We start from the raw sequence: 54,862 nt of genomic DNA, 5'->3' as shown, positions 1-54,862 counted from the left end.
TGCGCAGGCGCGCGGTGAGGATGTTCTTCGCCACCCCGAGGCTGCGCTGGAACTCCCCGAAGCGCCGGCTTCCGTCGAAGGCGTCCCGCACGATCAGCAGGGACCACCAGTCGCCGATCGCGTCCACCGACCGGGCGACGGGGCATTCGCTGTCGTCGAAGCGCGTCCTGGTCACCATGGCGTCCCTCACTCTCACAATGGTTGCAACATGCTACCAAAAAAGTTAGCGTCACCACTGGTAGCAAGATGAAACCAGATAGGTGGAGGAGTGCTGATGCCCAGCAACGGTGAGGCTGTGACACGACGGACCGAGGCCCGAAGCAGGGAAGGCTCCGCGTTCGTCCTGTCCCGCGGCGTCGTCATCCTGTTCGCCATCGCCTGCGGAGCCGCGGTGGCCAACGTCTACTTCTCCCAGCCACTCCTGGTGACCATGGGCCACGACCTCGCCATGAGCCCGGCCCTTGTCGGCAGCGTGGTCACCCTCACGCACGTCGGATACGGACTGGGGCTCTTCTTCCTCGTGCCGCTGGGCGACGTGGTGAACCGCCGACGGCTCATCGTGGCCCAATTACTGCTCCTGGTGGTGGCGCTGGTCGCGGTGGCCGTCGCCCACACGGCGGCGCTCCTGCTCGCGAGCATGGCCGCGACCGGACTGCTCGCGGTCGTCACACAGACGCTGGTGGCCTTCGCCGCATCACTGGCCCCGCCCGCCCGGCGCGGACGGGTCGTCGGCCTGGTCACCAGCGGCGTGGTCACCGGAATCCTGCTCGCCCGCACCGCATCCGGCCTCATGGCCGACCTCGCGGGCTGGCGCTCCGTCTACCTCGCCTCGGCGTCGCTCACCGCTCTGCTCGCCCTGGTCCTGTACCGAGTGCTGCCGCGCCACAGTGACGCCGCGCCGACAACCCTGCGCTACGGACAGCTCCTGCGCTCCACGATCACCCTGTTCGCACGGGAACGACTGCTGCGGCTCCGGGCCCTGTTCTGCCTGCTGATCTTCGCCGCCTTCAGCACCCTGTGGAGCAGCATCGCACTGCCGCTCAGCGAGGCCCCGTACTTCCTGCCCCACAGCGCGATCGGGGCGCTGGGGCTGATCGGTGTCGCTGGCGCCCTGGCCGCGACCGTGGCGGGCCGCCTGAACGACCGCGGACTCTCCCGGCGCACCACCGGCATCGCCCTGGCGCTGCTCGCCGTCTCGTGGGTGCCCTTGGCCTTCACCCGCAGCTCGCTCTGGGCCCTGGTCGTCGGGGTGATCCTCCTCGACCTCGCCGTGCAGGCGGTCCACGTCACCAACCAGACCCTGATCTACGCGTTGCACCCGGACGCGGGCAGCCGACTGATCGGCGGATACATGGTCTTCTACTCGATCGGCAGCGCCACCGGCGCCATCGCCGCGACCTCCCTCTACACGGTGGCCGGCTGGGGCGCCGTGTGCGCACTGGGCGCCACGTTCAGCTGCCTCGGGCTCGTGCTGTGGGCGTTCACTCGACACAGCACCCCGGACCCCACCACCAAGACCCCCTCGCGCAGCGAAGCCTGAACGTTCTCGCCGGCCGCCGGACCGGAGCCTCAACTCAACAGACCCTCCCGCAGATGGGATATCCACCGGTGTCGAAGGGCAGTGAGCCGCGAGCAGAGTCGATGGGGTGCGGCTGCGGCGCCGATGTGCCTGGGAAGCTGGGCGCGTCGGCTGTCAGCGGGCAGTTGGCAGATTCACGGCTCTTCTGGCCGTTCGGGTGCCGGCCGCCCAGACGAGGCAGAGCAGGAGGGCCAGGGCGGTACCCACCGTGCACACCCCGTTCCAGCCGGCGTGGGCATGGGCCGCTCCGGCCAGCGCGGAACCGACTGCGCCTCCGATGAATGACCTTGTCCTCGGCTGCATGTGAGGCGGCGGGCGCCGAACCCCTTCGCCGTGCGGGTGCGTTGCCGCGGGCACCGAACCTTGCAGGGTGCCGAGGTGCCTTGTTGCGGGAGAAGCACGACGTCCCCGTCGATGCCGGCATGGCATCGACGGGGACTCAGGGCGCGAGGCCGAGACCCGTGGGTGTGCGGTGCGGGTCGTGTGCTGCCGGCGCGGGTGCAGTGGAGACCGGTTGAGGGGCTTGTTGCTGCGGCACGGTGCCGTGGACGTGGGTGCCGATCCAGTAGCCGACCAGCAGGCCGAGGACGAGTAGGACCTTGTGCCGGTTGGCCTTCCAGCCGGTGGGTCGAGCGGGCTCGGTGAGCACGCCTAGGACGGTCGCGGTCTGTTTCGCCAAAGTCATCTCCTGTGGGTTGGCGGCGGGTTGGCGGCGGGTTGGCGGTGGGCTGACTGGGTTAGCTGGGTTGGCTGTCCGGTCCTCGGAACTGGCTGGTGCGGTCCGTCGGGGGCGAAGGGGGAGGCCAGTGCTGTGGCGGTCGGGCGTACTTCGGAGGTGTGGCGGGCCCGGGTTGGGGCGGTGGCTCACACTGCGACGGAGGCGGGGGATCCCCTGCGGTCAGGGTCGTGCGGGCGCCGGTGTTGCGGGAGCAGCTACCGAAGAGGCCGATGCGGCCGACGAGGCGGGTGATCTGTCAGAAGGAGCAGACGGTGGAGCCGCTGACGGCGCGATGTCGTGCGTGGGCAGCGAGACAGGTGCGGATCGACTGGTGGATGACGGCCCAGAGGTCGGTGGTGCGTTAGGTGCCGATGCCAATCTGCACGCGGGTGACGGTCGTGGACAACTGGTTTATGGCTGGGATGAGGTCTTCGGCGGCACTGTTCGCAGCATGTGGACGCGGCCAGTTGCTCCGGGCTGGGGGTGCGCGGCCGAGGCGGGGCCGGGTGTCCCGCTCAGGGCGATCCGCTCACGCTGCTTGCCCCTCCCTTCACGAGGCGTTCCAGCAAGGGGCCGAGCACGGTAGGCGCCAGACGTCGGGCGTGCCACAGGGCGGTGGTTCCGCGTCCATGACAGCCGCCTTGGAGGCACCGTAGGCGCCGCCGGAGGGCACGGGTACCCACCCGGCAATCGAGGCCATCACCATCAGATCCCCAGCGCCACGGTCCGTCATGGCGGTGATCGTGGCGCGGGCAACGTGCACCGTGCCGAGGTAGTTGACTCGCCAGACCCGTTCGATATCTGCGCTGGACTGTTCCCGGAGCCTGCCGAGCCGTGCCACACCAGCACAGTGGATCACCCGGTCGAAGGGGCCCACTGCGCCCTGTGCCGCCTTGACGGACGTTTGCACCTGGTGCTCGTCGCTCACGTCGCATACGAACGGGGTGATCAGCGGGGAGGTCTCCGCCACCCGGTGCAGCCGGGCCTGGTCCACGTCGACCGCCGCGACGCGGGTGCCACGTGCGGACAGTGCTTCGGCGCAGTACTGGCCGATCCCGCTGGCCGCTCCGGTCACCAATGCGGCCGCGGGCGGTGTCGTCCGTGAGTCCATGGAGTGCCCTTCTACGGACGTGCCGCCGAAGCACTTGCGGGGCGCCGGAGGCGAAGGGGAGGAAGGAGTGGCGGGGTGGTTGGGGGCTCGTGGAGGCGCTGCAAGTCTCCGTCCTGGGTTGCCCGTTCACCGAGGTCGATTCCCCGCCCCCACTCGGTCATCGGCTTCAGCCACTCGCCGTAAACATTCGTGCGGCGAAAACACGGTACGCGTCCATGCGACGCATACCGTGCCAGGTCATTTAGTGATCGTTTATTGGAGCTCGGCAGGATGTGAAGTGTCGAGAAGGATCCTTCACAGGGGACGGTATGGCCAAGCTGTATCTGGAGAAGCTCAAGTGCGTCACGACTGAGGGCTGGAGCGGCTTCGATGAGCCGAGGCTGGTCGTCCAGGATCGCGGCACCGTGTGGAACGGAACGGTGCGGGGAGACCGGATGTTCACCGTCAAGTACGACTGCGACTTCACGGGGACGATTGCCGTCTCTCTCGGGGAGTCCGGCGCCACGGGCGGGGATGGCGAGTTCGGGGAGCAGTGGATCACGGATACGCCTGGTGAGCGCAGTCTGCGCTTCAGGGCGGATGGTGCTGAGTACCGGCTGCTGTATGCGGTGGAGTAGGCAGCTCGACCGGTAGCAGGGTGAGGCCCGCCGGCCCCGGTTGGAGTCCCGGCGTGGGTGGCCATGGGCCTTTCCTGCGGCGGGTTGAACTCGCTGACGTTCATCCGTGCACCCTTCTCGATCGGCATGCACGGCCGGGTTCACGGCTTGAGCGCGACGCCGGGCGACGGTTCGGTGGTTCGCCGGACCGTCGGCGGCCACGAGGTTCAGTGGGTCGTTGGCGGGGGCTTCGCGCTGGGCTTGGGTGAGTTGGGGCTCCGGCCCGGCCCGGCCCGGCTCGCCGACGCCGAGTTCGTCCGGGCGAGTTCCTGACGTCGTTGCGGGACTGAGGCCGGCCCACCGGCACCGGTCCGCGGGGCGACCACGCGGCGCGCGATCTTTGCGGCGGGGCCCGTTTACACCGGGGGGAGGGCTGTTATGGCATAGCTGTCGGGCGACATCCGTCCGGATGCGAGCCCGATGCCCCAGCAATTGCGCCACGGGAAGGAGCGTCACCGATGCCTCGTCAGCCCAAGATCGCCTTGCTGGCAGCCTTACTCACCCTGCTCATCGGCCTGGTCTGCGCCGCACAGGACCAGGCGGGCAAACCGCAGCCGCAGCCGCAGCAGGGAGTGGCGGCGAGAGCGGGGCAGGGGCAGATACCGGCGGTCAAGGCCGCGGGGACGTTCCGGAATCCGCTGAACACGGGGCCGGACCCCTTCATCACGTATGGGAACGGGGCTTACCACCTCACCACCACCCAGGACGACAGCATCAAGATGTGGAGCTCACGCTCGCTCGGCACGCTGCTCGACGCGGACCCGGTGACCGTGTGGCGGGACACCGACCCCGCACGTAACCAGCACGTCTGGGCGGCCGAGTTCTACCGTTTCGGAGACCGCTGGTACATGTACTACACGGCCGACGACGGTGTGGACGACCATCACCGGCTGTACGTCCTGGAGTCGGACGCCGGTGACCCGGCCGGGCCGTACCACTTCAAGGCGAAGCTGACTCCGCCCAACCACGCGAACGACTTCGCCATCGACCCCAGCGTCTTCCAGCACAACGGCAAGCTCTACCTGGCGTATTCGGGGCTCAACCCCTACCAGCACAACGGTCTGAACATCGCCCCGATGTCGAACCCGTACACCGTCTCCGGAGACGCGGTGGCCCTCAAGGCCGACGGGGGCTGCCCGGAGGTCCGTGAGGGCCCCGAGTTCCTCAACCGCAACGGCCGTACCTGGCTGACGTATTCGACCTGCGACACCGGCAAGCCCGACTACCAGCTGTGGATGCTGTCCCTGCCGGACAACGTCGATCCCCTGACGCCCGGCAACTGGCAGCAGCACCCCGGCCCGGTCTTCGGCCGCGATGACGCCAAGGGGGTCTACGGCCCTGGCCACCACGCCTTCTTCCGGTCACCCGACGGCACCCAGGACTGGATCGTCTACCACGCCAAGACGACCGCGGGTTACACCTACAGCAACCGTACGACCCGGGCCCAGCCGATCGGCTGGCACGCGGACGGCAGCCCGGACCTGGGCCGGCCGTTCGCCCTGGGCGCGACGCAGGACCTGCCTGCCGGTGACCCGGGCAACGGCAATTACTGGATCAATGACAACGGCCGTTCCAGTGGAGCCGGCAAGGTCTCCTACCAGGGTGCCTGGAACTCGGGGACGGGATGCGCGACCCAGTGCTTCTGGGGCGACGACCACTGGAGCGACCGGGCGGGCAACACCGCGACCTTCGCCTTCACCGGCACCCGCATCGCGCTGCTGTCCGTACAGGACACCGGCAACGGCATCGCGGCCATCAGCGTCGACGGAGGCTCCGAACAGCGCGTCGACTTCTACGGCGCGCCCCGGACGGGCGAGACGCTCCAGTACCTCAGCCTGCGGCTGCCCTCCGGCAGGCACACCCTGCGCGTTCGGGTCACCGGGGAACACAGCCCACTGTCCACCGCGTCCTTCGTGAGCGTGGACCGGGCCGAGGTCTACACCGACTGAGACCGCGCCGACGGCCTGACTGCCGTGGCGCGTTGGGTGGTTGGGCGCCGGATGCCGCTGCGGGCCTGCGCCGCGTTCATCAGAGAGGACGCGGTGGAGCCGCGCCCAGTCCCGGTCCCGGCCCCGGCCCCAGTCACGGTCCCGGCTCCACAGTCGATCGCGCCGGTCCAGGCCACGTACGGCCACAGTCGCACTCCCTGCGGGTTTCGCACCGCGACAGGTGGCCAGGAGCGTTGGCCGAGCATGCCCCACACAGGGCAGCGCGGAGAGGCTTTGGGCTGGAACCGACACCGGGCGACGTCACTGCGATGGCCCACGCCGACCGGCGAAACCGTCCGGCCGTGGTGAGGATGGGCGGGACAAGACGGGGGGAAGCGAAAGGGTCTGAATCATGTTCCGTTCGATTGCTACGGTACTGGCCGCCACCGCCTTCACCGGTCTCTTGAGCACCGGTATAGCCAGTGCCGCGCCCGACCAGTCACCGGCCCGTGCGGCCGTCACCCAACAAGCGAAGAGTGACCACGACGGCCACGGAGGCCACGAAGGCGTCGGCGTCGGCGGTGTCGGCGACGGCGGCCGTGACGTCGGCGTCGGTGTCGGCGGCGTCGATGCCCGAGGCACCGTCGGCGTCGGCGGCATCGGCTCCAACGGAAACGAAGGCGTCGGCGTCGGCGGCCTGTGAGGTTCTCGCAAGCTATTCCTTCCCGGCACCCGTCTCGTACGGGGGCCGGGATGTTGCGGCCGACGGCCGGCACGGGCGTCAGGCGGCGGAGTCGCGTTCTCGACGACGATCGCCTGTCCCGTGGAGTCGAGGAACGAGCGAGAGAAGCGGTCGCTCACGTTAGGGGGATGCGGTCGGGGAGGCGTGCCTGGCCGGGGCCTATGGCCGAGGCGGGTCCACGCGAACAGCGAGCCCGACCCGACCCAACCGAACACCAGAGGCAGCCAGCGGGGCAACCGGGCAGGTCGCGCCCGGGCGACCACCCTGACGGCGGCGGATCCGGCGAGCGCCCAGAAACCGGAGACAGCTCCCAGCACGTACCAGTCGGTGACCCGCTCGGCCGGGTGCGCGATTCCCATCGTGCCGCCGACCGCCCAGTAGAGCCAGACCAGCCCGACCGCCGCACCGACGGCAGCCGCCCATGGCGGCGCCGTGCGCGGGCCGTCGCCGACTCGCCCAGTGAACGCTTCTGGCCAGCGGCGCCTCAGACACGCGGGGACCACGAGGGCCAGCCCCAGCCCCATCCCCAGAAAGCTGAACTGGACCAGTACGCCTTCCCAGACCGGCATGGCCGGATCCTCGCTGCCGCCCTGTGAGCCGCCGCCCCCATCCAGGAGTGCACCGAGCACGCCGAACGGCAGTATCGAGGCGAGGAGCCCCGACCCCACCCACGCGCAGAACGCGACCAGCGCCCCCGGTATCCGCATCCCCCACGGCCGCACCAGAGCAAGCGCCAACGCGATCCCGATCGCGGCCATACCGACCGTGACGGTGTTGAGTACCACCCACACGACGAGTGCAGCCCCGCCACGCCAAGGGACTCAGTGCACGACCCGCCAACTCCCGAGGCGCTCAGTCACCTCACTCATAACCATCAGTTACAGGACAACTCTTACGGGCTCTCCCGCGATTGGTCACGAGGCGTGTTGGCCTGGCTCCTGAGGCAAGGGACCGCTACTCGGAGCCGCGCTAGTAATAGCCCTTCGTGCCGTCGAGCAACTCCCGGACGATGTCCGCGTGCCCCGCGTGCCGCCCTGTCTCCTCGACGAGGTGGATCAGCATCCAGCGGAGGTTGGCACTGCCGGAGCGGAAGTCAGGGTGTCGGCCGACGTCGTCCAGGGAGGCCGCGGCGACGATCTCGTTGCTGCGGGCGCACTGGGCCTCGTACTCCGCTAGGAGCTCGGCGAGGGGGCGGCCGTCGGTGTGCCAGTCGGCATCCTCGCTCGACTCGTCGAACAACGGGTGCTGCTTCTCGTCGCCGCCGAGGAACAGCACTTCCAGCCACAGGTGCTCGGTCCAGCGCATGTGGGAGATGAGACCGGCCATCGTCATGACCGGTGAGGTCGGGATGACCGGGCGGTGCGCGTCCTCGTCGCTCAGCCCCTCGCATTTCCAGCGCAGGATCTGCCGCTGCAGGTCCAGCCAGCCGATGAGCGCGGTGCGTTCGTCCGCTTGGAGCGGGGGGCGTTCCAGTTCCGATGTCATGCCGGCGCACGCTACCGGGGCGGTCGGGAAAGGACACTTGGATTTATGGGCTCTTCCGCGATTGACCAACCGCCTTGGCAATGGCTCCGGTGTTCGGACACCGGCTCCGGGATCGTGTCCGAACACCCCTTGCTGGAGGGGGACTTCCGTCCCGCTCGGTGAAGCCCGGCTTTCGTCATTCAAGCCGCCATCGCGCGTTGCGGGTCCCCCTTCCCCTCCGGTACTCCATGCGCCAGGACCAACTTGAGCAGGAGCACGACGGGGAGCCAGTTCAGACCGTCCGGGCCGGACAGGAGCGGAGAGACCATCGCGCCGGCCACGACGATGGCCAGGGCGATCGGCCGCTGCAGCCGTTGGGGCGCGGCCTCGACGGCGACGGCTCCGGCGAGGGCCCAGCCGTACCAGAGCATTCCCCACCACCAACTGCCGCCCGGGAAGAGGAAGCCGACGAGGACCGGCTGGATGTGGAGCCCGGTGAATCCCACCGGGTGGTGGACGAAGCGGATGTGCTTCGGGGTGCCCGCGGGCAGCGGCGAGTGGTAGAAGCTCTTCGCGGTGTCGAGCCCGTTGGCCACCACTCCCCCGACCAGGTCCCACACCAGGGAAACGGCGAGCAGCCACTGCCACCAGGCCCAGCCCGCATGGCGGTTGGCCACGCCCAGGGCCAGCGTGCCGAGCGCTGCCGTCCCGTGGGCCAGGAGCTTCTCCGTAGGTGTGGCACCGGCGCCGAACAGCCAGTCACGTCGAGGGGCTTCCATCGTTCCTCCATGGTCCTGCTCTTCAGGGATCACACGCACGCGGAGTCGCCGGACGGCGCCCGCTCCCCGGCCGGGGCCTCGTCCTTGCGCGCGCCCGGGAGGACATGGCGGACGCTGAGGACGGTGGCCAGCGCGATGACACCGCCGACCACGGGCACCGTCCCCTCCCCGGCCGCCGAGAGCGCGAGGCCGCCCACCGCACCGCCGATCGCGACCCCCAGGAACTGGGCGGAGAAGTGCAGGCCCAGGGCCTGGGACCGCTGCTGCGGCGCGAGTCCCGCGAGCCGCGTCTGCTGGCTGATGCCGCCCGACCACCAGGCCGCGCCGACGGCGAAGAGCAGCGGGAAGGAGACGACCCTGGACACGGCGGGCACGTGCACATACGTCATGAGGGTCAGAACCGCGAGGAGCAGGGTGATCAGGAGCAGCGCGGCGCGCAGCACGGTCGCGATCGGATGCCGGGCGAGCACCCGGCCGATCAGCCGCCCCGCGAGGAATCCGCCCGCACCGAAGGCGATCATCAGGGCGGCCACGCCGTCACTGCCGAGGCCGGTCGCCCTGTGCACCACGGGCGAGAGGTACGTATACACGGTGTACGCGGCCAGAAAGAGCCCGAGCGTGGTCAACAGGCCCCATCTGATGGGGGTTTGGCGCAGGAGGTTGAGCCGTCCGGCGGTGGCGGCCGTGGAGGTGGGGACCTCGGGGAGCCAGGCCCACACGGCGACCGCCGTGATCAGCGCGAGAGCGGTGACGAAGCCGAACGCGGCCCGCCAGCCGAAGGCCGCGCCCACGAGGGTGCCGATCGGAGCGCCCAGGGTGAGGGCGATCGCGTTTCCGCCGGCCGTCACGGCGATCGCCCGAGGCAGCTCCTCGGGCGGGCACAGGGCGGCGGCCGCCGCGGCCGCCGGGGCGGCGAACAGCGCGGCACCCAGCGCGGCCAGGACCCGCGCTCCGGCCAGGGTCGCGACATCGGGCGAGGCCGCGGCTGCCAGATTGGCTGCGGCGAATCCCAACGCGGCCCAGATGAGCAGCCGTTTGGGCCGCACGTTCTGGAACAGCCCGATTAACGGCGGCCCGGCCAGGGCGTACACGACTGCGAAGACCGTGACCATCTGCCCGCACACGGAGACCGTCGAATGCAGGTCGTGCGCGACGTCCGGCAGCACACCGGCGATCACATACCCTTCGGTTCCTACTGTGAACGTACCGAGGGCCAAGAGGTAGATTCGTGGATTCACGAGCCAACGGTACAACAGTTCTTGAACCTTTGGATACGGCTCAGGCGATCCCAACATCGCGCACGCCAAAGGCTGTTGAGCGAGTGGGCGGAAGGGCTGAACTGCGCGTGCGGTCAAGGTCCGCGCACCGCCGTGCAGGTCGCGGGCCCATGACAGCAAAGGTGATGGACATGGTTACCTTGAAGTCCGCCCGCCCGCCGCGCACGCTCCGGCATACACCCGACAGCATCCGCGCCCGTCACCACACGACCTCGCCAGGAGGTCGAAGAAGGCCGACCACCATGCGAGACACCTTCCACGCCGAGCTGGCCAACGTCAGCCTTGCCGACGCGATGCACGGTCTGAGCGATCCGCTCAGACTCCGGATCGTCGGGCTGCTCGCCCGCCAGGGCGAGACCGAATGCTCCGACATCTACAACGCCCTGGGCATCAGCAAGTCGAACGCCTCGCACCACTTCCGCGTACTGCGCGAGTGCGGGATCCTCCTACGCACCCACCAAGGCCAGCAGCAGAGCGCCCGGTTGCGCGCCGACGAGTTCGAGGCCCGTTTCCCCGGCCTGCTACGCGCGGTCCTGGACAACGTCGACCCGACCTGACCCACCCTCGTGAGGGGGTGCAGGTGGGAGCACCCCAAGGCCGGATAGTCGACGTTCGCGCAGGTCACGCAAGGGGTGTTGACGGGTTGCCGGTGTGGAGCAACGGAGCTCGTTGGTACAGGCAGCCGTCCAAGACGGCTTGTCCCGTAAGGAGCTCCGTTGCCCGTTCACGGCGTCTGGCTATTCGACCATGCTGCTGTCCTCGCAGACCTGAGAGGACAGCAGACCTGCACCTTCTGCCCTGACAGGCATTACGGGACAGCCTTTAGCTTGATCTTTAACCTTTGCGGTGTGGTCGAGGGGTCGTTGGCTTCTTCGCCCGGGGTTTGTTTGTGCCTGTTTTGCGGACTGTGTGGACGTCGTGGCGTGGGGTGGGGCGGGTGTTCTTCCGGCCTGGTGGCCGTCCGGGGCCGGGGCTGGTGAATTTCGGTGCTCTGGCTGGGCAGGCGGCCTTGGGACGCAGGTGCCGAAAGTCGCGGCGGACGCGAGCGGGGGTCAGCCTGTGCGGCTCACTGGGCCTCTCCCAAGGCCGACGCAGATCGGCCGCCAATGGCCGAGCGAGACGGAGTTGGGCATAGACCGCGAGGATCAACCAGGTCCACCGGTCTGCGGATTCAGGAGTGCGGATCTTCGGGCAGGTCCAACCCAGGGTCTGCTTGAAAAACCGGAAGGTGTGCTCGATGTCGAAGCGCCTCAGGAATGCCTGCCAGAGCAGGTCGACCTGGGCGGTGGTGGCGTCGGTGCCTGACCACCACAGCCATACCGGTTTCGGGGTGGCGCCGCTGGGCAGGCGGTCGACCCGCAGATGGATCACGGTCCCTTCGATGACGGGGAGGGTGCCCAACTGCGCCGACCTCGAACCGTCAGTGCCGTTACGCCGCCTGGTTCTGCATCCGCCGCCGGGGCAGGCGCAGCACCGGCCATCGATCCCAGTCAGCAGCTTCAGCTCCTGCACGACATGCCGCCTCGGCCACAGCCGCTTCCTCATGCGCGTGCCGTGGGCCCCAATCGTCGTAGACGTCGACGTAGCTGTAGATGTAGGCGATCGCGTCGGGTCCTGACGGGGCGCTACCACGGTCGGTGTCCTCTCCACGCACCGGCGGCAGCATCACCTGCGGCCGGTGCGACAGCGGGACGCTGATCACGGCCTTCCGAGAATGAGCCGCGGGACGATGCCGCCGGAGCGGTTCAGTACTCCTCGGTTTCGGCGAAGCCCGTGTCGTTGCCTGCGTCGAAGGCGTCGGCGGCAGCGGTCGGGTCGAATCCGGGCGGGCTGTCCCTGAACGTAAGGCCCATGCCGGCCAGCTTCGCCTTGACCTCGTCGATCGACTTCGCACCGAAGTTGCGGATGTCGAGCAGGTCCGCCTCGCTGCGCGCCACGAGCTCACCCACGGAGTGGACGCCCTCGCGCTTGAGGCAGTTGTAGGAGCGGACCGTGAGCTCCAGCTCCTCGATCGGCAGCGCCAGGTCGGCCGCCAGCGCGGAGTCCGTCGGGGACGGGCCCATCTCGATGCCCTCGGCTTCGGCATTCAGCTCGCGGGCGAGGCCGAACAGCTCCACCAGGGTCTTACCGGCCGAGGCCATCGCGTCGCGCGGGCGCATCGCCTGCTTGGTCTCGACGTCGACGATCAGCTTGTCGAAGTCGGTGCGCTGCTCGACACGGGTCGCCTCGACCTTGTAGGTGACCTTGAGGACCGGCGAGTAGATCGAGTCGACCGGGATCCGGCCGATCTCCTGGCCGACCTGCTTGTTCTGCACGGCGGAGACGTAGCCGCGACCGCGCTCGACGGTCAGCTCCATCTCCAGCCTGCCCTTGCCGTTCACCGTGGCCAGCGCCAGGTCGGGGTTGTGCACCTCGACGCCGGCCGGCGGCGCGATGTCGGCGGCGGTGATCAGACCCGGGCCCTGCTTGCGCAGGTACATCACGACCGGCTCGTCGTGCTCCGAGGAGACGACCAGCTGCTTGATGTTGAGGATCAGGTCGGTGACGTCTTCCTTGACGCCCGGCACGGTGGTGAACTCGTGCAGCACACCGTCGATACGGATGGACGTGACCGCCGCACCCGGGATCGAGGAGAGCAGGGTCCGGCGCAGGGAGTTGCCGAGGGTGTAGCCGAAGCCCGGCTCCAACGGCTCGATCACGAACCGGGAACGGCACTCCTCCACGATCTCTTCGGTGAGAGAGGGACGCTGAGCGATCAACATCAGGTGTTGCCTCCAGTCTTCGGCACCCGCTATTTGATGCCGGCCCATCGGACGGCAGTCCGATGTCGGTAGGGCCAAGGGTAGGGGCGATGCGGGCCACCGGCGGTATGCCTCGCGCAGGGGATCAGCAGGTGATCAGCAGGTGAGGGTTGGCCGAGCTGATCAGCGCTTGACCATCCCCTTCTGGCAGCGTCTCGGCCGCCCCTGTCCAATGCGGGTCGGAGGGAGGCGGAGGCCAGAACAACGACGACCACCAAGAGCGGCTGCTTGACGTGGGGCCAGGCTCGGAGCGTGAGGGCACAGGCCGCAAGCCGGCCCGGCCACGACAACGCACGACCGGCGGGGGCGCGGCCGGGAGGGCAGACACGGCGTGCGAGGTGGACGACGAACCGCAGCAGGACCGGCCGCGGCCTACAGCACCACCCCCTTCCACCACCTGTAGGCCAGTAGGCCATCCCCACCCGACACCCACACGTCCCAGCCGCGGGCAAGGGCGCGCAGGCGGCCCACATGCCTACGCACCCGTGGGCCACCACAACGGAACAACGGACTCATCGGCTGCTGTCACCGCGGACCATCAAAGTGCTCCCGCTAGGGCGTTCTGACGGCTCTTGCTGGGGTGGTGGATCGGTGCTCCGGCTGGGCAGGTGCGTCGTTTGGTGCGGCGACATGAGCTCACGGATGCGCAGTGGCAGAAGATCGAGGCTTTACTGCCCGCCAACGGCAAGCCCGGAGGGCAGTGGGCCGATCACCGCACAGTGAACGGCACCGCCGCTGACGCCACCGCAGTGCCGTCGAGCGATGCGTCAGCAAATGGAAACAGCATCGCGCTGTCGCCAGCAGGTACGACAAACGTGACTACATCTTCAACGGCACCCTGACTGCCAAGAGCCATCAGAAACGGCCTAGTACTCCAGCAGCGGTTCGTGTCCTGGGCTGCTTCTTCTTTTGTAGTGGCAGTGTTGGGCGGTTGCCTGGCGGTGTCTGCGCCAGTGGGACCAGGTCAGTGCGTGATCTCGTGGATGGCGGTGTGGTGTTCGGTGGGGCAGGAGATGTTCCAGGAGCCGGCGGATCTCCGCCACGGTGAGTGGGATGGTTCTGCTGGTGAGGTCGTTTCTGCAGCCCCTTTTGAGGCGTCGGCGGCGAGGCCGGCGAGAAAGGCGTGGGCGAGCATGGCCAGGGTGACGTGGCGGTACCAGCCCACGTAGCGGCGGACTTCGTACTCGTCCAGGCCGCATTCGTTCTTCGCGGCCTGGAAGCACTCCTCGATCGTCCAACGCATACCGGCGACCCGGGCCAGATCAGCGACAGTGCAGACGACTGGGGCGTAGGCGAAGTAGTAGGCGATCTCGTCCGGGCGGGTCAGGCTTCGGCGGGCCAGGACCCAGCGGTGATGGGTGGGCTCATCACCGTCGAAGAAGCTGATGGCCGGAAGTCTGGCACTCGCCCAGTCGTAACGGCGCGGGCCTTTTGCACCGTTGCCGCAGGAGAGCCGCTGCCAGGCATCCTCCGGAGCCTGCCTGATGAGCTCGTCGATCCTCCAGGAGCCCGCCAGGGACTTGACCTGCTGCGACTTGGGCACCGCGACCACATAGCCGACACCGAGTTCCTCAAGTAAGCGCCGGAACTTCCACTCCTGGCCGTAGGCCTCGTCCGCCGTTACCCACTGGGCAGGCAGGCCCGCTGCCAAGGTACGGATCACGATCGACTTCGCAAGCTCGCCCTTGGTTGCGAACCCTCTCTCGTCAGGGATCTTCGCCGCCCGGCAGCGTTCCCGGTCACTCGTCCAGGCTTTGGGGAGATACAACTCCCGGTCCACCAAGGCCCGTCCATGCTCGGTGGCGTAGGCGGCGAAGACTCCGATCTGGCAGTTGTCGATCTTTCCGGATGTGCCGGTGTATTGCCGTCCCACGCCCGCGGACGTGGTGCCTTTCTTGATGAATCCGGTGTCGTCGAGGATGAGCACACCGCCGGGGCCGAGCTTCCCGGCAACGTAGTCCCGCACATCGTCACGGATCTCATCCGCGTCCCAGACGCTCGAGTTCAAAAGCCGCTGGAATCCGTCCGGGCTACGGTGACCTGCGTATTCAGCCAGCTGCCAGCCGTTCTTGCGGGCCACCGGAGCCAGCAGTCCACGCAGGTAGTCCCGCATCCGCCACCGCAGATCCGCCCGAGCGAACCGACCCGCCACCCGAGCAAACACCGACTCCAACTCAGCGGCCCAGGCCGCACCATCCGTCATCCCCACCATGCCCAGTCAACGATGAACTACAGCTCAGGACACGAACCGCTGCTGGAGTACTAGCTGCCCAAGGAGCCCGCGTGCCGACCACACTCACCCAGCTCAACGCCGGCCGGCAGCTCACCGCCCTGCGTCACCCGATCCCCTGCAAGGGCACAGCTACCGTGCTGCGGCAGGGCCCTGCCGCAGAGCCCGGCCAGGCGCCGGACTGGCTCCTGTTCCTGTGCACTGAGTAGCTGTTGTCTTTTCGATCTTGAGCAGTGCTGGTCGAACTCGGGTTCCCGGTTGGGTGATCCTGCCGTGGCGAGAGCATGAAGGTAGGGCCTCCTGAACAGCTCGTGGGTGTCGAATCCATAGAGCATCAGGAGGCCCCGGTGCCGCAGTCTTCCGTGTCGTTGGCCGGGCAGTCCAACTCGGCTGCTCTGTCGTGTGATTGCCTCGCGCACGTGTACGGCAACGCGGCTGACCGATCCGAGCGGCGGCGCCGGTATCCGACGGACATGACGGACGCGGAGTGGGCGGCCATCCGGCCACTGCTGCCGGTGCCGGGCTGGATGCGTGGCCGGGGCGGTCGGCCAGAGGCGTACTGTCATAGGACGATGCTGGACGCGGTTCGCTATCTCGTGGACAACGGCATCAAGTGGCGCGCGATGCCGGCCGACTTCCCGCCGTGGGACCGTGTGTATGCGTTCTTCCGTCGCTGGCGCGACCACGTGCTGGTCACGGAGTTCCACGACCGGCTGCGGGATCGCCTGCGCGAGACATTGGGCCGGGATGCCGAGCCGACCGCCGGGGTGATCGACTCGCAGTCGGTCAAGGCGGACGCTGTCGTCGGCTCGGACAGTCGCGGCTTTGACGGCGGGAAGCTGATCAACGGGCGCAAGCGGCACGTCGTGGTCGACACGCTCGGGCTTGTGCTCGGCGTGATGGTCACCGCCGCGGACACCGGCGACCGCGCCGCCGCCCAGGTGCTGCTTGAGCAGGTGACCGCCGCGCACCACCGGCTGGCCCTGGTCTGGGCTGACGGCGGCTACACCGGCAGCCTCGTCGAGTACTGCCTGGCCGCGCTGGCCCTGGTGCTGGCGATCGTCAAGCGCAGCGATGACATGCGTGGCTTCGTGGTGTTGCCCAAGCGGTGGATCGTCGAGCGCCTCTTCGCCCACCTGATGCGCACCCGCCGCCTGGTGCGCGACTTCGAGCGGCGCACCACCAGCGCCGAGGCGATGGTCTACTGGTCGATGATCCTGCTCATGACCCGTCGCCTGGCGAGGCCACGCCCTGCGCGAGGGTGAAGCGGCCCGGCGCCGGCTCGGCCAGCCAGCCGCGCGCGACCAGGCGTTTCGCCTTCGACCGTAGTGCCTCCACCCGCGCCGGCACCACGTCCATGCCGAACGCTTGGGTCATCTCCTGGCAGGTCAGCGGCCCTTGGCCGAGCCGGTGCCGGTCCGTGAGAGTCTGCAGGATGCGCTGGTAGTCCACGGACAGCGCCGACCAGGCCAGCCCTTGGTGCCACACCGGCACCTGCGACTTTGCCTTCGCCGCATCCCGGGGCGTCGGCGGCGCGTCCGCATTCTGTGGATCCGGGGTGACCTCCATGCCGGCGATGCTGCCGCCATCCGGAGCCAGCACCGTATCGACCCGCCTGCGGGCGATCACCCACTCCTGCCATTCCACTTCGGCCGCGGCGAGTTCGGCCTGGATGCGGTCGGCCTCCTCACGCAGCCCGTCGACTCGACGGCGAGCGGCGGCCTCTTGCTGTTCCAGCAGTCCGACGACCGACGGCATCCACAACCTCCCAAGGAGCAATGACACGACACGCCACCACTCCCACCGGACCGCCACTGCTATGCCCGACCAGCGAAAACGCCGTCCTCAAGCGCGAAAAGACAACAGCTTCTGAGCACTCCGAAACCTACCGGACTGGCCCGGGGCCGTGGCCGACACCGCGGACCCGCTGACGCTGTCGTGCGGGGGCGTACTGGACTACCGGACCACTGAGCAAGTCCTCCAGTCGCATGCTGACCTGTGGCTCACGTCGGTGACCGGGGTGGATCCGGCGACGTGCTCCGGCGGGTGGCCCGAGGTCCTGGACCAGGCGCACCGCGTCCTCTCCGAACGCCTGGCGGCAGCCGGCGGCGAGGGCGAGACGCTGAACAGCATCACGATGATGCTGCGTATGGCAGCTGAGTACGCGGCGGAAGGCGATCCGTACCAGGCGACAGTTCCCCTCGGGTACTGCGAGACGCTCTTCCGAAAGCTGTAGTCGCTGCTGCGCGCTCTTACCGGTGGCTGCACGGTGCTCTCATCCGCGCTCTCCACTAGGTGGAGGGTGCGGCCTGCCGAGACAGCGCGGCACTGCCGCTGCCCACGAAGTGGGTGCTCGACGCGTCCGGATTCGTCCACCAAGCCGACGTCGATCCGCTGCTGTACGCCAGTTCCATACGCGCCCAGCTACAGGCGGTCGGCCGGCTGGCTCTGTCCACGAGTTGCGACAGCAGATGTTCATCGCACCTAGCAGCGCGTGGACGGCGGCGTGTTCGATGTTCATGAGAAGTGACAGCGGCCGTGAGGCGGCCGGCCCAGCAGTCGCCTCCGCCGGTCGAGGACTGATCCACGATCACGGCCTGGTGGCCAGCCAGATGGTCACGGCCGCGGTAACGGTGAGCCCGGCGTTGAGTGCGATCCGGCGGTCCTCGCCAGTCAGGTGGACGGTGATCGCGCCGGTCTGCAGGAGTACGAAGCCGATGGCCGCGGCCGGCGCCAGCGAGGGAGCGATGCCGGTCAGCGGCGGGAGGATCAGGCCGGTCGCGCCGAGTATTTCGACCGTCCCCAGCGCCCTGAGGGCCGGCAAGGGTATGCGGTCGACCCAGGCCATCATCGGTCGGAGTTGATCGCGGCTGCGGATCACCTTCAGCGTGCCTGCGTAGAAGTAGAGGAGCGCGAGTAGTCCCGCGACGATCCAATAGGCGATGTTCATGGTTCCCGTTCATGGGCCACCGGTTCACGGGGACCCGTCGATTGCGTCGCTTGCCAGAAGAGCGCTGGTGAAGGCCCGGCCCGTCGTCCGAGGGACCCGGACGGGCGCCGAAAGGCGGCAGCGCTACCGCCTGCCGGTCGAAAAGAGGGTGGCCGGGCGGGCTGTGCCGTCGGCTTCAGACGAGGTCGGTGGCAGGCTCGGTCGCGTAGCGGCTCATCGCGTCGATGTTGGCCTGTGGCGTCAGCGACTGGCCGGACGCGAGCACCTCCTGAAGGTCTCGGAAGTACTGCACGTACAGGTCGGGGGTGAATGTGCTGAGCATGACGGCGGGTTGGTCGGTCAGGTTGGCGAAGGTGTGCGGGGTGCCGGGCGGAACGATGACGAGCGTCCCCGCGGTGGCGTCGTAGTCCTCGTCCCCGACGGTGAACCGCACGGTGCCGGAGAGGACGTAGAAGCCCTCGTCGTGTTGGCCATGGCGGTGCTGCGGCGGACCCTGCGTGTGCGGGGCGAGGACGGACTCGGCGATCGCGAGGCGGTGCCCGGTGTGGCTGCCGTCCTCCAGAATGCGCATGCGCGTGGTGCCCAGAACGATCGTCTCGCCGTCGCGGGGACCCACCACTGATACGGCGGGGTCGGCCTGCGGCTCGCTGGTCTTCGCTTTTTCGGTCATGTTCACGAGTGCACCGCCGGGACCTCGCCGGTGTCCAAGACCCATTCAGCAGAGCCGATACCTCATGGGTATCGGTGCAGCGTGGAGCTACAAACCTTGCGCTACTTCGTGGCGGTCGCCGAGGAACTCCACTTCGGCCGGGCCGCCACCCGACTGCATATGAGCCAGCCGCCGCTGAGCCGGGCGATCAAGCAGTTGGAAGCCGAGGTCGGGGCTCTGCTCTTCGCCCGCTCGACCACCGGCGTCACGCTCACTCCGGTGGGCGCGGTGCTGCTCGACGAGGCGCGAGCCCTACTCGACCACGCCGACCGCGTCCGGGTACGCGTGAGCGCAGCAGCCGGCGTCGCGACTATCACCGTCGGCATCTTGGGCGACGGCACCGAACCGGGAGTGGCCAGGCTGGCCGCGGCCTACCGCCGAAATCACCCCGGAGTCCACCACGATTCGCTAGATATGACCCTTTTATGCCGTTCCGTTTCAGGGGTACGAGCCGTATCCGCCAACCCCGGCCCGACACCGCCCCACCCCGAACCGCCACCCTCCTCAATCAGCCCACAGGCCCGGATCCTCATCCCCATCGAGCCCTGCGAACGCATCGAAATCCCCCTCGGCCACGAAGTCGCCGGCAGCATTCACGTACCCGCCGTGTCCCGGCTCAAGATCGCGTGCGGACCGCCCCCTCGTCCTGTGGGGCAGCGTCCCGAGGGGTTCGCGCCTGCGCTCCGATAATGGCTCCTGTCTGACCAGCTGCATGATGCGCCGGCGCATCGCAACCTTCAGCCGTAGCTCCAGAACACACCGCGAGGGATGGACGCGGAAGTAGGCGATGTCGTCATCGGTGATCCCGGCGTCGTCGAAGATCCGCTGGAAGACGACCGCGCGACCGGCGCGGCCGAGCGCGTGGTTGAGGAGGTCGGCTCCTGCGCGCAGTTGGAATTCGGGACGTTCGGGGAGTTCGGGTTCGGTCACCGCTGCGGTCCGGCCTGGTGTGTGCCGCCTTCGGCCTGTACCGGCCGCCAGGCGGGGTCACTCTGGTGCTGGGCGTCGGCGGCGATCTGCATCCAGCCGTGCTCTTCGGCGAACACGCCGCCGGTGGCTTCGGTGAGGGCCCTCTCGACGATGTCGCGCAGCCGTACGGGTCCGGCTTTCAGGACCGGGTCGACCAGGACGAGGGGAGTGCCGTCTTCTTCGCTGCCCTCCCAGTCCCAGTGGCCTCCGGCCGTGTGCAGGATCGTCTCGCCCAGGTAGGCGGCCAGAGCCAGGGTGTAGAAGGCGATCCTGGATCCGTGGCCTTCGGCCGCCGTCTGCGCCTGGTAGGCCAGGGCGGCGTCTTCCAGAACGGGAAGACTCGCGGGGCTGTAGTCGAAGAGGAAACCGTCGGGCAGCGCGGGACCGTCGGCGGCCTGGAGCTTGCCGACTTCGACGTCCCGGCGCATCAGCCAGAGGGCCAGGAGATCGCTGTCGCCGCCGTCGCGGCCATGGTCCGTTGTCATGGTCCCTAACCCTACGGGCCGGGCCCTGGACCCCAAGTGGGTTGTGTAGGTGCGGTGTTGGGCGCGCGGCGGGGCGTGGATCTGGTGTTGTTCGCGGGGTGTTGGTGGTCAGGGGGCTGGGGCGTGAGTGCAGCAACGGGGGCCGTGCACCACGCCCGCCCGGTGAGGCCACGTACCGCCCTGGCGCTCTACTTTCTGCCCCCATGAGGGACCGATCAATGCACTTTGCGATACGCGCACGCAGCCGGTTCTGGCTGCGTGCGGCGGCCGTCGTGCTCGGCGTGACCGTGCTGACCGCAGGCCCGCTTCCCGTTCCGGATGGGACCGGCGTGGCCGTTGCGGCGGCCCCGGACCGCTGCATGGACCGCTACGGCACGAGCGCGACCCCACCGGCCCGGTACACGCTGCCCGGCTACAAGCCGGCGGGACCGGGCCAGTGGAACACCCCGGGTGCCCCGGACACGTTCTACCCCTATGACAACTTGGCGCTCGGGTACGGGGACCTGCAAGACCCGGGCGAGATCCACATTCCCGAGGGGAAGACGAAGAAGGACTACGACTGGGGCACTCCAGAGCACTCCAAGCTCTCCTGGGAGGAGAACCAGGCCAACCCCAAGGCCGACAAGCGGTACGCGGGCACCTACAACGAACCAGGAGCGGAGGGCTCGACTTCACATCATTCCGCATCTGGGTCAGGTCCCGCTAAGGAACATCACGGCAGCGGACCTCCGTGCGTACACGGCAAAGTTGGAGGCCACGATGGCCTCGGTCGGTTCCCAGCGAGGCATTCTGTCGGAGCTGTCCAGCATCCTGGAGGCCGCCGTTGACGACAGGCGGTTTGCCAGGAACCCCGATGCATTCGAAGTCCGTGAAGTGGCCCAAGGCATCTCAGGAACGCCGCGAGGCTTGGTTGTTGGAGGCCGCGCTGCGAGTTCGTGACGTGATCAGCCCGCGGAACAGGATCGCCGTCATGCTTGGTCTTGGGTGCGGCCTGCGTCAGGGCGAGGTGTTTGGGCTGAGCCCGGAGGACATCGACCATGGCAGGGGCGTGCTTCATGTGCGTCGCCAAGTGCAATCCATCGGCGGCAAGTTGTACTTTGCGCTCCCCAAGGGCGGGAAGACTCGTACCGCAGACATGACCTCCTCTGTCGCATAGGAGCTGATGGAGCATGCAGATAGGTTATGGAGCATGCAGATAGGTTTTCGTCGGCGGAGGTGGAGCTCCCGTAGGGAAGGCCGGAGGGGGGCTGGAAAGCGGGCATCATCACGCTGCGCCCCAAGGGGGTGAAGCCGTGGCAGTGGCAGGCGGCGCCGAAGGATGGGTTTCACGTGCTGCGGCACACCTACGCCTCCCTCTTGTTGGAGGCAGGGGAGTCCGTGGTGACGGTCGTGCGGTGGCGCGGGCACTCATCCCCGTCCATCACGCTCGGTTACTATGCCCACTTCATGCCGGAGGCTGGAAGCAAAGGTCGAACCGCCATCGACGGGCTGCTCGGGCGAGACGGGTGAATCGGAGCGCGAGCTGATTCTCCCCAGGGCCAATCGGGGGTGATTGCCGGGCGTGAACCCCTTTGACGCCAGCCATTGAATCTAAGGAAAATTGCCAGTGGGTCCTGAGAAAGCTTTGAGGGAGGTGGTTGCGACTCGCTATGTCACGCCCTTGCGTGAGGGTGGGTCGCTCCCGGGGCTCGTCGAGGGGGACGACCTCGGTACCTACATCATGAAGTTCACCGGCGCCGGGCAGGGGCGTAAGACGCTGGTCGCGGAGGTCATCTGCGGGGAACTGGCGCGACGGCTCGGGCTGCGGGTGCCGGAGCTGGTGCAGATGCAGCTCGATCCGGTCATCGGGCTGAGCGAGCCGGACCAGGAGGTCCAGGCGCTGCTGAAGGGCAGCGGGGGGCTGAACCTAGGCATGGACTACCTCCCGGGGTCGCTGGGGTTCGATCCGCTCGCCTTCGAGGTGGGTGCGCGCGAGGCGGGCCGGGTGGTGTGGTTCGACGCGTTGATCAATAACGTGGACCGGTCCTGGCGTAATCCCAATCTGCTGGTGTGGCACGGTGAGTTGTGGCTGATCGACCACGGTGCGGCGATGATCTGGCACCACAACTGGCCGACCGCGGAAAGGTCTTCGGCCCGGCCGTACGACGCTTCCGATCACGCGTTGGCGACGTTCGGTCCGGATGTCGCGGCGGCGGCCGACGAGTTCGCCCCGCGGATCACCGAGGAGCTGCTGACCGAGATCGCCGCGGCCGTTCCCGACGAGTGGCTGGACGGTGAGCCCGGTTTCGACTCGCCGGACGAACTGCGCGGGGCGTACGTGCGCACGCTGCTGGCCCGGGCGCGGACCATCAGCGACCACATCACCGTCGGGGAGCCGACAAAGGACAAGCCGTCGCAGGCGCCGCAGTGGCTGACGGGGAAGTTGCCGCGGAGGGCTGTGAAGTGAGCGGACTGCACAACGGGCGCGACGTCTTCGAGTACGCGCTGCTGAAGGTCGTCCCGCGCGTCGAGCGCGGGGAGATGATCAACGCGGGGGTGGTGGTGTACTGCCGTGCGCGGCGGTTCGTCGAGGCCCGTACGCATCTGGACGAGGCCCGGCTGCTGGCGCTGGACCCCACGGTGGACGTGGCCGGTGTACGGGCCGCGCTGTGCGCCGTGGAGGGCATCTGCGAGGGCGGCGCGCGGGCCGGGCAGGCGGCGGGGGAGGACCCGGGGCAGCGCTTCCGGTGGCTGATCGCGCCGCGCAGCACCATCGTGCAACCGGGCCCGGTGCACACCGGGCTGACCGCCGATCCCACGGTGGAGGCGGAGCGGCTGCTGGAGTTGCTGGTGCGGTGAGCGCGGGATGAGCGCGCGGTTTGCGGCCGGTGTGCGGTGGTGGGGCGTTGACAGGGGGTGGCCGGGCTTCTAGCGTCAGCTCTGCTGAGGCTACTAAGCGGTTGCTCACCCGGATCGGGGGCGGACCGCCGGTCCAGGTGTTCGAGGTTTCGATGATCGAGGGTGAGGAGAACCCGCATGTCCACCACCGAGCAGCGTGTTGCCATCGTGACGGGCGCGGCCCGCGGCATCGGCGCGGCCACCGCCGTCCGCCTGGCCACCGAGGGCCGTGCCGTTGCCGTACTCGACCTCGACGAGGCAGCCTGCAAGGACACCGTCGGGAAGATCACCGCGGCCGGTGGCAAGGCCCTCGCGGTCGGCTGTGACGTCTCGGACAGCGACCAGGTGGCGGCCGCGGTCGAGCGGGTCGCGGCGGAGCTCGGCGCACCCACCGTCCTCGTCAACAACGCGGGCGTGCTCCGCGACAACCTGCTGTTCAAGATGAGCGACAGCGACTGGGACACCGTCATGAACGTGCACCTGCGCGGCGCGTTCCTGATGTCGCGGGCCTGTCAGAAGCACATGGTGGACGCCACGTTCGGGCGGATCGTCAACCTCTCCTCCAGCTCGGCGCTCGGCAACCGCGGCCAGGTCAACTACTCGGCGGCCAAGGCCGGTCTCCAGGGCTTCACCAAGACCCTCGCCATCGAGCTCGGCAAGTTCGGCGTCACCGCGAACGCCGTCGCCCCCGGCTTCATCGCCACCGACATGACCGCCGCCACCGCCGAGCGGGTCGGGATGGAGTTCGAGGACTTCAAGGCCGCGGCCGCCTCCCAGATCCCGGTGCAGCGCGTCGGCAACCCCGACGACATCGCCAACGCCGTCGCCTTCTTCACCGGAGAGGCGGCCGGGTTCGTCTCCGGCCAGGTCCTGTACGTCGCCGGCGGCCCGCTCTGCTGACCGCCGTACCGACCGCAGGAGCACAGGAGCAGGAGAACTGGACATGACAGAGCAGGACAGCGGGCTCCCCGCACTCTCCGGCCAGGTGGCCTTGATCACCGGAGCTAGCCGCGGTATCGGCTACGGCATCGCCGAGGCCCTAATCGCCCGCGGCGACCGGGTCGTGATCACCGGACGCAACGAGGACGCCCTCAAGGAGGCCGCCGGGAAGCTGGGCGCCGACCGGGTGCTCACCGTCGCCGGCAAGGCACACGACGAGGCGCACCAGGCCGCCGCCGTCGAGCAGGCCATGGAGACCTTCGGCCGGATCGACTACCTGGTCAACAACGCCGGGACGAACCCGGTGTTCGGCCCGATCGCCGACCTCGACCTCAACGTGGCGCGCAAGGTCTTCGAGACCAACGTCGTCTCGGCGCTGGGCTTCGCGCAGCGCACCTGGCACGCCTGGCAGAAGGACCACGGCGGCGCGATCGTCAACATCGCGTCGATCGCCGGCGTCAGCCCCTCGCCGTTCATCGGCGCCTACGGGATGAGCAAGGCGGCGATGGTGAACCTTTCGCTCCAACTGGCCCACGAATTCGCCCCGGTGGTACGGGTCAACTCCATCGCCCCCGCGGTGATCAAGACCAAGTTCGCCGCGGCCCTCTACGAGAACCGTGAGGAGGAGGCGGCGGCCGGCTACCCGATGGGGCGGCTGGGCGTCCCGGAGGACATCGGCGGGGCCGCGGCCTTCCTGCTATCCGACGCGGCCGGCTGGGTCACCGGGCAGACGCTCGTCGTGGACGGTGGGCTGTTCCTGAACGCCGGGGTGTGACCGCCCGCGGGCCCGCCGGGTCGGGCGGCCCCTGAGCGGGCTTGCCTTCGTGTGCGCTCCAAGAGGCAGAGTCCGTGGTGCCGGTCCCTTCGGGGGCCGGCATCACTCGTACCGGCGGACCTGCCAGGGAGACATGCCATGCACTACCGCACGCTCGGCGGCGGCGACGGGCCGCGGATCAGCGCCGTCTGCCTGGGCGCGATGCCGTTCGGCACCACCGTGGACGAGCGCACCTCGTTCACCATCCTGGACCGCTTCGCCGAGGCCGGCGGGACGTTCGTCGACACCGCGAACAACTACGCCTGCTGGGTGCCCGGCGCGACCGGCGACGAGAGCGAGACGGTGCTCGGACGCTGGCTGCGCAGCCGCCGCGCGGGCGACCGCACGGTGCTCGCCACCAAGGCCGGCGCCCGGCCCGACCCGGCCCGCGGCCCCCGGTGGCCCGCCAACGCCGAGGGCCTGGGCGCCGGTGCGCTCCGCACCGCCCTCGACGGCAGCCTGCGCCGCCTGGGCACCGACCGGGTGGACCTCTACTACGCACATGTCGAGGACCGCACCGTCCCGCTCGCCGAGACCGTCGAGGCGCTGGCCGGGCTCGTCCGGGACGGCCGGGTCGGCGTCCTGGGGGCCAGCAACCACGCGACCTGGCGGCTCGCCGAGGCCCGGCAGCACGCCGCCGCCCACGGGCTGTCCGGCTTCCGCGCCGTACAGCAGCGGCACACCTACCTGCGGCCGCGCCCCGAGCCGCCGGCCGGCCTCCAGCGGGAGACCGACGAGGAACTCCTCGACTACGCGGCCGCGTACCCCGATCTGACCCTGCTCGGCTACTCGCCCCTGATGGAGGGCGCCTACACCCGCGCCGACAAGCCCCTCCCGGAGCGCTACGACCACCACGGGACGGTGGTCCGGATGCGGGTGCTGGCGGAGGTGGCGGCGGAGTGCGGGGCCACCGCGAACCAGGTGGTGCTGGCGTGGCTGATGGGCGGCCCGGTGCCGGTGGTGCCGGTCCTCGGCGTCAGCTCGGTGGCACAGCTGGACGAGTGTCTGGCCGCGCTGGACCTCGCCCTGGACCCGTACCAGCGGGCCCGGCTGGACACCGCCTGAGGCGCCGGGGGATCCTGCCGTGCGCCCCGGCGGGCGGCCCGTGGCGGGGACTGTCAGTGGTCGCCGGTAGGTTCTTGAGATGAGAACGGAACGCACACCGGAGGTTGTTGACGTGGTCACCGACATGCTGCCCGAGTCCTGGCGCGGAGTCCTGGGCGAGGAGTTGGAGAAGCCCTACTTCAAGGAGCTGATCGACTTCGTCGAGCAGGAGCGGGCCGCCGGCCCCGTCTACCCGCCCCGCGAGCAGGTCTTCGCGGCGCTGGAGGCCACGCCCTACGACCAGGTCAAGGTGCTCATCCTCGGCCAGGACCCGTACCACGGCGCCGGCCAGGGCCACGGACTGTGCTTCTCGGTGCAGCCCGGCGTCAAGACCCCGCCGTCGCTGCGGAACATCTACAAGGAGATGAAGGAGGAGCTCGGCCACCCGATTCCGGACAACGGCTATCTGATGCCCTGGGCCCAGCAGGGCGTCCTCCTGTTGAACGCCGTGCTCACGGTCCGCGAGGGCGAGGCCAACTCCCACAAGGGCAAGGGCTGGGAGAAGGTCACCGACGCGGTGATCCGCGCGGTCGCCTCCCGCCCGGACCCGGCCGTCTTCGTCCTCTGGGGCAACTACGCCAAGAAGAAGCTCCCGCTGATCGACGAGGAGCGGCACGCGGTGGTCCAGGGCGCGCATCCCTCCCCGCTCTCCGCGAAGAAGTTCTTCGGCTCCCACCCCTTCACCCAGATCAACGAAGCGATCGCCGCCCAGGGCCACGCCGCGATCGACTGGCGCGTACCCGACCTGGGCTGACCGGCCGCCCGGCGGGTCGCGCACACCGCGCGGAGCGTCCCCGCGGCGGTTAGCGTCGGGGGAGCCGGTGATGGCGAGCGAGGACGGGGAGTGCGCGGTGGCGGAGCAGCGGCGGGCGGCGGAGCCCGAGGAAGGCGTGCCGACCCGACTCGGCCAGGCGATCATGCTGCACCGCGCCGGCGACCGCGAAGAGGCCCGTAACCGCCTCGCCGCGCTCTGGCAGGAGATCGGCCCGCGCGGCGACGCCTTCCACCGCTGCGCCCTCGCGCACTACCTGGCCGACACCCAGGACGACCCCCGGGACGAGCTGGACTGGGACCTGCGCGCTCTGGAGGCGGCGGAGGGCTTCGTCACGGAGCGGCCCGCGCGCGCCCAGCCCACCGGCGCCGGGCCGGCCGGTGGCGCCGGCCCCCGCCACCCGCTCGCCGCCCTCCGGGCGTTCTTCCCTGCACTCCACCTCAACCTCGCGGCCGACTACGCCGGACTCGACCGCCCGGCCGACGCCCACGCCCAGCTGCGGCGGGCCCGCGCCTCGGTGCGTGCCCTCGCCGACGGCGAACACCGGCGGCGGCTCACGGACGCGATCGTCCGCCTGGAACTGCGGATCGAGGGCGCCGCGGGCCCCTCCCGGTAGGGGCGGTGCCGCGCGGGCCCGCCGCCCCAGGGCCGGTCCGGGCCGGTCCGGTCGATCGGGGCGGAACGGCGCTAGCTCCCCCGCAGCATCCCGTCGAGCAGTTCCGCGCACGAGGCCCGTAGCGCGTCGCGGGTGGGCGGCGCGGCGTGGAACTGCCCCGCGACGCAGGAGAACAGCACCCCGTCGCACCAGGCCACCAGGCTCAGCGCATGCCGTTCCGGCGCGGCGGAGCCGGCCGCCGTCAACAGCGCCGCCACCGGCTCCCGGAAGGCCCGGCCCGCCCGGTCGTACACCTCCCGCAACTCCGGCCGGCGGGTGGCCTCCAACGCCAGTTCGTAGCGGGCGATCAGCAGTGCGCGGTGGTGCGAGAGGTAGCGGTGCAGGGCGAGCGCGAGGGCGTCCGCCAGCGCCGCCGGGGTGGCGGCCGCCGGATCCGTGACGCCCGGCATCTCACGGGGTGCGAGCACCGCCGCCTCGCGTTCGGCCAGCCGCCGCACCGCGGCCTCCAGGAGCGCCGCCCGGGTCCGCGCGAGGTTTGACGTGGAGCCCTGCGGCAGCCCGGCCGCCTCGTCGACGGCCCGGTGTGTCAGCCCCCGCATCCCGCGCTCGGCGAGTAGTTCCAGCGCGGTGTCGGCGATCAGCCGGTGCCGGGGGAGAGGGGCGGGGGACGCGGCGGCCGTTCGGGCGTTCATGCAGGTGAGCGTAGCGGGACCGGGCACTGGTGACTACGGGTGTAGTCTCGGGTTATCGGGAACTACAGGTGTAGTCGCGCCATGGGTGCCTAGGCACCCGGCGGCGGCAGGAAGGCGGCGACATGCGGCAGCGCACCGCGATCGTGATCGGCGGCGGCATCGGCGGGCTCACCGCCGCGGTGGCCCTGGACCGACGGGGCTGGCAGGTCACCGTCCTGGAACGGGCCGCCGCCCTGGAGCCGGTGGGCGCGGGCATCGGGCTGGCCCCCAACGCCCAGCGCGCGCTGGACACCATCGGCGTGGGCGACGCGGTCCGCGCCATGGCCTCCCGGCAGCTGGCCGGCGAGATCCGCCGGCCCGACGGGCGACTGCTGGCCCGTTCCGACAACGCGGCGGCCGTCCGACGGTTCGGCGGACCGGTGGTGATCGCCCACCGCGCCGATCTGATCGCCCTGCTCGCCGACCGGCTGCCGGCCGCCGCGGTCCGCACCGGCGCCCCGGCCACCCTCGTGGACCCCGGCGATCCGCTGCGCGCCGACCGGCCCGCCCGGGTACGGACCACTGCCCCGGACGGCGCACCGACGGACCTGACCGCGGACCTCGTCGTCGCCGCCGACGGCATCCACTCCGCCGTCCGCCGGACGCTCTTCCCCGGCCACCCGGCGCCCCGCTACGCCGGCTTCACCACCTGGCGCTTCGTGGTGTCCGCCGCCGACGCCGCCGGACTCGCCGACCCCGGTACCGCGCACGAGACCTGGGGACCCGGCGGGCTGTGGGGCACCCTGCCGCTGCACGACGGGCGGATCTACGCGTACGCCACCGCGGCCGTCCCGCCCGGCGGCGGGCGGGACGGCGCCGACCAGCGTGCCGAACTGCGGCGCCGGTTCGGCAGCTGGCACCAGCCCGTTCCCGAGCTGCTGGCCGTCGTCGACCCGGCCGCCGTCCTCCGCAACGACGTGCACGCCGCGGCCGCCCCGCCGCCCGCCTTCCACCGCGGCCGGGTCGCGCTGCTCGGCGACGCGGTGCACCCGATGACCCCCAACCTCGGGCAGGGCGGCTGCCAAGCCGTCGAGGACGCGGTGGTCCTCGCCCACGAGGCCGCGCCGGACGCCGCCCTGGCCACCGCGCTCGCCGCCTACACCCGGCAGCGGCTGCCCCGCACCATGGCCGTGGTCCGCCGGTCGGGGCGGATCGGTCGGCTCACCACCTGGCGGTCCCGCCCCGCCTGCGCCCTGCGCGGCGTCCTGGTCGCGGCCACCGCCCGGCTGGCCCCCGACCTGGCCCTGCGCGGCCTGGACGGGATCGCCGACTGGCGGCCGCCGGCCGCCCCGTAAGCTGCGGTGACCGGGGGCCCGGACGCCCCCGAGGCCCGGGCACCGGGACCGCGGAACCAAGGGAGAAGTTGCGTGAAGGTCGGCTGTATCGGACTCGGAGACATCGCACGGAAGGCGTACCTCCCCGTGCTGGGCACGCAGCCCGGGATCGAGCTGCATCTGGCGACCCGTAACCCGGTCGCCCTGCAACAGGCCGGCGACACCTACCGGCTGACCGCACCACAGCTCCACGCCGACCTGGACTCGTTGCTCGCCGCCGCCCCGGACGCCGTCTTCGTGCACGCCGCGACGGTCGCCCACCCGGAGATCGTGACCCGGCTGATCGAGGCCGGGGTGCCGACCTACGTGGACAAGCCGATCGCCTACGAGATCGACGACACCCGGCGGATCGTCGCCCTCGCCGAGCAGCGCGGGGTGGGCCTGGCGGTCGGCTTCAACCGCCGCTTCGCCCCCGGCTACGCGCAGTGCCGCGAGCACCCCCGCGAGCTGATCCTGCTGCAGAAGAACCGCACAGGGATGCCCGAGGACCCGCGCACGATGGTCCTGGACGACTTCATCCACGTCGTCGACACCCTGCGGTTCCTCGCGCCGGGCGAGATCGAGCACATCGACGTCCGGGCCCGGATCCGGGACGGGCTGATGGACCAGGTGGTGCTCCAACTGTCCGGCGACAGTCGCTCTCCCGGACGCAACGGGTTCACGGCGATCGGGATCATGAACCGCCGGAGTGGGTCGGTCGAAGAACGCCTCGAAGTGTCCGGACAGGACACAAAGCGCGAGGTCGTGAACCTCGCAGAGGTCATCGACCACAAGGGACGGCCCACCATCCGACGCCGCGGCGACTGGGAGCCGGTCGCCCGGCAGCGCGGCATCGAGCAGGTCGTGCTCGCGTTCCTCGCATCGGTACGGGCCGGCAAGGTGGTGAGCGCCGCTGACGCCCTGGAGACCCATGAACTCTGCGAGCGCATCGTGCGCGAGGTGACGCAGGACGGCTGAGTGCCGCTGCCCCGCCCGTCTTGGGGAGACGGTGGGCCGGGGCGTCGCATCAGCGCCCCGACCCGGTCTTTGCGGAGACGGGAGGTCGGCCACCATTGGCCCAGTTCAAGGGAGTTGGGGCCGACATCGAGGAGATCGCCACCGCGATCACGGTCTCCGGCGCGGGCAGCGGTCCGGCCCGCCACGCATGAAGGAGGCCGGGCCATGGAGGCCGGGCCATAGAGAACGGCGGTACGTTCGGTTTCTCGATCGGCACGAGGCCGACATGGCACGCCTCGACCACCTTCGGGGGAGGCCCACGCGCGGCCGCGTCACCGGTTCTGCGGACGCCATTCGAAGAGCAGGATGGTCGCGTCGTCCCGCAGTTGGTTGCGCTGGTAATCGAGGATGGCGTGGGTCAGCAGCCGCAGCACCTCGGCCGGGAGTTGACCGGCGGCGGAGGAGCGGATGATGAAGTCGGTGAACCGGTCGAGGCCGAACTCCGCACCGTCTGCGTCGCGAGCCTCCACGACACCGTCGGTGTAGAGCAGGACACAGTCGCCCGGTTCCAGTGTTGTCTCGTGGACCTGCCGGGCGGCCGGGGCGAATTGGTCGGCCAGGCCGATCGGCGGCTGCGGGGGGCTGTCCAGCCCACCGGCGAGCACCCGTTTGGCACGGATCAGCAGCGGCGGCGGGTGACCGCAGTTGACCCATTGCAGCACCCCGGTGACGGCGTCCAGCCGGCACAGCACGCCGGTGCAGAAGTGGTCGGGCAACCACTGGGCGAGCGCCTGGTCGACGGAGCCGACGACGTCGGCCAGGTCGCCACCGCCGCGGCGGGCGTTCCGTGCCGCCGCCATGGCGACCGAGGTGGTCAGTCCGGAGACCAGGTCGTGACCCATGGAGTCGAGGATCATGGTGTGCAGCACGTCCTTGACCACCGAGTGGTCGTAGGCGTCACCGGCGACGTCGTACGCCGGTTCCAGCACCGCGGTCGAGACGCACCTGGTGCTGCCGACGCTGTGGGGTGGCAGGAAGGCCCGCAGCATCTCGGTGGGCAATCGCATGGTGGCGGTGCGGGTGAGGCCGGCGAGCCAGTCGCTGTAGGCGCGCTTGGAGGTGATCAGCATGGCGAACAGATGGGCCAGCATCCGGCTGCGGCGCATCCGTGCTCCGTCGAGCGAGGCGGTCCGCACCGCCAGCACGCCCAGCCGCTCCGCCCCGTCCACCAGAGGCAGCCAGACGATCACGCCGTCGTCGGCCTCGGCCACCCGCGACGAGAGCGTGCGGTACGCCGAGCCGGCCGACGAGCGGTCCACCGGCAGCGTCTCCAAGGATTCGTCGAGCGGGATGAGCAGCCGTTGTTGCAGGTCGACGAGGTAGATCAGCGCAGTGTCCAGGCCGAGGGCTGAGGCGCACCGGTTCGCCAGGGCGGGCAGTTCGAACGGCAGGGCCGTCTGTGCCTCGATGATCAGTTCTTCCAGCCGATTCTCGTTGACGGCTGTGTCGGGACCGGCGGCCGCGTGCGGTAGGTCCGACACGGGGATCACCCCTTCCGTGCCCAGTCTCACAACGATCCCAACCTCTCACGTCAGGCATGATCGCGCCGGGCGCGGGCCGCGGCGAGGGCGAGAGCGGTGGCGGTGGGTGCTGCTTCGCCGTTGAGGCAGGAGGGGCGGTTCACCCGCCGTCGCCACTCCGTCGGCACCTCGCGCAGCGCTACCCGTGTACCTCTCGGCGGAGACGTCCCCGGACCGCTGGGTGAGGCTCGGGACCACATCCGCAACCTGCCGGCGACGGAGGGGACAGCGGGCGACGTGGCGTGTAGGGGACGGAACCTTGCGCTTGACGGGTGTCGGCGCCGGCCCAGTTGAGCGTGGCCGAGGGCGAGGTGGATGAGCAGACCTGAACGACCAGGCGCCCCGCCCGGCCGAAGCAGACGCTGTTGGTTTATTCGAGGCTGCGCGTGACGTCGGCCTTCGAGACCTGGTTGTGGTCTTGAAGGCCGACGTTGTCGTATGGGGTGGGTGCGGGTGTCGATGCAGCCGAAGGGATCTGGGGAGATTGCGGCGGAGACGGTGCGGGTGGCGCGGGCCGCGTTCCCGAAGGGGAGTCTGGCGATCCGGGTCAGGGACGAGCTGGGGCCGCTGTTCCGCGATGAGGAGTTCGCGGACCTGTTCCCTGCGCGGGGTAAACCGGCCTGGTCACCGGGACGGCTGGCGATGGTGCTGGTCTTGCAGTTCGTGGAGGGGCTGACCGACCGGCAGGCCGCGGAGCGGTGCGGGCAAGGATCGACTTCAAATATGCGCTGGGCCTGGACCTGGACGACCCCGGGTTCGACTTCTCGGTGCTCTCGGAGTTCCGGGACCGTCTGGTGGACGCGGAGGCCGGGCGGCGGGTGCTGGACGGCATCCTGGCCGCAGCCGGGGAGAAGAGGCTGCTGAAGACAGCGGGCCGGGCACGGACCGACTCCACGCATGTGCTGTCGTCGGCGCGTGAACTGAGCTGGCTGGAGCTGGTCTGCGAAACTCTGCGGGCGGCACTCAACGAGATCGCCCGGGCGGCACCCGGCTGGCTGCTCACCGTCGCGGAACCGGACTGGTTCCAGCACTACGCGACGAGGGCCGAAGAGTCCCGCTTCCCCAAGTCCCGCGCCAAACGCGACGAAGTCGGCCTGCGGATCGGTGCGGATGGGACGCGGCTGCTGGAAGCTGTCTTCTCACCCGGGGCCCCCGAAGAACTGCGGTTCCTGGAACAGGTTCAGACCCTGCGCCGGCTCTGGGTCCAGTGCTTCCATCAGGCAGAGGGGCAGGTGAGGCGACGGGACCCAAAAGACCGGCCGCCGGGCGCGACGCGCCTGGTCACCCCCTATGACAGCGAGGCCCGCGGCAGTGTCAAGCGCGACACCTTGTGGCACGGCTACAAGGTCCATCTCACCGAGACCTGCGAGCCGGATGTCCCGAATCTGATCACGAACGTGGTCACCACCGCGGCCACGGTCCCCGACGACCGGATGGCGGCCGTCGTGCACACTGGCCTGGCCGGGCGGGACCTGCTGCCGCGCGAGCACTGGGTCGACACCGGATACGCCAACGCCGCTGCCCTGGCCGATGCCCGCGATCACGGCGTCGCGCTGCACGGACCGCTCAAGTCGGTCACCAGCTCACAGGCCCGGTCAGGAACCGCCTACGGCCAGGACGCCTTCACCGTCGACTGGGACAACCAGCAGGTGATCTGCCCCAACGGGCGCACCAACACCGGCTGGCGCGAAGACCGCTCCCAGCACGGGCTCCCGGTGGTCCGCGCCCAGTTCTCCGCACGTGACTGCCGTCCCTGCCCAGTGGTCCACGACTGCGTCCCGGCCCTGAAGGCCAAGGGCCGGGCCATTACCCTGCGCCCCCAGCCCGCCCACGAGGAACTCCAGCAGGCACGCGCGCTCCAGCAGACCGACGAGTGGAAGGAGCGCTACAAGGTCCGCGCCGGCGTCGAAGGCACCATCTCCCAGGGTGTCCAGCGCTGCGGCCTACGCAGATCCCGTTACAGAGGGCTGGCCAAGACCAGCCTCCAGCACCAGCTCACCGGCGCCGCCATCAACCTCGCCCGCATCAACGCATGGCTCACCGGCACCCCCAGAGCCCGCACCCGCACCAGCCACTTCGCGACACTCGGCCCCGCCGAGCCGAAGCTCAGCGGGGCCGAGTAGAGGCTGCCCCCGAATAAACCAACAGTGTCGGCCGAAGCAGGGCGGGGCGCCTTGGTGCCGAGGCGTCGGCGGATCGGGTGCGACGGCGGTCGGGGCGCCGTCCGTTCCGTTCGTGCCGAGCGTTCCGTCTGCTCCGACACTGCGAACGGGCAGCCGGACCCACCGGTCACCGACGCCCTCGCGCCGGCCGCCGCCCGGCGCTGAGGCCGGATCCACCGGAGGGGCTGACGCCGCGCTGCCTGATGGCCCGTCCCGCTCCGGCCAGCCCGTAGGCGAGCAGCGCGGCGATCGCCCCGTAGAGCGCCCAGTCGCCCCACCGGGTGTACGGGCTGGTGCCGCGGGCCAGCGGTACTTCGTAGACGGCGGCCGCGCTGCGGTCGGTGCCCAGCCGTTCGCCGATCCGCTCGCCCCGCGGGCCGTACACCGCGCTGACCCCGGTGAGCGTGGCGTGCACCATGGGGCGCCAGGTCTCCGCGGCGCGCAGCGCGCCCAGGGAGGCGTGCTGGGCGGGCGCCCAACTGTCCTGGAACGTCGAGGTCGAGGACTGGGCGACCAGCAGCTGTGCCCCGTCGGCGGCCAGATGACGGCTCATGTCCGGGAACGCCGTCTCGAAGCACACCAGCGGACCGACCCGCAGACCGGCCGCGGCCGGGATCGCCATCACCACCTGATGGGTGCCGCGCCGCCGGTCGCTGGTGGCGGCCTTGCCCACCCTCGTCGCCCAGCCCAGCACGGACCGGGCCGGTATGTACTCGCCGAACGGCACCAACCGCATCTTGGCGTAGCGGTCCCCGGTCAGGCCCTGCGGGCCGATGAGCACCGCGCTCTTGGAGATGCCCCTCCGGCCGGAGTCCGGTGCGTCGGCGTTCACCAGGAGGTCGGCGCCGGTGCGGCGGGACAGCGCGGCCAGCCTGGCGGCGAGCGCCGGATGGTCCGCCGGGTCCTGGTAGAGGCTGCTCTCGCCCCAGACGACCAGCCGCACTCCGCGGCCGGCCAACGCACCGGTGAGCGCCTCGCTGTGGGCCAGCCGCTGGGTGGGCGTGCCGCCCGTGCCCGGCTGGACGATCGCGATCCGTACCGTCCCCGCGGGCCGGGGGACCGGTGCCCACAGCCAGGCCGCGGTGCCGGCCAGCGCGCACACCAGCAGCCCGGCCATGGCGGGCAGCCGGGCCACCGGGATGGCGATCAGCCCGGCCAGCGCGGTGTTCACCGCCACGATCAGCAGGCTCAGCAGCCACACCCCGCCGAGCGACGCCAGCCGCAGCGCGGGCGGCACCTGCCACTGGCTGGCACCCAACAACCCCCACGGCCCACCCAAGTACTCCCAGGACCGCACCAGTTCGACCATCAGCCAGCCGGACGGCACCAGCACCAGCGCGGCGGCGGCCCGCCCCGGACCCGGCGCCCCACCCAGCAGCGCCCGCACCAACACCCCCCAGGGCGCCCACAGCGCCCCCAGCAGCAGTGCCAGGACCAGGATGAAGACGTGCAGGCTCGGCAGCAGCCAGTGGTGCACCGCCAGCATGAACCCGGCGCCGCCCAACCAGCCGTACAGCGCCGCCCGCCGGGCGGTCTGCGCCGACCGGACCAGCAGTAGCCACGGCACCAGCGCCACATACGCCAGCCACCACCAGGACGGCGCGGGGAAGGCGAGGGCGGGCAGCGCACCGGCGAGCGCGGCGGCCGGGCCGCGCGTCCAGAGCGAGTCGGACCAACGCGTCCGGTGGCCGAGCGGTATGTCCATACGGGCTCCCTGTCGCCGTGCCTGTCCCCTCGTCCGTCGAGGTGTCCCGTCGATATCTCTTGCCACGTTCAAGGGTTGTCAGGCGTCCCCGGCTCCCGCCACTTCTCGTGCACCCGTCCTGCCGCTCCCGTCAGGGGTACGCGCAGGCCCCCGCCCAAGAGGACGGGGGCCGGTGCCCGTGGGACGGCCGGTGTCGTCAGTTCACCAGCGAGGGTTCGGCGGACAGGTCCGGGCCGTCGTCCGGTGCGGTGCCGACGGCCATCGGCGAGTCCGCTGCGTCCAGGGTGTCCGCCGCGCCGGACGGCCCGTCGGCGAACTGCGTCCGGTACAGCTCGGCGTACCGCCCGCTCGCCGCCAGCAGCGTCTCGTGCGTACCCCGCTCGACGATCCGCCCGCCCTCGACCACCAGGATCAGGTCGGCGGCCCGGACGGTGGACAGCCGGTGGGCGATCACCAGGGCGGTCCGCCCGTCCAGTGCCTCGGTGAGCGCCTCCTGGACGGCCGCCTCCGAGGTGTTGTCCAGGTGGGCGGTGGCCTCGTCCAGGATCACCACCCGGGGGTGGGCCAGCAGCAGCCGGGCGATGGTCAGCCGCTGCCGCTCGCCGCCGGAGAGCCGGTAGCCGCGCTCGCCGACGACGGTGTCCAGCCCGTCGGGCAACGAGGCGATCAGGGCGTCCAGGCGGGCCCGGCGCAGGGCGTCCCACAGCCCGTCCTCGGTCGCCTCCGGGTTGGCCAGCAGAAGGTTCTGCCGGATCGAGTCGTGGAAGAGGTGACCGTCCTGGGTGACCATGCCCAGGGTGTCCCGCAGCGAGGCGGCGGTCAGCTCGCGGACGTCCACCCCGGCCAGCCGCACCGCCCCGGAATCCGGGTCGTACAGCCGTGGCAGCAGCTGGGCGATGGTCGACTTGCCGGCGCCCGAGGAACCGACCAGAGCCACCATCTGGCCCGGCTCGGCACGGAAGGAGACATCGTGCAGTACCTCCTCGCCGCCCCGGGTGTCGAGCGTGGCGACCTCCTCCAGAGAGGCCAGCGACACCTTGTCGGCGGCCGGGTAGCCGAAGCGCACCGCGTCGAACTCCACCGCCACCGGGCCCGCCGGCACCGGCCGGGCGTCCGGCCGCTCGGTGATCAGCGGCTTGAGGTCCAGCACCTCGAAGACCCGCTCGAAGCTGACCAGCGCGCTCATCACCTCGATGTGCGCGCCGGACAGCGCGGTCAGCGGGGCGTAGAGCCGGGTGAGCAGCAGGGCCAGCGAGACGATGGCGCCCGCCTCCAGCTGTTGGTGCAGCGCCAGGTAGCCGCCCAGGCCGTAGACCACGGCCAGTGCCAGTGCGGAGACCAGGGTGAGCGCGGTGACGAAGTACGTCTGCACCATCGCCGAGCGGACGCCGATGTCGCGCACCCGGCGGGCCCGGGCGGCGAACTCCGCGGACTCCTGGGACGGACGGCCCATCAGCTTCACCAAAGTGGCGCCGGGCGCGGAGAACCGCTCGGTCATCTGGGTGCCCATCGCGGCGTTGTGGTCGGCGCCCTCCCGCCGCAGGGCCGCCAGCCGCCGGCCCACCAGGCGGGCGGGCAGCACGAACACCGGCAGCAGCACCAGCGCGATCAGCGTGATCTGCCAGGACAGAGTGAGCATCACGCCGAGCGTGAGCAGCAGCGTCACGATGTTGCTGACCACTCCGGACAGGGTGTCGCTGAACGCCCGCTGGGCGCCGATCACATCGTTGTTGAGCCGGCTGACCAGCGCTCCGGTACGGGTGCGGGTGAAGAAGGCGATCGGCATCCGCTGGACGTGGTCGTAGACCGTGGTGCGCAGGTCGAGGATGAGCCCCTCGCCGATGCTCGCCGACAGCCAGCGGGTCAGCAGCCCCAGCCCGGCCTCGGCCACGGCGATGGCGGCGATCAGCCCGGACAGCCCCAGGACCAGCTCGGTCGACTTGCCGCCGACGATCGCGTCCACCACTCGTCCGGCGAGCAGGGGGGTGGCCACCGCGAGCAGTGCGGTGACGGTGCTCAGCACCAGGAACCACACCAGCATCCGGCGGTGCGGGCGGGCGAAGGCCGCGATCCGGCGCAGCGTCCCGCGGGAGAGGCGGCGCTTCCCCTGCTGTGCGGTCATCGTGCTGTGCAGCGAATGCCAGGCGGTGACTTCCATGTCCATCGCGGCCTCCTGTTTGCCGGGGTCGTCACGGGATCGCCGTGAGTGACCGGCGACACGAAAGAATCTAGAACCTAAACCAATCTTGAGGTCAAGGGATTCCGTTCGCCGTCACCCCTGTGGCTACCCGGACCGCGCCCACGATCCCCACCCCGGCCGCCACTACGATGACCGCCATGCGCCACGGGGGAGAGCACCGCACGCCGGACCTGGACACCGCGCCGACCCTCCTGCTGCCGCCCCGTCTGACCGCCTCCGCCGCCCGGCTCCGCGACACCGCCCGCCGGCGCGGACTGCGCACCGTCCAGCTGCCTCCTTCGCCCTCCCCGACGGGCTGCGCGCCACCCACCTGCACGCCGGACCCACCTTCGCCGACGCCGTCGCCGCCCCGCTCGGCATCGCCCCGCTCGAAGCGCCCCCGCACTGGCTCGCCGAACTCCCCCGCGACCTGGTCCGCCGGGACGTCCGCGCCCTGCCGCTGCACGCCACCCACGCCCTGCGCCGCCCGGTCTTCGCCAAGTCCCCCAATGACAAGGGCATCCGCGCCATGGTCTACGCGGACGGCTCCCGGCTGCCCGGCCCCGACGCGGTCGACCCCGACACCGTCGTGTGCTGGTCTCCGACATCGTCGCCTTCACCGTCGAGTACCGGCTGTACGTCCTGGACGGCGAGGTCCGCACCGGCAGCCGGTACGCCGAGGACGGCCGCTTCGCCCCCGGACCGCTCGGCCCGGACGCGGCCGCCTTCGGCGCCGAACTCCTCGCCCGCCGCGGCCCGACCCTGCCCTCCGCGATCGTCGTCGACATCGGCCGCACCGACGGCCACTGGGCCGTCATCGAGGCCAACGCGGCCTGGGCGAGCGGGAGTTACACCGCCGACCCGGAGGCGGCCCTGGACACCGTCCTACGGGCCGCCGGGCCGCGCTCCCTGGTGGCCGCACGGGACCTGCCGTTCGTCCGCCGGGCCGGCTGACCCGCCGCCTACGGGTGGAGCGGCCGCTCCCAGACCACCGGCGCGGCCGGATCGCCGTCATCGCCCTCACCGGTCACCGTCAGCCGCACGCCCTCCTGGCCGTCGGCCAGGGTGACGGTGGCGTCCACGACGACCCGGACCGCGGCCGCCGTCCGCGCCACGTCCGTCAGCGCCCGCCCGACCGCCGCCACCAGCGCCCGGGCGCACTCCGGGCCGACCCGGGCATCCACCGGCCCGACGAACTGCACCGACGGCCGGTGGCCCAACGCCACCGTGGCCGCGCCGGCCTCCCGCAGGATCCGGGTGCGCGGCCCGGCCGGCGCCTCCGGCGGCCCCTGCTGGAGCGCGATGATCGCGGTACGGATCTCCTGGATCGTCGCGTCCAACTCGTCCACCGCCTGCCCCACGCCCTCCTTGACCTCCGGGAGGACGGCCGTGCGCTGAGCACTCTCCAACAGCATCCCGGTGGCGAACAGCCGCTGGATCACCAGATCGTGCAGATCACGGGCGATCCGGTCGCGGTCCTCGTAGACCGCGAGCCGCTCGCGGTCCCGGTGCCGGTCGGCCAGGACGAGCGCCAGCGCCGCCTGGGACGCGAACTGGGTGCCCAGCGTCCGTTCCAGATGCGTGAAGCGGGGGTCGCCGGAGGCCCGGCACAGGGCCAGCGCGCCCAACACCCGCCCGCCACTGCGCAGCGGCAGCAGCATCGTCGGCCCGTAATGGCGCGAGAGCGGGGAGATCGAGCGGGGATCGCCGGCGAAGTCGTCGGAGAAGACCGCCAGCCCGGCGCTGATCTGGTGCAGAACCGGGCTCGCAGCCGGGATCGTGCCCCCGTACGTCTCGGTCCGCACGGCCTCGGACAGCACCGTGGAGATCGCCACCACCTCCATCGCGCCGTCGGACTGCGGCAGCAGCACCGCCCCGGTCGCCGCCTCGGCCAGCTCCCGGCCCTTCTCGGCGACGACGGTCAGCGCGTGCTCCTTCGTGGAGCCGGTCTCCGGGCCGGCCAGCAGCGCCGTGGTCACCGACGCCGCCCCGTCGATCCAGCGCCGGCGCTGCCGGGCCGCGGCGTGCATCCGGGCGTTGCCCATGGCGATCCCAGCCTCGGTGGCCAGCACCCGCACCAATTGCAGGTCCACCTCGCCGAACCACCCGGATCCCGCCCCGGAACCCACCCTGGGGTCGGCCGCCGCGCCGTCCGGCTTCCCGGCCAGGAAGACGCTCCCGAACAGCTCGCCCCGCACCTTGATCGGCACCCGGAGCGTGCACGGGGCAGTCGGCCGGCCCTCGGGCGGACTGCCGTGGGTGATCAGGTCGCGCAGTCCGTCGCCGTCCTCGTCCAGCACCTCCACGGCCGCGTAACGGGCGCCGGTCAGCGACGCCGCGGTCTCGGCGATCCGGTGCAGCACCCGGTGCACGTCCAGGTCCGAGCCGATCGCGACCATCGCCTCCAGCAACTGCGGCAGCCGCGACAGCGGGCCACCGGCCAGGTGCCGCAGGCTCTGCGCGGTCCGCTCGGCGAGCTCCGCCGCCGAACCCTCCGCCCCGGCAGCCCCGTGCGGGTCGGCGGGCTCGGGGGACGGCGGCGCATGCGGCATGAAGGCGGCTTCCCGGGCTGACACGGTGCGGACACGGAACGGCTGCGACCAGTCTAATTCGCCCGGAAGGATGACATCGGGGCGGTCGCGTTGCCGCCCCGGCCCGGCGCCGGAAAGCCGACGATCAGGCGGGCAGCGCCGCCTCGATCGCGGCGACCAGCTCCGCCGCCTCCGGCTCGGTCCGCGGCCGGAAGCGGCCGGCCACCGCGCCCGAGGCGTCGATTACGAACTTTTCGAAGTTCCACTGGACGTCGCCGGCCGCGCCCTCGGCATCCGGGGTGCCGGTCAGTTCGGCGTACAGCGGGTGCTGGTGCTCGCCGTTGACGTCGGTCTTCTCGAACAGCGGGAAGCTGACGCCGTACGTCGCCGAGCAGAACGTGGCGATCTCCTCGGCCGTGCCCGGCTCCTGGCCCGCGAACTGGTTGCTGGGGAAGCCCAGCACGCTGAAACCGCGGTCGGCGAACCGCTGTTGGAGCTGCTCCAGCCCCGTGTACTGCGGGGTCAGCCCGCACTTGGACGCCACGTTCACCACCAGCAGGGCCTTGCCCTGATAGTCGGCGAGGGAAGCGGGCTCACCGGTCAGGGTGCGCAGCGGGATGTCGTACAGGCTCATGCTCGGGCTCCTCAGTGCGGTTCCGCGGACGGGGGCGTCCGTCTTCGCCTGCAACAACCGTGCCCGGCCTGGTCTTCCCCGGATCGTCGACCGGCCAGGTGACCATCGGCCGCAGCGCGCCCGCCCGCCACTCCTTGAGCAACTGGTCGAAGATCGGTGTGTCCTCCTCGACGCGGCGGCGGGCGACGGGTGGCGGAAGCCGGGGCGGCTGGTGCGGAAGCGAAATGCGCTGAAAGGGATGTCGCGGGGTCTTCTTGGCGTCCATGCCCGGACTCAACACCAATTCGCCCCGTGAGGTACGGGACCGGGCCGGTCCGCGCACCAGATGCCCCTGGGCCGGTGAAGGTCAGAAGATACGTTCCAGGGCCGGCCGGGCGGCTGACCGCCCCGCCGGCCCTGGTGTGCCGTCGGTGGGCTCCGCTGGGCCCCGCGGGATCAGGCCCGACGGAGCAGACCGCCCAGGACCTCCCGCAGCGCCCCCTCCGGGTTGGCCACCCGCCCCTCCGCGCGCCACGCCACGAAGCCGTCCGGCCGCACCAGCACCGCGCCCTCCGGCGTCGCCCCGTGCACCTCGGCCCAGTCGGCGCCCTCCTCCGGGACCAGGTCGGCGTCGGCGCCGGTGCCGATCCGGTAGTGGTCCAGCCGGGCCGACCAGTGCGCGGCGGCGGCCTCCGCCGCGGCGCGCCAGATCTTGCCGTCCTCGGTGCCGGTCAGCAGGACGAACGACCGCTCGTAGAGGTCCAGGGTGGAGCGCCGCTCCCCGCCCGTGCGCACCCACAGGTGCGGGGCCCGGGTGCCCGGCTCACCGGTCAGTCGCATCCGCTCGGGGACGACCGGGAGGTCGGGGTCGGCGCCGAGGACCGCGCCCCGCGGGTAGCAGTAGCCGAGGGCCACGGTCAGCACCCCGTGCTGCCGGCCGCCGCCACCGGGCGCCGGGTCGTAGCCGGGGTGACTGTGTTCGGCCGACCGGGCGGAGGCGCGGGCGCTGGTCACCTCGGCCACCGGCCGGCGCTCGTCCTCGTAGGTGTCCAGCAGCGCCGGGGCCGCGGAGCCGTCGAGGACGGCGGCGAGCTTCCAGGCGAGGTTGTGCGCGTCCTGGATGCCGGTGTTCGAGCCGAACGCCCCCGTGGGGGACATCTCGTGGGCGGAGTCGCCGGCGAGGAAGATCCGGCCCACGCAGTACCTTTCGGCGACCCGCTCCGCGGCGTGCCAGGGCGCCTTGCCGGTGATCTCGACCGCCATGTCGGGCACGCCCGTTGCCCGCCGGATGTGCTCGACGCACCGCTCGTCGGTGAAGTCCTCCAGGGTCTCGCCCCGGTCGGGGTGCCAGGGCGCGTGGAAGACCCACTGCTCGCGGTTGTCCACCGGCAGCAGGGCCCCGTCGGCCTCCGGGTTGGTCAGGTAGCAGGCGATGAAGCGGCGGTCGCCGACCGCGTCCGCCAGCTCGGGGGCCCGGAAGGTGATGCTGACGTTGTGGAAGAGGTCGCCGGGGCCGTTCTGGCCGATGCCCAGCCGCTCCCGCACCGGGCTGCGGGGGCCGTCCGCGGCGATCAGGTACTCGGCGCGGAGGGTGCTGTGCTCACCGGTGTCCCGGTCCTTGACGACCGCGGTGACCCCGTCGGCGTCCTGGTCGCAGCTGAGCAGCTCGGTGCTGAACCGCAGGTCGCCGCCGAGCTCGCGGGCGCAGCGCAGAAGCACCGGCTCCAAGTCGTTCTGGCTGCACAGGCACCATCCGGACGGGCTGAACTTGGCCAGTCCGCCGCCCGGGTCGATCTCCCGGAACAGCCACTCCTGCTCGTCACCGGTCAGTGAACGGGCTTGAAGGATCCCGTGGTTGTCGGCGAGGACCGAGGCCGCCGCCCGGATTCGGGCCTCGGCGCCGGCGCCCCGGTACAGCTCCATCGTGCGGACGTTGTTCCCCCGTCCGCGTGGATGCCGTGAGGTGTCCGCATGCTTCTCGACCAGGACGTGTGGGACGCCCAGGCGCCCCAGGAACAGCGAGGCGGACAGACCCACCAGGGACCCGCCCACGATGAGGACCGGCACCCGGTCTTCGGCCTTGGGATTCATGTGCGTGCTCCAGCTCCAGCGGCGTGTACGGGAGATGGAGCAACGCATGCCCGGCCCGTGGCCCCTTCCATCACGGTTCACCTGCATGGCTCACACATCTCGCGCCGACCGTGGGTCTTGGCCACGATCGAATCCAGACCGTCCCCCGCGACACGCCGGGCCGAAGGTCCGCCCATCCGGCTCAGTCGACCGGATCGCATCGGGAGTAACGGAAGGCACCGGAATCCCGGATCGCGCCGGAACTGACGACGCACCACAGGGGCCTCGTGCCCTGGAGGAGATGCGTAGATGATGACAACGCTGTCGGAACGAATATCGCAGTCCGCCTTCGACGGTTCCAGGCTCCGGGTCGTCCTCCTGCTGGACCTGCAGGAAGGGGCTCAGCAACAGTTCCTGGATGCCTACGAGCAGCTGCGGAACCAGGTGGCCTCCGTCCCCGGGCACATCACCGACCAGCTGTGCCAGTCCATCGAGAACCCCTCCCAGTGGTTGATCACCAGTGAATGGGAGAGCGCCCCGCCGTTCCTCGCCTGGGTCAACAGCGAAGAGCACGTCAAGATGGTGCAGCCGCTGCACGGCTGCGTGCGCGACACCCGCTCGCTGCGCTTCAGCGTCCTGCGCGAGACCTCCAACGACGCCGTCGTCGCCCCCGAGCCCGTCAAGGGCCGGCTGCAGGCGAACCCCCGCGTCGGGGACGGAGTGGTCCGGCACGCCCTCACCTTCACCGTGAAGCCGGGCAGCGAAGCGACGGTGGCCGACATCCTCTCCGGCTACACCTCCCCGGCGGCCCGGGTCGACGACAAGACCCGGCTGCGCCGCACCTCCCTCTTCATGCACGGTAACCGCGTCGTGCGGGCCATCGAGGTGCAGGGCGACCTGATCGCCGCGCTGCGCCACGTCTCCCAGCAGCCCGAGGTCCGGGCCGTCGAGGAGGCCATCAACCCCTACCTGGAGCAGGACCGGGACCTCAACGAGCCCAATTCCGCCCGGGTGTTCTTCACCCGCGCCGCACTGCCCGCGGTGCACCACGTGGCGGCCGGTGGCCAGGAGCCCGAGAACGTGTCGCGGCACGCGCTGTTCTACCCGGCCAAGCCCGGCTTCGGCATGACGCTGGCCAAGATGCTGGCCCATCAGGACGAGGCGGCCGCCGACGACCCGGCGTCCCCCGTCTACGGCAGCACGGTCTTCCAGCGCGACGACATCGTCGTCCGCCTCGTCGACCTGCGGGCCCCCATCGACCGTGACCCGCTGGTGTCCCTCGGCGCCCGTGGCCCCCGCAAGCTCGCCGTGCTGCGGCGGCTGCTCGACGGCGACGTGGCCGGCGGTCTGACCACCGACCGCGAGCTCGCCCACTTCCTGGCCCGCGCCGACATGGACCTCATCACCGACCGCCGGGCACCGGACGCCTGACCGCACCGGTCGCCGACCGCCGGGCCCTCGGGCCGCACCAGGCCCCACCCGCCGCACCGTCTCTCATCCGCCGGCATCACGCCCCTGGAGGAAACAGCCATGACCACGCACCGCCCACGCATCGTGGACCTCAGCGAGACCCAGCCCAACCGCCGGCGCGGAGGTGATCTGCGCGCGATGCTGACACCTGGCGTGGTGGGCGCCACGAGCGGCTTCATGGGCATGGCACTCGTCCAGCCCGGCGAGCGCATCGGAGAGCACTACCACCCGTACTCCGAGGAGTTCGTCTACGTCGTCCAGGGCGCTCTGGAGGTCGACCTCGACGGGGAGACCCTCGCGCTGCGGCCGGACCAGGGCCTGATGATCCCGCCGTACATGCGGCACCGCTTCCGCAACGTCGGCAACACCGAGGCCCGGATGGTCTTCCACCTGGGCCCGCTGGCCCCGCGTCCGGAGCTGGGCCACGTGGACACGGAGGGCACGGAGGAGAGCACACCGGCCGCCCCACCCGAACGCACGGAGCCGGTGTCATGACCCGCCGCGTGGCGGTCACCGGCATCGGCATCGTCGCCCCGGGCGGCGTGGGCATCCCGGCCTTCTGGGACCTGCTCTCCACCGGGCGGACGGCCACCCGTGGCATCACCCTCTTCGACCCGACCGGCTTTAGGTCCCGGATCGCCGCCGAGTGCGATTTCGATCCGGCCGAGCACGGGCTGGATGAGGAGCAGGTGGCGAAGTCGGACCGGTACGTCCAGTTCGCGCTGGTCGCCGCCGCGGAGGCGCTGCGGGAGTCCGGTCTGGACATGGCGCGGGAGGACCCGTGGCGGGTCGGGGTGTCCCTGGGCACCGCGGTCGGCGGCACCACGCGCCTGGAGCACGACTACGTGGCGGTCAGCGAGTCCGGCCGCCGCTGGGACGTGGACCACCGGCCCGCCGAGCCCCATCTGCACCGGGCGTTCTCGCCCAGTTCGCTGGCGTCCGCGGTGGCGGAGCAGATCGGCGCGCACGGCCCGGTGCAGACCGTCTCGACGGGGTGCACCTCCGGCCTCGACGCGATCGGTTACGCCTTCCACTCCATCGAGGAGGGCCGGACCGACGTCTGCGTCGCCGGCGCCTCGGACTCGCCGATCTCCCCGATCACGGTGGCCTGCTTCGACGCCATCAAGGCGACCTCCGCGAACAACGACGATCCCGCCCACGCCTCCCGGCCGTTCGATGCCCGGCGCGACGGGTTCGTCATGGGCGAGGGCGGCGCCGTCCTCGTCCTGGAGGAGCTGGAGCACGCCCGGGCCCGCGGTGCCACCGTCCACTGCGAGATCCGCGGCTACGCCACCTTCGGCAACGCCTACCACATGACCGGCCTGACCCAGGAAGGTCTGGAGATGGCCGAGGCGATCAACCGCTCGCTGGGCCACGCGCAGCTCGACCGCACCCAGGTCGACTACGTCAACGCGCACGGCTCGGGCACCCAGCAGAACGACCGTCACGAGACCGCCGCGGTCAAGAAGTCGCTGGGCGACCACGCCTACAAAGTGCCGATGAGCTCGATCAAATCGATGGTGGGCCATTCGCTGGGCGCGATCGGGGCGATCGAGATCGTCGCCTGCGTCCTGGCACTGACCCATCAGGTGGTCCCGCCGACCGCCAACTACGAGAACCCGGATCCGGAGTGCGACCTCGACTACGTGCCGAAGACCGCACGGGAAGTGCCGCTGCGGTCGGTGCTGTCCGTGGGCAGCGGATTCGGCGGGTTCCAGTCAGCCGTGGTCCTGACCAGGCCGGGTGGGAGGCCGAGATGAACTCCCCGCACGAACGTTGTTCCGTCGTCACCGGCATCGGCGTGATCGCCCCCAACGGGGCCAACACCGAAGCCTTCTGGAAGGCCACCAAGGAGGGCATCAGCGTTCTCGACACGGTCACCCGCGAAGGGTGCGAGAACCTGCCGCTCAAGGTGGCCGGAGAGGTCCGCGACTTCGATCCTGGCGAGCTGATCGAGGAGCGGTTCCTCGTCCAGACCGACCGGTTCACGCACTTCGCGATGGCCGCGGCCAACCTCGCGTTGGACGACGCCCTGCTGGGGCGGGCCGACTACAACCGCTCCCCGTTCGCGGTGGGGGTGGTGACCGCGGCCGGCTCCGGCGGCGGCGAGTTCGGCCAGCGGGAGCTGCAACACCTGTGGGGTCAGGGCTCGCGCCACGTCGGCCCGTACCAGTCCATCGCCTGGTTCTACGCGGCCAGCACCGGCCAGATCTCCATCCGCGGCGGCTTCAAGGGGCCGTGCGGTGTGGTGGCCAGTGACGAGGCGGGCGGACTGGACGCGCTGGCGCACGCCACCCGCACCATCCGCCGCGGCACCGCCGCCGTGGTGGTGGGCGCCGCCGAGGCCCCGCTGGCCCCGTACTCGGTGGTCTGCCAGCTCGGGTACGAGGACCTCAGCCGGTCCGACGAACCGGACCGCGCCTACCGCCCGTTCACCAGGGCGGCGTGCGGGTTCGTGCCCGCCGAGGGTGGCGCGATGCTGGTCGTCGAGGAGCGGTCGGCAGCCGAGGAGCGCGGCTCCCGGCCCCGGGCCGTGCTGGCCGGCCACGCCGCCACCTTCACCGGCGCCGCCCTCTGGGAGGCGTCCCGGGAGGGACTGGCCCGGGCGATCGAGGGCGCGTTGGCCGATGCCGGGTGCGCCCCCGAGGAGATCGACGTGGTGTTCGCGGACGCCCTCGGGGTGGCTTCGGCGGACCGGGCCGAGGCGCTGGCGCTGTCCGACGCCCTGGGCCGGCACGCCGTCGAGGTCCCGGTGACGGCGCCCAAGACCGGTATCGGCAGGGCGTACTGCGGCGCCCCCGTCCTGGACATCGCGGCCGCGGTGCTCTCCATGGAGGGCTCCGTCGTGCCGCCGACCCCCAACGTCGTCGACGTCACCGTGGACCTCGACGTGGTGACCGGGAAGTCCCGGTCCGCCGAGCTGCAGACGGCGCTGGTGCTGAGCCGGGGACTGATGGGCTCCAACGCGGCGATGGTGCTGCGCCGGTGCGAGAAGTCCCCCTCCTGAGAGGAGATTGCCATGACCGCTCAACTGACCCTCGACGAACTGGCCGCGCTGATGAAGTCGGCCGCCGGCCTGACCGTCGACCCGGAGGAGATGGCGAACCGGCCCGAGGTGACCTTCGCCGAGTACGGGCTGGACTCGCTGGGCCTGCTCGGCATCGTGGGCGAACTGGAGAACCGCTACGAACGGCCGCTGCCCGACGACGCCGAACGCGCCAAGACGCCACGTGACTTCCTCGACCTCGTCAACACCGACACCGTCACTACGACAGGAGCCTGATATGCCCGGCCACACCGAGAACGAGATCACCATCGCCGCCCCGCTCAGCCTCGTCTGGGACATGACCAACGACCTGGAGAACTGGCCCCGGCTCTTCAGCGAGTACGCCGCCGTCGAGGTGCTCTCCCGGGAGGGCGACACGACCACCTTCCGGCTGACCATGCACCCCGACGAGAACGGCCAGGTCTGGAGCTGGGTCTCCGAGCGGACCCCGGACCGCGGGGCGCTGACGGTCCGTGCCCGCCGCGTGGAGACCGGTCCGTTCAAGTTCATGGACATCTTCTGGAAGTACAAGGAGATCCCCGGCGGCACGTCGATGCACTGGACCCAGGACTTCGCCATGAAGCCCGAGGCGCCGGTCGACGACAAGGGCATGACCGCGCACATCAACCGCAACTCCCGGATCCAGCTGGAGCTCATCCGGGACCGGATCGAGCAGCGTGACCGCGAGCTCCGCGCGGCCACCCCGACCAGCTGACGCACCCTCAGCCCGACCCCGGACCGCCGCCCGGCGGCAACGAAGGGAACCTCTCGATGCACCACGCTCTGATCGTCGCCCGGATGAAGCCGGGCTCGGCTCCCGACATCGCCGAGGTCTTCGCGGCCTCGGACCGTACGGAGTTGCCTTACCTGGTGGGCGTCAACCGGCGGAAGCTGTTCCAGTTCGGTGACGTGTACCTGCACCTCATCGAGTCCGACCTCCCGCCCGGCCCGGAGATCGCCAAGGTGCACCAGCACCCGGAGTTCCAGGCCGTCAGCCAGAAACTCTCCGCCTACGTCAGCGCGTACGACCCGGAGACCTGGCGCAGTCCCAAGGACGCGATGGCCCAGGAGTTCTACCGCTGGGACCGGGACGGCGCCGGCTGATCCGGACCGGTGCACGGTGGCCGGCCTCCCTGCCATGTCCTGCGGGGAGGCCGCCACCGTGCCGGCCGGACCCGGCCGGCTCCGCCCGTGCACCATGTCGGCTCAGCCGGCGGGGACGGTGCACTCGAAGGCGTGCAGATACGGGTTGACCACGAGGATGTCGTGGACCAGCAGCCCGGCCTCGGCCATGTGGCGGACCAGGCTCTCCTTGGAGTGCTTGGCCCCGCCCACGTTCAGGAGCAGCAGCAGATCCATGGCGGTGGTGAACTTCATCGACGGGCTGTCGTCGACGAGGTTCTCGATGACCACGACCCGGGCACCGGGCCGGGCCACCTCGACGACCTTCCGCAGCGTCCGGCGGGTGCTGTCGTCGTCCCATTCCAGGATGTTCTTGATGATGTAGAGGTCGGCCTCGACGGGGATGTCGTCGCGGCAGTCGCCGGGCACGATCCGCGCCCGGTCGGCCAGCGGACCGCCGTCCCGCAGGCGGGGGTCGGCATTCTCCACCACCGACGGCAGGTCGAGCAGGGCGCCGTGCAGCGAGGGGTACTTCTCCAGCAGGCCGGCCAGGACGTGCCCCTGCCCGCCGCCGATGTCCGCCACCGAGGACACCCCGGTCAGGTCGAGGAGTTCGGCGATATCGCGGGCCGACTGCTTGCTGGAGGTGGTCATCGCCCGGTTGAAGACCTGCGCGGAGTCCTGGGCGTCCTGGTGCAGGTAGTCGAAGAACCCCTTGCCGTAGAGGTCGTCGAAGACGTTCCGGCCGGAGCGCACCGCGTCGTCCAGCCGCGGCCACGCCTCCCACGTCCACGGCTCGGTGCACCACAGCGAGATGTAGCGCAGGCTGTTCGGGGTGTCGTCCCGCAGCAGCCGCGACATCTCGGTGTGGGCGAACTTCCCGTCCGGGGTCTCCTGGAAGATCCCGTAGCAGGCCAGCGCCCGCAACATCCGTTGCAGGGGGCCTGGTTCGGTGTCCACCGATGCGGCCAGCTCCTCCACGGTGGTGGGCTGCTCGCCCAGCGCGTCGGCGACTCCGAGCCGTGCGGTCGCCCGGACGGCTGCCGCACACGCGGCGCCGAAGATGAGTTCCCGCAGCCGCATGGCGGGCTGGGGGGTGGGGCTCACGGTGGTCATTCCGCCTCTTTCTCCCGTTGACGTTCGTGTGGCTTGTGCATGGGCGCTGCTGTTCCGCGGCCGGCGTCGCTATCCGCACAGGCCGGGCGGCTTGGAGGTCCGGCAGGTGTTGCGGAGGAAGACGTTCCGCTGCCCGGTCGGATCCGCGTTGATCAGGTCCGCCGGGGCGTTCCGCAGCACCACGTTGTCGCTGATGAGGTTGCGGTCGTTGGTGGCCTTGACGAAGCTCGGGAAGAGCACCACACCGCCCGAGAGCGGTGAGTTGCCAACGTTGTCCCGGATCAGGTTGTGCTGGACGAGCGAGTCCTCGGTGCCGGTGAGGACGACACCGGATCCCTGGAGGAACGCCAGGCGCTTGGTCGCCGGGCAGAACTTGTTGTTCCGCGAGACCTCGTTGTCCCGGACCGTGAGCGCGCCGGCCTTGGGGTGACCCTCGTCGCCGACCACGAACACCCCGGCGCAGTTCCCGACCACGGTGTTGTGGGCGATCAGGAGGTTGCGGAGGCGCCGGGCCGTGATGCCGATGCGGTTGCCGCCGAGCCGGTTCTCGACGAGTACGGTGCCCCGGGTGTCGAGCGCCCCGCCCTCCTCCGCGACCACGTTGGCCAGGAAGATCCCGGCGTCGCCGTTCTCCGACGCGATGTTGTCGTGGAGCAGGCTGTGCACTGACTTCTCCAGCCCGATGCCCCACTGGCCGTTGTGCCGCGCGGTGACGTGGTGCAGCGTCAGTCCCTCGGTGCCGGAGGCCCAGACGCCGTTCCGCCGGAACCCCTCGACGGTCAGCGACCGCAGGTGGACGTCGGTGAGCGGGCCACCGGGGCCACCGGTGACGCAGATGCCGTCACCGGTCTGCCCGCAGGCGTTCTCCGCCTGGGTGGCGGGTGGGGCGAGCACGGCTTCCCCGTCGGTCCCACGGAGCATCAGGTGCGACTTGTTGATCAGCACGCTCTCGCGGTACACACCGGGCAGCAGGACCACCGTGTCGCCCGGTCGGGCCGCGTCCACCGCCCGCTGGACGGATTCCCCGGGCCGGACGACGAGCACCCTGTCGTCTCGGTCCGCTGTGGCCCGGGACGGCGGGGCGGTGACCAGTGTGCCGGCCAGGACCGCCGTCGCGCACCCCAGGTAGGTCATCCGCCGTGCCCCGTGGGGCATCTGTCGTAGCGCCATGAAGCGAAGCTATGGGCGATCACCCGACCCCGCCACATGTGGTAGCCCGATGACCACAGTGCGTGCAGGGGTCAGCTTTCCGGGGCCGGGGCGCCGGGGGGACGCGGTGCGGCGGGCGGCGGTCGGACCTGCCCGGCGTCCGCCCCCGGATCAGCCGCCGGGCCGGGCCCGGGATCGGACGGGGCGTCAGTCGGACCGTTCGGCAGGACCTCCGTCAACAGGGCCGCGAGGCTGGCCGGCAGGAACCACGGACGGAGGCGGGGGACGGTCACGGCTGCTCAACGCCGTCCCGCACCCCGACGACACCCGCCCGGGGCGGTCCCGCCCGCTTCATCACTCCAAGGGGCTAGTGGCCCGCGGCCCGCCGCGCGATGGCGGCCTCGATGCCGTCCAGGATGACGACGAGCCCGGCCTCGAAGGTCGCCCGCGCCTCGCGCTCCAGAGGCGAACCCGCCGCGCCCTCCTCGGGCGGCGGCGCGGCGCCCTCGGTCTCCAGGCGGACCAACAGCGGGAAGCGCTCCGCGAAGTCCGGGACGACCTCGGTCAGTGTGCCGGCGCGGGAGTGCCACCGGTCCTCGTCGCTGACGCCGGTGGCGGCGGACGCCTCCCGGGACTCGGTGACGGTCCGGGCGGCCCCCCGGACGAAGTGGAGGAGCAGGTCGACGATCCGGCGCAGCGAGGCGGAGTCCAGCCCCGTGGCGTACAGCACCCGCAGCAGGGCCTCCAGGGCGGTGTACTCGTGGGGGCCCAGCACCGGGCGTGTCTGGGGGACCTGGAGCACCCAGGGATGGCGCAGGGCGAACTCCCAGGTGTCGGTGGCCCAGGACGTCACCGCGGACCGCCAGCCGGGGGCCGGGTCGTAGCTGGTGGGGAGCTCGGCCAGGGCCCGGTCGTACATCAGGTCCACCAGCTCGGTCTTGCCGGGGACGTAGGTGTACAGCGCCATGGCCGTGCGGCCCAGCCGCTCGCCGACCGTGCGCATCGACAGCGCGGCCATGCCCTCCGCGTCGGCCACCGCGATGCCCGCGTCCACGATGGCGTCCACGCTCAGCGCTGGTTTGGGGCCCCGGGGCAGGCGGGTCCGGCGGCCCGCCCCGGAATCCTCCGTGCGCCACAGCAGGGACAGCGAACGGCGGGGATCGCCCTGGCCCGCGAATGCCACCAACGCACTACTCCTTAGGGCGTAAAGTCGGTGTCTCCGATCGAACTCTTTATGCCGTAAGGGTACAGGGGGAGGGCCCTGGAATCCGAGTGGGGCGGGGGACCGGGGGTGCTTCCGGGGCAGCGGTACCGGTGCGGACGGCCACGAGACGGTCGAGGTCCGGGGCGCCCGGGGGCGCCCGGGAGGAGCACCTTGCCGAGGCCCGAGTCGATATCCCCAACGCCGACTGGCGCTCTTCACCGGAATTTCTGGTTCCGGGAAATCCTCCCTGGTGTTCGGCACCGTGGCCGCCGAGTCCCAGCGGCTCATCAACTCCCGCTCCACCGTCGGCACCGCCACCGACGCCCTGGGCGCCGCCGGCCGTTCCCACTGCTCCCGCCTCGGCGTCCGCCCTGCGCCAGCCGCTCCCGCCGCGGCGTCCGCGCGGTCCGGCACCCGCCCGACGTCCGAGGCCCCGGACCCGGCCCGCCGGCGGCACCCGCAGTCGGGGATACGAGGGCGGCAAGTGCCCGGCCCGGGCCGTCGATTCGGTACCGGGAACGGACCCATTGGTCCCGCCCCGCCCGTTCAACCCGGCGGGGCCGTCGTCTACAGTTGAGGAATTCCCCTGTTCAACGGATCAACGCGATGGCCGGTCGGCCCGAACGCGGAGGGCATGCGTGGGCGGTTTCGCCGAGTCGGTACGGGAACGGGTGCGTGGCGGCGCGCCACGCCGGCGGTCCACCGCATCCGACGCCGGAGCCGGGTGACCCACCGATGTCCGGCGCACCGCGACGCAAGGGACCGCCGCCGTGGCGTGCGGTCCGTTCCCGCACCTGCATACCCACCGCCTCCGCACGGGCCTGCCGGGGCCGCCGCCACCTCGGCCGGGGCCCGCTCCGCCCGCCCCGCGGCCACCGGCGCACCTGCCCGGAGATCGCCGCCCGGCACCGGCACTCGCTCCGCTGCGGGGTCCGTCGGGCCCGGGCCACCGCGGTCCGCCCCGGCACCCGGCTGGCGCGGCTGCCCGCCACCGTCCTGGTGACCCACCGCGCCGCGGCCCACGAGGCGGCCCGGCGCAGCCTGTGGATACGGGTGCTGCTCTACATCGCCGTGACCAACCTGGCGCTGGTGTTCCTGGCGCTGGTCGTCTACCTGGGGCGGCACGCCGGGACCTGACGCCCCCGACCGCACCCCGCCGGCCTCACCCCGCACCCGGCACGGACCGCCCACCGCTCTTCCGCCCCACGGACCCGCCGTCCGCCGCCCGCGCCACGGATTCCCCGCCGGTCACGCGCGCCCTGGCCCGCCACAGCCACCCCACGTCCCGCCCGAACGACCACACCAGCAGCGCCAGCGCCCCCGCCACCGCGCCCCGCTCCAGCGCCCGCGGCGCGATCCCGGCGCCCGCCACCACCAGCACGACGCCCTGCACCGCGGCCACCGCCTTGCGGGCCATGCTGTGCGGCAGCGGCGCCCGCAGCCACGGCAGAGCCCAGGACGCCGCGACGAAGAGGTAGCGCAGCGCGCCGATGGCCAGCACCCAGGGCCCCAGCGGGACCGCCACGTAGACGCACAGCACCAGGATCAGGAACGCATCGACCTCCATGTCGAACCGCGCGCCCAGCGTCGACGCCGTCCCGGTGCGCCGCGCCACCTGGCCGTCCACCGCGTCCAGGACCAGCGCGACCGAGGCCAGCCCGACCAGCACCGCCACCGGCGCGTGCCTGCCGAAGGAGTCGGCGACCAGCGCCGTCACCCCGCCGACGAGAGTGGCCCGGGCCAGCGTGACGCGGTTGGCCGGCCCGAAGGACCGCAGCCAGGACCTGTGCAGTGCCCGGGTGAGCGCGGCCCAGGTGGCCACCGCGAACGCGAACCCGGTCAGCCAGCCCGCCGGACCCAGTCCGACCGCCCGGCACAACACCTCCAACAGCACCAGCTGCGCGACCGCGCCGGCCGCCCGGTCCGGGCCGAACGGCCTTGCCCCGTACCGTCCTTGTACGGCCATCGTGCCTCCCGGGACCCTGTGGCGGAGCCGGGGGGCGCCGCGTATCGTGACGGCGTCGCCATGATCCCCGGCATGCGTCCCTCAGCATTCCCGACGCATCGCCGCACCGTCCAGGAGGATTCGTTGCCGCGCGTCGCCCAGAGCTTCTGGCTCAGCGCTCCAGGTCGCGGCGAGATCCGCACGGTCGAGCTGCCGCGGCCCGCCGCCGGCGAGGTCCTGGTGCGCACGCTCTACTCCGGGGTGAGCCGGGGGACCGAGAGCCTGGTCTTCCGCGGCGGCGTCCCGGAGAGCCAGTACGCGGCGATGCGGGCGCCGTTCCAGGACGGCGCGTTCCCGGCGCCGGTCAAATACGGCTACCTCAACGTGGGCGTGGTCGAGGAGGGGCCGCACGCGCTCCGCGGCCGCACGGTCTTCTGCCTCTACCCGCA

At 71.0% G+C, this 54,862-nt stretch carries 53 protein-coding genes and 5 pseudogenes (2 of these 58 running past the window's edge); 32 read left to right on the top strand and 26 right to left on the bottom strand.

Annotated features, from left to right (window positions below; genetic code table 11):
* Positions 1-178 carry the start of a winged helix-turn-helix transcriptional regulator gene (locus ACO0M4_RS34730; RefSeq protein WP_430375056.1) on the bottom strand. 275 nt of this gene lie to the left of the window's left edge, so only the first 178 of its 453 coding nucleotides appear in the window; it begins with the start codon at positions 176-178; its stop codon lies off the left edge, out of view.
* A 96-nt stretch (positions 179-274) separates the two neighbouring features.
* On the opposite strand from ACO0M4_RS34730, the gene ACO0M4_RS34725 reads away from it, so the two are divergent.
* The gene (locus ACO0M4_RS34725) at positions 275-1,540 is read left to right on the top strand and encodes an MFS transporter (protein ID WP_430375055.1); all 1,266 of its coding nucleotides are present in this window, start codon (positions 275-277) and stop codon (positions 1,538-1,540) included.
* A gap of 478 nt (positions 1,541-2,018) precedes the next feature.
* On the opposite strand, the gene ACO0M4_RS34720 is transcribed toward ACO0M4_RS34725, so the two are convergent.
* Both ACO0M4_RS34720 and ACO0M4_RS34715 read right to left on the bottom strand, forming a co-directional pair.
* Positions 2,019-2,258, bottom strand: a complete 240-nt coding sequence (locus ACO0M4_RS34720) for a hypothetical protein (RefSeq protein ID WP_430375054.1) — start codon at positions 2,256-2,258, stop codon at positions 2,019-2,021.
* 589 nt (positions 2,259-2,847) lie between these two features.
* On the bottom strand, positions 2,848-3,408 hold the full coding sequence (locus tag ACO0M4_RS34715; RefSeq protein ID WP_430375053.1) for an SDR family NAD(P)-dependent oxidoreductase: 561 nt from the start codon (positions 3,406-3,408) through the stop codon (positions 2,848-2,850).
* A 308-nt stretch (positions 3,409-3,716) separates the two neighbouring features.
* Here ACO0M4_RS34715 and ACO0M4_RS34710 point away from each other — a divergent pair, with 308 nt between their 5' ends.
* The 4 genes from ACO0M4_RS34710 (at position 3,717) to ACO0M4_RS34695 (ending at position 6,695) form a co-directional block, all read left to right on the top strand.
* On the top strand, positions 3,717-4,025 hold the full coding sequence (locus ACO0M4_RS34710) for a hypothetical protein (RefSeq protein ID WP_430375052.1): 309 nt from the start codon (positions 3,717-3,719) through the stop codon (positions 4,023-4,025).
* Positions 4,026-4,082: 57 nt separating this feature from the next.
* The gene (locus ACO0M4_RS34705) at positions 4,083-4,337 is read left to right on the top strand and encodes a hypothetical protein (protein ID WP_430375051.1); all 255 of its coding nucleotides are present in this window, start codon (positions 4,083-4,085) and stop codon (positions 4,335-4,337) included.
* A 185-nt stretch (positions 4,338-4,522) separates the two neighbouring features.
* A complete protein-coding gene (locus ACO0M4_RS34700; protein WP_430375050.1) occupies positions 4,523-6,013 on the top strand; it encodes a glycoside hydrolase family 43 protein in 1,491 nt (496 codons plus the stop codon).
* 391 nt (positions 6,014-6,404) lie between these two features.
* Positions 6,405-6,695, top strand: coding sequence for a hypothetical protein (locus ACO0M4_RS34695; protein WP_430375049.1), 291 nt, complete (start codon positions 6,405-6,407; stop codon positions 6,693-6,695).
* 1,008 nt (positions 6,696-7,703) lie between these two features.
* On the opposite strand, the gene ACO0M4_RS34690 is transcribed toward ACO0M4_RS34695, so the two are convergent.
* The 3 genes from ACO0M4_RS34690 to ACO0M4_RS34680 all read right to left on the bottom strand — a co-directional run bounded on the left by ACO0M4_RS34690 (position 7,704) and on the right by ACO0M4_RS34680 (position 10,215).
* Positions 7,704-8,219, bottom strand: a complete 516-nt coding sequence (locus tag ACO0M4_RS34690) for a DinB family protein (protein WP_430375048.1) — start codon at positions 8,217-8,219, stop codon at positions 7,704-7,706.
* Between the two features lie 179 nt (positions 8,220-8,398).
* The gene (locus ACO0M4_RS34685) at positions 8,399-8,977 is read right to left on the bottom strand and encodes a hypothetical protein (protein ID WP_430375047.1); all 579 of its coding nucleotides are present in this window, start codon (positions 8,975-8,977) and stop codon (positions 8,399-8,401) included.
* 29 nt (positions 8,978-9,006) lie between these two features.
* On the bottom strand, positions 9,007-10,215 hold the full coding sequence (locus ACO0M4_RS34680; protein ID WP_430375046.1) for an MFS transporter: 1,209 nt from the start codon (positions 10,213-10,215) through the stop codon (positions 9,007-9,009).
* 281 nt (positions 10,216-10,496) lie between these two features.
* Here ACO0M4_RS34680 and ACO0M4_RS34675 point away from each other — a divergent pair, with 281 nt between their 5' ends.
* The gene (locus tag ACO0M4_RS34675) at positions 10,497-10,811 is read left to right on the top strand and encodes an ArsR/SmtB family transcription factor (protein ID WP_430375045.1); all 315 of its coding nucleotides are present in this window, start codon (positions 10,497-10,499) and stop codon (positions 10,809-10,811) included.
* Between the two features lie 277 nt (positions 10,812-11,088).
* On the opposite strand, the pseudogene ACO0M4_RS34670 reads toward ACO0M4_RS34675, so the two are convergent.
* The 4 genes and pseudogenes from ACO0M4_RS34670 to ACO0M4_RS34655 all read right to left on the bottom strand — a co-directional run.
* A pseudogene (locus ACO0M4_RS34670) lies at positions 11,089-11,667 on the bottom strand (NF041680 family putative transposase); the annotation flags it as partial.
* A gap of 16 nt (positions 11,668-11,683) precedes the next feature.
* A complete protein-coding gene (locus ACO0M4_RS34665) occupies positions 11,684-11,956 on the bottom strand; it encodes a hypothetical protein (RefSeq protein ID WP_430375383.1) in 273 nt (90 codons plus the stop codon).
* A 43-nt stretch (positions 11,957-11,999) separates the two neighbouring features.
* Positions 12,000-13,016 carry a DNA-directed RNA polymerase subunit alpha gene (locus ACO0M4_RS34660; protein ID WP_430375044.1) on the bottom strand — a complete coding sequence of 339 codons (1,017 nt, stop codon included), beginning with the start codon at positions 13,014-13,016 and terminating at the stop codon, positions 12,000-12,002.
* 1,003 nt (positions 13,017-14,019) lie between these two features.
* Complete coding sequence (locus ACO0M4_RS34655; protein WP_430375043.1) at positions 14,020-15,258, bottom strand: IS701 family transposase; 1,239 nt, start codon at positions 15,256-15,258, stop codon at positions 14,020-14,022.
* An 80-nt stretch (positions 15,259-15,338) separates the two neighbouring features.
* Here ACO0M4_RS34655 and ACO0M4_RS34650 point away from each other — a divergent pair, with 80 nt between their 5' ends.
* Together ACO0M4_RS34650 and ACO0M4_RS34645 are read left to right on the top strand one after the other, a co-directional pair.
* The gene (locus tag ACO0M4_RS34650) at positions 15,339-15,494 is read left to right on the top strand and encodes a hypothetical protein (RefSeq protein ID WP_430375042.1); all 156 of its coding nucleotides are present in this window, start codon (positions 15,339-15,341) and stop codon (positions 15,492-15,494) included.
* A gap of 264 nt (positions 15,495-15,758) precedes the next feature.
* The gene (locus ACO0M4_RS34645; RefSeq protein ID WP_430369028.1) at positions 15,759-16,550 is read left to right on the top strand and encodes an IS5 family transposase; all 792 of its coding nucleotides are present in this window, start codon (positions 15,759-15,761) and stop codon (positions 16,548-16,550) included.
* Here the strand turns inward: ACO0M4_RS34645 and ACO0M4_RS34640 are convergent.
* A complete protein-coding gene (locus ACO0M4_RS34640; protein WP_430369027.1) occupies positions 16,507-17,043 on the bottom strand; it encodes a hypothetical protein in 537 nt (178 codons plus the stop codon). The genes ACO0M4_RS34645 and ACO0M4_RS34640 overlap by 44 nt on opposite strands.
* 148 nt (positions 17,044-17,191) lie before the next feature.
* Here ACO0M4_RS34640 and ACO0M4_RS34635 point away from each other — a divergent pair, with 148 nt between their 5' ends.
* Entirely contained in the window at positions 17,192-17,521 is a 330-nt protein-coding gene (locus ACO0M4_RS34635; protein WP_430375041.1) for a hypothetical protein, read from the top strand.
* A gap of 354 nt (positions 17,522-17,875) precedes the next feature.
* Here ACO0M4_RS34635 and ACO0M4_RS34630 read toward each other — a convergent pair whose 3' ends face one another.
* Both ACO0M4_RS34630 and ACO0M4_RS34625 read right to left on the bottom strand, forming a co-directional pair.
* Complete coding sequence (locus ACO0M4_RS34630; protein WP_430375040.1) at positions 17,876-18,235, bottom strand: DoxX family protein; 360 nt, start codon at positions 18,233-18,235, stop codon at positions 17,876-17,878.
* A gap of 175 nt (positions 18,236-18,410) precedes the next feature.
* Entirely contained in the window at positions 18,411-18,905 is a 495-nt protein-coding gene (locus ACO0M4_RS34625; protein WP_430375039.1) for a cupin domain-containing protein, read from the bottom strand.
* Positions 18,906-18,986: 81 nt separating this feature from the next.
* Here ACO0M4_RS34625 and ACO0M4_RS34620 point away from each other — a divergent pair.
* Positions 18,987-19,340 (top strand): annotated as a pseudogene (locus ACO0M4_RS34620) (LysR family transcriptional regulator); the annotation flags it as partial.
* A gap of 108 nt (positions 19,341-19,448) precedes the next feature.
* Here the strand turns inward: ACO0M4_RS34620 and ACO0M4_RS34615 are convergent.
* Together ACO0M4_RS34615 and ACO0M4_RS34610 are read right to left on the bottom strand one after the other, a co-directional pair.
* Positions 19,449-19,874, bottom strand: coding sequence for a hypothetical protein (locus ACO0M4_RS34615; protein WP_430375382.1), 426 nt, complete (start codon positions 19,872-19,874; stop codon positions 19,449-19,451).
* Positions 19,871-20,398, bottom strand: a complete 528-nt coding sequence (locus ACO0M4_RS34610) for a hypothetical protein (protein WP_430375038.1) — start codon at positions 20,396-20,398, stop codon at positions 19,871-19,873. The genes ACO0M4_RS34615 and ACO0M4_RS34610 overlap by 4 nt, the downstream gene beginning before the upstream one ends.
* 853 nt (positions 20,399-21,251) lie before the next feature.
* Here ACO0M4_RS34610 and ACO0M4_RS34605 point away from each other — a divergent pair.
* From ACO0M4_RS34605 to ACO0M4_RS34570, 8 genes are all read left to right on the top strand, one after another.
* The gene (locus ACO0M4_RS34605; protein ID WP_430375037.1) at positions 21,252-21,554 is read left to right on the top strand and encodes a hypothetical protein; all 303 of its coding nucleotides are present in this window, start codon (positions 21,252-21,254) and stop codon (positions 21,552-21,554) included.
* A 468-nt stretch (positions 21,555-22,022) separates the two neighbouring features.
* Positions 22,023-22,844, top strand: coding sequence for a HipA family kinase (locus tag ACO0M4_RS34600; RefSeq protein ID WP_430375036.1), 822 nt, complete (start codon positions 22,023-22,025; stop codon positions 22,842-22,844).
* Positions 22,841-23,236 carry a DUF3037 domain-containing protein gene (locus ACO0M4_RS34595; protein WP_390021307.1) on the top strand — a complete coding sequence of 132 codons (396 nt, stop codon included), beginning with the start codon at positions 22,841-22,843 and terminating at the stop codon, positions 23,234-23,236. The genes ACO0M4_RS34600 and ACO0M4_RS34595 overlap by 4 nt, the downstream gene beginning before the upstream one ends.
* 177 nt (positions 23,237-23,413) lie before the next feature.
* Entirely contained in the window at positions 23,414-24,175 is a 762-nt protein-coding gene (gene fabG, locus ACO0M4_RS34590; RefSeq protein ID WP_430375035.1) for a 3-oxoacyl-ACP reductase FabG, read from the top strand.
* A 43-nt stretch (positions 24,176-24,218) separates the two neighbouring features.
* Positions 24,219-24,989 carry an SDR family oxidoreductase gene (locus ACO0M4_RS34585; protein ID WP_430375034.1) on the top strand — a complete coding sequence of 257 codons (771 nt, stop codon included), beginning with the start codon at positions 24,219-24,221 and terminating at the stop codon, positions 24,987-24,989.
* Positions 24,990-25,127: 138 nt separating this feature from the next.
* The gene (locus ACO0M4_RS34580) at positions 25,128-26,093 is read left to right on the top strand and encodes an aldo/keto reductase (protein WP_430375033.1); all 966 of its coding nucleotides are present in this window, start codon (positions 25,128-25,130) and stop codon (positions 26,091-26,093) included.
* 79 nt (positions 26,094-26,172) lie between these two features.
* The gene (locus tag ACO0M4_RS34575; protein WP_430375032.1) at positions 26,173-26,886 is read left to right on the top strand and encodes a uracil-DNA glycosylase; all 714 of its coding nucleotides are present in this window, start codon (positions 26,173-26,175) and stop codon (positions 26,884-26,886) included.
* A 70-nt stretch (positions 26,887-26,956) separates the two neighbouring features.
* Entirely contained in the window at positions 26,957-27,520 is a 564-nt protein-coding gene (locus tag ACO0M4_RS34570) for a hypothetical protein (protein ID WP_430375031.1), read from the top strand.
* 71 nt (positions 27,521-27,591) lie between these two features.
* On the opposite strand, the gene ACO0M4_RS34565 is transcribed toward ACO0M4_RS34570, so the two are convergent.
* Complete coding sequence (locus ACO0M4_RS34565) at positions 27,592-28,212, bottom strand: TetR/AcrR family transcriptional regulator (protein ID WP_430375030.1); 621 nt, start codon at positions 28,210-28,212, stop codon at positions 27,592-27,594.
* Between the two features lie 122 nt (positions 28,213-28,334).
* Here ACO0M4_RS34565 and ACO0M4_RS34560 point away from each other — a divergent pair, with 122 nt between their 5' ends.
* Together ACO0M4_RS34560 and ACO0M4_RS34555 are read left to right on the top strand one after the other, a co-directional pair.
* Entirely contained in the window at positions 28,335-29,546 is a 1,212-nt protein-coding gene (locus ACO0M4_RS34560; protein WP_430375029.1) for an FAD-dependent monooxygenase, read from the top strand.
* Positions 29,547-29,618: 72 nt separating this feature from the next.
* Positions 29,619-30,542 carry a Gfo/Idh/MocA family protein gene (locus tag ACO0M4_RS34555; protein ID WP_430375028.1) on the top strand — a complete coding sequence of 308 codons (924 nt, stop codon included), beginning with the start codon at positions 29,619-29,621 and terminating at the stop codon, positions 30,540-30,542.
* A 311-nt stretch (positions 30,543-30,853) separates the two neighbouring features.
* Here the strand turns inward: ACO0M4_RS34555 and ACO0M4_RS34550 are convergent, their stop codons facing one another.
* Positions 30,854-32,071, bottom strand: a complete 1,218-nt coding sequence (locus tag ACO0M4_RS34550) for a PP2C family protein-serine/threonine phosphatase (protein WP_430375362.1) — start codon at positions 32,069-32,071, stop codon at positions 30,854-30,856.
* A gap of 483 nt (positions 32,072-32,554) precedes the next feature.
* Between ACO0M4_RS34550 and ACO0M4_RS34545 the strand changes: the two are divergent.
* Positions 32,555-34,224 (top strand): annotated as a pseudogene (locus ACO0M4_RS34545) (IS1182 family transposase).
* 166 nt (positions 34,225-34,390) lie between these two features.
* Here ACO0M4_RS34545 and lnt read toward each other — a convergent pair.
* Both lnt and ACO0M4_RS34535 read right to left on the bottom strand, forming a co-directional pair.
* Complete coding sequence (lnt, locus tag ACO0M4_RS34540; RefSeq protein WP_430375027.1) at positions 34,391-35,968, bottom strand: apolipoprotein N-acyltransferase; 1,578 nt, start codon at positions 35,966-35,968, stop codon at positions 34,391-34,393.
* Positions 35,969-36,164: 196 nt separating this feature from the next.
* On the bottom strand, positions 36,165-38,132 hold the full coding sequence (locus ACO0M4_RS34535) for an ABC transporter ATP-binding protein (protein ID WP_430375026.1): 1,968 nt from the start codon (positions 38,130-38,132) through the stop codon (positions 36,165-36,167).
* Between the two features lie 173 nt (positions 38,133-38,305).
* Between ACO0M4_RS34535 and ACO0M4_RS34530 the strand changes: the two are divergent.
* Positions 38,306-39,101, top strand: a pseudogene (locus ACO0M4_RS34530) (ATP-grasp domain-containing protein).
* A gap of 8 nt (positions 39,102-39,109) precedes the next feature.
* On the opposite strand, the gene ACO0M4_RS34525 reads toward ACO0M4_RS34530, so the two are convergent.
* From ACO0M4_RS34525 to ACO0M4_RS34515, 3 genes are all read right to left on the bottom strand, one after another.
* Positions 39,110-40,699: a GAF domain-containing protein gene (locus ACO0M4_RS34525; RefSeq protein WP_430375025.1), complete on the bottom strand. Its 1,590-nt coding sequence runs from the start codon at positions 40,697-40,699 to the stop codon at positions 39,110-39,112.
* 124 nt (positions 40,700-40,823) lie between these two features.
* On the bottom strand, positions 40,824-41,312 hold the full coding sequence (locus ACO0M4_RS34520) for a glutathione peroxidase (RefSeq protein ID WP_430375024.1): 489 nt from the start codon (positions 41,310-41,312) through the stop codon (positions 40,824-40,826).
* 435 nt (positions 41,313-41,747) lie between these two features.
* Positions 41,748-43,382 carry an FAD-dependent oxidoreductase gene (locus ACO0M4_RS34515; protein ID WP_430375023.1) on the bottom strand — a complete coding sequence of 545 codons (1,635 nt, stop codon included), beginning with the start codon at positions 43,380-43,382 and terminating at the stop codon, positions 41,748-41,750.
* Positions 43,383-43,673: 291 nt separating this feature from the next.
* Here ACO0M4_RS34515 and ACO0M4_RS34510 point away from each other — a divergent pair, with 291 nt between their 5' ends.
* The 7 genes from ACO0M4_RS34510 to ACO0M4_RS34480 all read left to right on the top strand — a co-directional run bounded on the left by ACO0M4_RS34510 (position 43,674) and on the right by ACO0M4_RS34480 (position 48,981).
* Positions 43,674-44,792, top strand: coding sequence for a SchA/CurD-like domain-containing protein (locus ACO0M4_RS34510; RefSeq protein ID WP_430375022.1), 1,119 nt, complete (start codon positions 43,674-43,676; stop codon positions 44,790-44,792).
* 99 nt (positions 44,793-44,891) lie between these two features.
* Positions 44,892-45,326: a cupin domain-containing protein gene (locus ACO0M4_RS34505; RefSeq protein ID WP_430375021.1), complete on the top strand. Its 435-nt coding sequence runs from the start codon at positions 44,892-44,894 to the stop codon at positions 45,324-45,326.
* Positions 45,323-46,591 carry a beta-ketoacyl-[acyl-carrier-protein] synthase family protein gene (locus ACO0M4_RS34500; RefSeq protein ID WP_430375020.1) on the top strand — a complete coding sequence of 423 codons (1,269 nt, stop codon included), beginning with the start codon at positions 45,323-45,325 and terminating at the stop codon, positions 46,589-46,591. Before ACO0M4_RS34505 ends, ACO0M4_RS34500 begins: the two co-directional genes overlap by 4 nt.
* Entirely contained in the window at positions 46,588-47,838 is a 1,251-nt protein-coding gene (locus ACO0M4_RS34495) for a beta-ketoacyl synthase N-terminal-like domain-containing protein (RefSeq protein WP_430375019.1), read from the top strand. Before ACO0M4_RS34500 ends, ACO0M4_RS34495 begins: the two co-directional genes overlap by 4 nt.
* Before the next feature lie 12 nt (positions 47,839-47,850).
* The gene (locus ACO0M4_RS34490; protein ID WP_430375018.1) at positions 47,851-48,114 is read left to right on the top strand and encodes an acyl carrier protein; all 264 of its coding nucleotides are present in this window, start codon (positions 47,851-47,853) and stop codon (positions 48,112-48,114) included.
* 1 nt (position 48,115) lies between these two features.
* Positions 48,116-48,592 carry an SRPBCC family protein gene (locus ACO0M4_RS34485; protein ID WP_430375017.1) on the top strand — a complete coding sequence of 159 codons (477 nt, stop codon included), beginning with the start codon at positions 48,116-48,118 and terminating at the stop codon, positions 48,590-48,592.
* Positions 48,593-48,648: 56 nt separating this feature from the next.
* Positions 48,649-48,981, top strand: coding sequence for a TcmI family type II polyketide cyclase (locus tag ACO0M4_RS34480; protein ID WP_430375016.1), 333 nt, complete (start codon positions 48,649-48,651; stop codon positions 48,979-48,981).
* A gap of 102 nt (positions 48,982-49,083) precedes the next feature.
* Here ACO0M4_RS34480 and ACO0M4_RS34475 read toward each other — a convergent pair whose 3' ends face one another.
* The 3 genes from ACO0M4_RS34475 to ACO0M4_RS34465 form a co-directional block, all read right to left on the bottom strand.
* The gene (locus ACO0M4_RS34475) at positions 49,084-50,115 is read right to left on the bottom strand and encodes a methyltransferase (RefSeq protein ID WP_430375015.1); all 1,032 of its coding nucleotides are present in this window, start codon (positions 50,113-50,115) and stop codon (positions 49,084-49,086) included.
* A 69-nt stretch (positions 50,116-50,184) separates the two neighbouring features.
* Positions 50,185-51,285: a right-handed parallel beta-helix repeat-containing protein gene (locus tag ACO0M4_RS34470; protein WP_430375014.1), complete on the bottom strand. Its 1,101-nt coding sequence runs from the start codon at positions 51,283-51,285 to the stop codon at positions 50,185-50,187.
* A 346-nt stretch (positions 51,286-51,631) separates the two neighbouring features.
* On the bottom strand, positions 51,632-52,450 hold the full coding sequence (locus ACO0M4_RS34465; protein WP_430375013.1) for a TetR/AcrR family transcriptional regulator: 819 nt from the start codon (positions 52,448-52,450) through the stop codon (positions 51,632-51,634).
* A gap of 124 nt (positions 52,451-52,574) precedes the next feature.
* Here ACO0M4_RS34465 and ACO0M4_RS34460 point away from each other — a divergent pair.
* Together ACO0M4_RS34460 and ACO0M4_RS34455 are read left to right on the top strand one after the other, a co-directional pair.
* Positions 52,575-52,772: pseudogene (locus ACO0M4_RS34460) on the top strand (hypothetical protein); the annotation flags it as partial.
* Between the two features lie 431 nt (positions 52,773-53,203).
* Positions 53,204-53,605: a DUF6126 family protein gene (locus ACO0M4_RS34455; RefSeq protein WP_430375012.1), complete on the top strand. Its 402-nt coding sequence runs from the start codon at positions 53,204-53,206 to the stop codon at positions 53,603-53,605.
* Between the two features lie 25 nt (positions 53,606-53,630).
* Here the strand turns inward: ACO0M4_RS34455 and ACO0M4_RS34450 are convergent, their stop codons facing one another.
* Positions 53,631-54,434, bottom strand: coding sequence for a CDP-alcohol phosphatidyltransferase family protein (locus tag ACO0M4_RS34450; protein ID WP_430375011.1), 804 nt, complete (start codon positions 54,432-54,434; stop codon positions 53,631-53,633).
* 72 nt (positions 54,435-54,506) lie between these two features.
* Here ACO0M4_RS34450 and ACO0M4_RS34445 point away from each other — a divergent pair, with 72 nt between their 5' ends.
* On the top strand, positions 54,507-54,862 hold the start of the coding sequence (locus ACO0M4_RS34445) for a zinc-dependent alcohol dehydrogenase (protein ID WP_430375010.1). 700 nt of this gene lie beyond the right edge of the window; 356 of the gene's 1,056 nt are visible here — the first part of the coding sequence; the start codon lies at positions 54,507-54,509; the stop codon falls past the right edge of the window.

Source organism: Streptomyces sp. RGM 3693 (assembly GCF_050471125.1).
In the GTDB taxonomy this organism is placed as follows: Bacteria; Actinomycetota; Actinomycetes; order Streptomycetales; family Streptomycetaceae; genus Streptomyces.
Note: the sequence above shows the minus strand (reverse complement) of the source record. Positions and strands in the feature narration are given on the sequence as shown.

Excerpts from the sequence above, each read along its gene's own strand:
- ACO0M4_RS34725 (WP_430375055.1), top strand. The coding sequence starts at position 275 with ATGCCCAGCAACGGTGAGGCTGTGACACGACGGACCGAGGCCCGAAGC.
- ACO0M4_RS34715 (WP_430375053.1), bottom strand. The coding sequence starts at position 3,408 with ATGGACTCACGGACGACACCGCCCGCGGCCGCATTGGTGACCGGAGCG.
- ACO0M4_RS34710 (WP_430375052.1), top strand. The coding sequence starts at position 3,717 with ATGGCCAAGCTGTATCTGGAGAAGCTCAAGTGCGTCACGACTGAGGGC.
- ACO0M4_RS34700 (WP_430375050.1), top strand. The coding sequence starts at position 4,523 with ATGCCTCGTCAGCCCAAGATCGCCTTGCTGGCAGCCTTACTCACCCTG.
- ACO0M4_RS34695 (WP_430375049.1), top strand. The coding sequence starts at position 6,405 with ATGTTCCGTTCGATTGCTACGGTACTGGCCGCCACCGCCTTCACCGGT.
- ACO0M4_RS34690 (WP_430375048.1), bottom strand. The coding sequence starts at position 8,219 with ATGACATCGGAACTGGAACGCCCCCCGCTCCAAGCGGACGAACGCACC.
- ACO0M4_RS34685 (WP_430375047.1), bottom strand. The coding sequence starts at position 8,977 with ATGGAAGCCCCTCGACGTGACTGGCTGTTCGGCGCCGGTGCCACACCT.
- ACO0M4_RS34675 (WP_430375045.1), top strand. The coding sequence starts at position 10,497 with ATGCGAGACACCTTCCACGCCGAGCTGGCCAACGTCAGCCTTGCCGAC.
- ACO0M4_RS34660 (WP_430375044.1), bottom strand. The coding sequence starts at position 13,016 with ATGTTGATCGCTCAGCGTCCCTCTCTCACCGAAGAGATCGTGGAGGAG.
- ACO0M4_RS34655 (WP_430375043.1), bottom strand. The coding sequence starts at position 15,258 with ATGACGGATGGTGCGGCCTGGGCCGCTGAGTTGGAGTCGGTGTTTGCT.
- ACO0M4_RS34645 (WP_430369028.1), top strand. The coding sequence starts at position 15,759 with ATGACGGACGCGGAGTGGGCGGCCATCCGGCCACTGCTGCCGGTGCCG.
- ACO0M4_RS34640 (WP_430369027.1), bottom strand. The coding sequence starts at position 17,043 with ATGCCGTCGGTCGTCGGACTGCTGGAACAGCAAGAGGCCGCCGCTCGC.
- ACO0M4_RS34630 (WP_430375040.1), bottom strand. The coding sequence starts at position 18,235 with ATGAACATCGCCTATTGGATCGTCGCGGGACTACTCGCGCTCCTCTAC.
- ACO0M4_RS34625 (WP_430375039.1), bottom strand. The coding sequence starts at position 18,905 with ATGACCGAAAAAGCGAAGACCAGCGAGCCGCAGGCCGACCCCGCCGTA.
- ACO0M4_RS34610 (WP_430375038.1), bottom strand. The coding sequence starts at position 20,398 with ATGACAACGGACCATGGCCGCGACGGCGGCGACAGCGATCTCCTGGCC.
- ACO0M4_RS34605 (WP_430375037.1), top strand. The coding sequence starts at position 21,252 with ATGCATTCGAAGTCCGTGAAGTGGCCCAAGGCATCTCAGGAACGCCGC.
- fabG (WP_430375035.1), top strand. The coding sequence starts at position 23,414 with ATGTCCACCACCGAGCAGCGTGTTGCCATCGTGACGGGCGCGGCCCGC.
- ACO0M4_RS34585 (WP_430375034.1), top strand. The coding sequence starts at position 24,219 with ATGACAGAGCAGGACAGCGGGCTCCCCGCACTCTCCGGCCAGGTGGCC.
- ACO0M4_RS34580 (WP_430375033.1), top strand. The coding sequence starts at position 25,128 with ATGCACTACCGCACGCTCGGCGGCGGCGACGGGCCGCGGATCAGCGCC.
- ACO0M4_RS34575 (WP_430375032.1), top strand. The coding sequence starts at position 26,173 with ATGAGAACGGAACGCACACCGGAGGTTGTTGACGTGGTCACCGACATG.
- ACO0M4_RS34570 (WP_430375031.1), top strand. The coding sequence starts at position 26,957 with ATGGCGAGCGAGGACGGGGAGTGCGCGGTGGCGGAGCAGCGGCGGGCG.
- ACO0M4_RS34565 (WP_430375030.1), bottom strand. The coding sequence starts at position 28,212 with ATGAACGCCCGAACGGCCGCCGCGTCCCCCGCCCCTCTCCCCCGGCAC.
- ACO0M4_RS34560 (WP_430375029.1), top strand. The coding sequence starts at position 28,335 with ATGCGGCAGCGCACCGCGATCGTGATCGGCGGCGGCATCGGCGGGCTC.
- lnt (WP_430375027.1), bottom strand. The coding sequence starts at position 35,968 with ATGGACATACCGCTCGGCCACCGGACGCGTTGGTCCGACTCGCTCTGG.
- ACO0M4_RS34535 (WP_430375026.1), bottom strand. The coding sequence starts at position 38,132 with ATGGACATGGAAGTCACCGCCTGGCATTCGCTGCACAGCACGATGACC.
- ACO0M4_RS34525 (WP_430375025.1), bottom strand. The coding sequence starts at position 40,699 with ATGCCGCATGCGCCGCCGTCCCCCGAGCCCGCCGACCCGCACGGGGCT.
- ACO0M4_RS34520 (WP_430375024.1), bottom strand. The coding sequence starts at position 41,312 with ATGAGCCTGTACGACATCCCGCTGCGCACCCTGACCGGTGAGCCCGCT.
- ACO0M4_RS34515 (WP_430375023.1), bottom strand. The coding sequence starts at position 43,382 with ATGAATCCCAAGGCCGAAGACCGGGTGCCGGTCCTCATCGTGGGCGGG.
- ACO0M4_RS34510 (WP_430375022.1), top strand. The coding sequence starts at position 43,674 with ATGACAACGCTGTCGGAACGAATATCGCAGTCCGCCTTCGACGGTTCC.
- ACO0M4_RS34505 (WP_430375021.1), top strand. The coding sequence starts at position 44,892 with ATGACCACGCACCGCCCACGCATCGTGGACCTCAGCGAGACCCAGCCC.
- ACO0M4_RS34500 (WP_430375020.1), top strand. The coding sequence starts at position 45,323 with ATGACCCGCCGCGTGGCGGTCACCGGCATCGGCATCGTCGCCCCGGGC.
- ACO0M4_RS34495 (WP_430375019.1), top strand. The coding sequence starts at position 46,588 with ATGAACTCCCCGCACGAACGTTGTTCCGTCGTCACCGGCATCGGCGTG.
- ACO0M4_RS34490 (WP_430375018.1), top strand. The coding sequence starts at position 47,851 with ATGACCGCTCAACTGACCCTCGACGAACTGGCCGCGCTGATGAAGTCG.
- ACO0M4_RS34485 (WP_430375017.1), top strand. The coding sequence starts at position 48,116 with ATGCCCGGCCACACCGAGAACGAGATCACCATCGCCGCCCCGCTCAGC.
- ACO0M4_RS34480 (WP_430375016.1), top strand. The coding sequence starts at position 48,649 with ATGCACCACGCTCTGATCGTCGCCCGGATGAAGCCGGGCTCGGCTCCC.
- ACO0M4_RS34475 (WP_430375015.1), bottom strand. The coding sequence starts at position 50,115 with ATGACCACCGTGAGCCCCACCCCCCAGCCCGCCATGCGGCTGCGGGAA.
- ACO0M4_RS34470 (WP_430375014.1), bottom strand. The coding sequence starts at position 51,285 with ATGGCGCTACGACAGATGCCCCACGGGGCACGGCGGATGACCTACCTG.
- ACO0M4_RS34455 (WP_430375012.1), top strand. The coding sequence starts at position 53,204 with ATGTCCGGCGCACCGCGACGCAAGGGACCGCCGCCGTGGCGTGCGGTC.
- ACO0M4_RS34450 (WP_430375011.1), bottom strand. The coding sequence starts at position 54,434 with ATGGCCGTACAAGGACGGTACGGGGCAAGGCCGTTCGGCCCGGACCGG.